This is a genomic window from Flavobacterium sp. S87F.05.LMB.W.Kidney.N, assembly GCF_004366435.1.
Lineage (GTDB): Bacteria > Bacteroidota > Bacteroidia > Flavobacteriales > Flavobacteriaceae > Flavobacterium.
The window spans coordinates 428127-485797 of the sequence record NZ_SODX01000002.1; the positions used below are offsets into that span (position 1 = coordinate 428127).

Genomic DNA, 57671 nt, shown 5'->3' on the forward strand with positions numbered 1-57671 from the left:
GAAGCAGATGTTGACCAAAGCGGCAGATATTTGTATTTTGGATCTACACCAAATAAATCTGAACCATCGTATCTAACACTTCCAAAGAAACTGTATTTTCTATCGTATGTATACGATGCCGTAGCAAAAAATGAAGCAAAAGCATTTTCGTTTTCCGTTTTCAAATACGTTCTGTATTCCAAATCATTAGCAAAATTGGTATTTGGGAACATAATTGGTTTTGTAGTCAAAGTGCTCTTGTCAAATCCAAAACCTTTTGTTGAAATAGAAGTTGCGTAACTTCTTCTTAACTCATTACCAATCATGGCTTCAACTTCGTGCTTTTCTCCAAAAGTTTTAGAGTAATTCACCATAGTTTTTAGATTGTACTGAAAAAAGTCAGTGTTTGAGTTTTGGATAATACCACCATCAGGAAGGAAATAGTTGAAAGCTCCGTTAGTAAAGTAACGAGATTTTTCTCTTTGTTTTCTAGTATAATAAGTGTCTTTATCAGCAAATTTTTCGCTAGAAGTATTGTCTAATTGTAAACCTAATTGTGATGTTACTCTTAAATCTCTAGTGATTTTGTATTCAGCGTCCAATAAAGCTTTTACAGCTCTTGTTTTTAAGTCGTAAGAGGTGTTTGCTCTTTCTTCTAAAATATTAAATGGAACATAACGATCTGAGTAACCAGAAATATCTTGGTCATATTTATAACTTCCGTCAGCATTGTATGGAGTTAAATATGGGTTTACATTTCTAGAATAATTACTTGGACTTGTAAAAGCATCAGTATCTGTTAAGTAAGATGTAGTTTTGTTTTCAGAACCAAAAATTCCAACTCCAACTTTAAATTTATCTGTAATTTCGAAATTGTTTTTCAAAGTTAAGTTGTAACGTTTGAAACCAGTCCCGATAGTTGTTCCTTTCTCATCATAGTATCCTAAAGAGAAATAGTAATCTGATTTTTCACCACCGCCAGATAAACTTAAACCGTGCTGCGTGTTTATTGCAGTTTGGTAAATTAAGTTACCCCAGTTGGTATTGTTGTTTCTTAAATCATTAATCGATTGTTGAGTTGCTGGACTTAAAGAAGAAAATCCACCAGCTCTAAAAGCAGCTAGTTCATTAGATCCGTTAAGGATACGAGAAATTTCTCCAGCGTTGTCTCTGTATGTTAAATCTTCACGGCTTGCCATGTTAAGCTCTAAATCAACTTTTTGGCTTGCATTCAATAAGTTTAATTTAGAAAATTCTGGTCTTTGTGTAATAAAAGTATTTGTATTAAAGTTTACAACCATTTTACCGGCTTTACCTTTTTTAGTAGTTACAACGATTACACCATTTGCAGCACGAGCACCGTAAATAGCCGTTGCAGCAGCATCTTTAAGAACGGTAATATCTTTAATATCGTCTGGGTTTAAACCTGCGATAGAGAAATTGTTTAATACATCGATATTATCTTTATCGTAATTTTTTGGAACTTCATTTCCTTCTAATGGTAAACCATCAAGTACCCAAAGTGGATCTTGTGTACCGTTAAGAGATGCTGTACCTCTAATTCGAATTTTTGCCGGAGCACCAGGCGCACCAGATGGAGTAGAAACAGCAACACCCGCAATTTGTCCCACCAATAATTGATCTATACTAGAAACCCCAGTCTGCTGGATTGCAGCCATATCAATTTTGGTAACGGCACCGGTAACTTTTCTTTTCTCAATTTTTTGATAACCTGTAACTACAACCTCTTGAAGTTTTGCAGATTCAGATTTTAAATTAATGGTATAGTTTTTTTGAGAGTCTAGTTCAAGAGTATACGATTTGTACCCCATAAAAGTAACTCTCAAAGAAGTAACATTTTTTCCAATTTTTAAGGTGAATTTACCATCGAAATCTGTAGTAGTTCCGATTGCTTCACTTTGAATAATTCCTGCTAATGCAGTTTTGTTTGAAATAGCATTGTTTTCGACAAAAATCGATGCACCTGGAATAGGCGACTGATCTGCTTCGTCTAGAATGATTCCCGTAATAGTTCGGGATTCCTGCGAGTATCCTGCGATGGCCAGGAACAGCAGTAAGGCATGTAGAATTTTTTTCATGTTTTTGGATTGGTATTAAAAGGTTGTATTATTTAGGGCTTTTTCGATTCGTTGTATTAAATCGCGGTAATGGTTTTGGGTTGATTGATCTCCTGTATTCTTTTTTGTTTTTAATAATTGAAGTACTTTATTTAATTCTCCTTTTTTATCAGAAGTCACTTCTGTAACTCTTTTTAAAGAAGATTGATTGATATTTCTTGCCATGTGTGCATCATCTATATAATTACATAAATGCGGCATATTAAGTGTTTCCTGAATTTCGATTGTTTTTTTTGCATCTGTTTTTTCAAACAATTTATTGGTCGATACAACTAAAACATCTACATAATTCTTTTGTGTCATTCTTTCTAGAATAGTCAAAGATTTATTGGCCAATGTTCCAGCAAAAACACTTTGATGTAATTTTTTAAACAAGTCATTTACGGTAAAAACCTGTTCTTTGGTTTTATTACGCTGATACAATTCGTTTTCTGTCATTCTAAGCAAACGATCATCGCTTAATAAATCATACAAAATGCTGTATTGTAATTCTCTTGAAAGCGTGTATGGCGTATACTCGTAAGGACCAAGAGGCGAATCTTTCAACGGATTTGTTTTGTCCAAAATGTCATTAAAAAACAACCATTGCGGAATCGTAATTATGTTTTTAGTCAAATATTCTACAGCTCTTTTTTGCATTGCCGCAGGAACTGGAACATAACTTTGTTTATTATCGCCATGAACAGTTGTATTGAGATAAATACCGCCAATATTGTTCATTACATGACGATTGTACATTTGCCATTGCCCAATAGTTCCGATGTATAATTTTCCAGTTTCGTAATACGATTGATCTTTCTCGTAAGTCCAGTTTACAATATTATCAACAACACGTTTTAAGTTTTTCAAACCATATTCGCTTGCTTTAACTGCATCATTCCCTAAATCTTCAGACTGTGAACGCGGATCAATTATATTTTCCTGCTGTTCACCGTAGAAATAAATTGGGTCATTTTGGTGCTGGGCAATTAAAGTGTTTAATTTTAAAGTTTCATTGTCATTTGGACCATACCATCTGTAACCCCATTCGATAGCATATTTATCGTATTCACCAATTTTTGGAGTAATAACGGTAACATTATCTTCTGGCTGTGCTACATAATTGTAACGCGCATAATCCATAATAGAAGGAGCTGTGCCGCCCATTTTTGCTGTAAATTCTTTAGATCTTAAAGATTCAACATCATAAGCAAAAGAAGAACCCATGTTGTGTTTTAAACCAAAAGTATGTCCAACTTCATGAGACGAAACAAAGCGAATAGCTTCTCCCATATGTTCGTCGCTGAATTTATTTCCTCTTGCTTTTGGATCGATTGGTCCAGTTTGAATTCGCATCCAGCTTTGAAGCGAAGTCATAACATTATGCCACCAGATAATATCCGATTCGATAATTTCACCGCTTCGTGGGTCCACAACAGATGGTCCCATAGCATTCGATTTTGGAGATGCAGCATACGTAATCACAGAATAACGTACGTCATCAATATCAAAATCTAAATCATTTTCAGTAGGTTCTTTTGCAATAATTGCATTTTTGAAACCCGCTTTTTCAAAAGCTGCCTGCCAATCGTGAACTCCATCGATAATATATTTTCTCCATTGTTTTGGAGTAGATGGGTCGATGTAGTAAACGATTGGTTTTTTCGGCTCTACTAATTCACCTTTCAAATATCGTTCTTCATCTTCTTTCTTAGGTTCTAAACGCCAGCGGGTAATCAATTCTTTTTCAAGCATTGCCTGCTGTGCATCGGCAAAGTACCAATGCTTTTCGGTAAAGAAACCAATTCGGTTATCAGAAAAACGAGGTTTCATTGGAGTTTTATCCAATAAAATAATATTACTTGTTACGCCAAGCGTTACCGATAGTGCCGGTCCGCCTTCGCTTACAGAAGTTGTTAATTGAGATTTAACAACAATATTTTTTGGGAAAGATTTTAATCCTTCTATATAAGATAGTTCAGATTTTACAGAACCTCCAAACCCAATGTTGCTCAAAACATCATTGAAGCTTTTTTGTTTTCCGTCAAAAATCTTGTTTACTTTTATTACGACAGATGTAGAATCATTGTTTTTAGTTTCAATATCAAAAACTTCAATAATAGATTCGGCAAAATTATTTTGTACAGATTGTGTAATCGCATCTTCTTTTGGTGAAGAAACTTTAGGAACATACGATTTTACCCAGACTTTCTTTGCGATTGTATCTTTATAAAAACTAATAATTTTGTTTTCATAATTCATTCCTTTATTTAAACCAGCTTCATTTACTTGAAAAGGAACTTGAGATAATTTATTTACAACTAAAAATTCTCTTTGAAATAAGCTGTCCTGAATTTCAAAATAAACATCAGTTTTAACTTGAATAATATTGAACAGTCCTTTTTTAACGGAACCTTTTTTTACAAGGTCATCATATTTTTTTCCTTTTTTGGAGTCGGTTGAATCTTTTGTAATTTCAGTAGACGCTTCTTTTTTGTCTTTCTTTTTCTTTTGAGATTGAACAGTAAGCGGAGATAATAATAAAATGAGTAAGCAAAATGTTATCAAATTATGCAGGAATGCCTTTTCCTTCATCAGATGTTAAGTTTAGGTTAATTTTTGGCCGAAACTATTTGATTTTAGTTCAGCAAAAAAAAAAAAAGGAGTGAACGGATTTTTTTTAGGAGTGAATGGATAGTAAAGGAAGGATACAAACGAAACTGCCATCTTTTTCTGATGTCTCAAATTCGTTTTTTGAATAATAATTGTAAATGCTCTGCAGATAATTTAGACCAAATTTAGTACTTGGTTCTGCATTCAATTTCTTTTGAAGATTGTTACTGATAATAACCTGATTTGCTTTGATCAGGATTTTTGTCGTCAAAGGGTTTTCTTGAGTAGCTGTGTTGTGCTTTATAGCATTTTCGACTACAACTTGAAAAGCCAGATACGGAATAAATTTGTTTAACGCAGATTCGTCTTCAATTTCTATAGAAAAAAATAATTCTTCTTTAAAACGGGTTTGCTGTAAAAAGATATATTTCTCGATAAATAATAATTCATCCTTTAGAGGAACGACATTCTTCTCAGGCGGATCAATTAAATAACGATAAATACGAGATAAGTTCAAAGTAAATTTCTGCGCAGTTTTAATATCGCTTCCAATTAACATATAAAGTGAATTGAGCGAATTGAATAAAAAGTGCGGATTTATCTGTTCTTTTAATTGCTGCAGTTGGATAAGTGCTTTCTCTTTGATGATTTTTTCATTTTCTACCAAGAGTTTGTTTTTCTCCTTAATTACAATTCCTTTTTCTTTATAGGCGCGTCTGTTGGCATAAGAAAATAAGTAGAATATCAGCAAAAGCATAACTGTTGTTATAGAATATATCCATGTTGAATATTTTTTAGTCAATAAAACAGTTTCATCCTCAATCATTTTTGGAAAACTAATGGAAATATACCAAGGCAGATTTTTAATATCTAATCTTGTCGTAAAACTGATTACATCCAGCTTTAAAAATTCAGACATCGTAACTCTTTTGGTGTAATCCAATTTTAAAAAATCAGATGCCGAAGTTCTGTTGGGATCTTTCTTATAAGTGAAAATGGTATCTGATGGCTTAATAGCAGAGAAATCATAAATGTTTTTCCCTATGAAAGTGGAGTCGGGATGATAAACGCATGTTCCTGCCTTGTCAAATACAAAAGCATAATTCGAAGCAGCTTTGTCAACAGTCGAAAAATTATCGTGTAATTTTTTTAAACTGATGTCATAACCACAACGAACCGTAGTATGATTTTTAGAGATAGTTTTAAAGTAAATTCTCCAAACCCATTCTTTTCCTTGTTTAATTACTGTGTTGCTGCGAACAGTGGTTTGATTTTTAGCAATAAAATTGGTAATATCTTTTTTTATTTCATCAGAAACAGAATCGTTTCCAAATTCTATTTTTTCATCATTAATCTGAAACCAGTTATCAACTATCATAGAATTGATGGACTGAACAGATGACAATACTTTTATATTAGCTGATAAATTTGATTTATTGCTGATTTTTAAAGCATGTTTGATTCTGTTTTCCTGTTCCAGAAATCTCGAAAATTCCCGCGACATTAATTCATGTTTTTTAATGAAGTTCAATCGCGCCTCACTTTCATTTGCTTTTTTTGTAACATCAGTAATTAAATTACTTAACATGTATACAGAACAAACAGTGATAAGAATCGAAACAATAACGTATATTAAAAAAGCACGTCGTGAAGTAATATTTTTTAATCTAAATTTCAAAGAATATCGGTTATGACTTAGTTCGCCACGGCGAATTGTGAGTCATATAAATTTTTATAATAACCATCAGTTTTGTGCAATAATTCCTGATGCGTTCCTTGTTCAACAATTAGTCCTTTGTCCATCACTACAATCTTATCTGCATTTACTATTGTTGCCAATCGGTGGGCAATAATAATAGAAGTTCTTCCTTTTGTAATTGTTTCAGTTGCACGCTGAATCAATTCTTCAGAATAGGTATCTATAGAAGAAGTTGCTTCGTCTAAAATCAAAATACTTGGATTGCTTACATACGAACGTAAAAAAGCAATCAATTGTCTTTGTCCAGACGACAGCATTACGCCTCGCTCTTTTACATCAAAATCATAATTATCGGGCAGATTCATAATAAAATCATGAACACCGATTTTTTTCGCGGCATCAATTACTTGATCACGCGTAATTTCTGGATTATGTAAAGTGATGTTATTGTAAATCGTATCGGCAAACAAAAATACATCTTGTAAAACCACTGCGATTTGTTTTCGAAGTGAAGCCAAAGTATAGTTCTCGATATTTTCGCCGTCAATAGAGATTGTTCCGCTGTTAATTTCGTAAAAACGATTCAACAGATTGATTATAGTAGATTTTCCTGCACCTGTAGAACCTACAATGGCTACTGTTTGTCCTGCAGCAACAGATAAATCAATTCCTTTTATAACTTCTTCCTCGGGAATATAACTAAAACGAACCGCTTCAAATTCTATACTTCCGTTAAAAACTGGCGCTTCAATTTTCCCAGTATCCTGAATATGATCTTGTGTATCAATAATATCAAAAACACGATTGGCAGCAATCATTCCCAATTGCATTTCATTGAATTTATCTGCAATTTGTCTTAATGGATTAAAGAGCATTCCAATGAACATTGTATACGAAAACAAATCTCCAAAAGTGGTAAAATGATCTCCGTTCAAAATTCTAAAACCGCCGTAAACCACAACTAATCCCAAAGTGATAGATGAAATAATATCAGCAATAGGGAAGAAAATCGAGTTGTATAAAATCGTTTTGATCCAAGCAACACGATGTTTATTATTGATGTCTTTGAAGTTTTCTGCTTCGATTTTTTCACGATTAAAAAGCTGAACAATTTTCATTCCCGTTACGCGTTCCTGTACAAAAGAGTTCATGTTGGCAATCTGAGTTCTCACTTCTTCAAAAGCCACCTGCATTTTACGTTGAAATATTCTGGTAATGAAAACCAAAATAGGCATGGCAAGAACCACAATCCAAGTCAGCTTCCAGTTCATGTAAAACATAAAAATAAGTACGACAAACATTTTCATCAAGTCGCTTATAATCATAAATAAACCTTGACTGAAAATACGGGCAATCGATTCAATGTCTGAAACGGCTCGAGTAACCAACTGGCCAACCGGAACCAAATCAAAATACTTCATTCTGAAACTCAAAATGTGTTTAAAAAGTTTTGTTCGAATGTCCTTAACAATGTCTTGACCGAGCCAGTTCGCCCAATATACAAAGTAAAACTGCGAGAAAACTTCCATTAATAAAACTACACCCATCAAAATGATATACATCAATAATCCCATCTTGTCATGGGTTTTTATATATCCATCTACGGTTTCTTTAAGTAAATAGGGGCGGAGTGCGGCGAAAATAGACAGCGATACGGCGAAAATAATTACACCGTAGTAACGCCATTTATAAGGCTTTGTATATTTTAAAATTCGTTTGAATAATCCTGTATCGAATGCTTTTGCTTTCATTTTTTTTGGTGCTTTAAGCTATAAGCTTTAGGCAGTAGGCTTTTAATAAAGTGCTAAAAGCTTATTGCTTAAAGCCTATAGCCTACAGCTATAAATAATCGTAATCTATTTTGGTTAAATATAAACCATGTGCTGGAACCGAAAATCCAGCTTTTTCCCTGCTTTTACTGGCAATTATATTTTCAAAATCTGCCAGCGTAATTTTGTGTAAACCGATATTAATTAAAGTACCGACAATTGCCCGAACCATATTTCTCAAAAATCGATTTGCTGAAATAGTAAAAATCAGTTTTGAGTTTTCTTGTTTCCAAAACGCCTCAAAGATAGTGCAGTCAAAAGTATTTACATCTGTATTTACTTTTGAAAAACATTGAAAATCGGTATGTTTCAATAATAACTGCGCCGCTTCGTTCATCAAATTCACATCCAGTTTCTGATTTACATACCAGCTTAATTCCTGTAAAAATGGATTTTTAATGGTATTGATATGATATTCGTACGTTCTTTTTGTAGCATCAAATCGGCAATGCGCATCATCATGAACCAGAATAATATCAAAAATGGCAATATCTTTTGGTAAATAAGAATTCAGTTTATGAATCAAAATTGGAACATCTAAAGTTTTCTCAGTATCAAAATGCCCAAACATTTCAGTTGCATGCACACCAGTATCTGTTCTTCCAGCGCCCATAATGCTAATAGATTCATTCAATAAAACCGATAAAGCTTTATTTAAAGTTTCCTGAACAGAAGAAGCGTTGGGCTGTATCTGCCAGCCATGATAATGTGTTCCGTTATAAGCAAATTGAATAAAATATCTCACTGTAGAGGTTCAAAGGTTCAGAGGCACAAAGGTACGAAAAAAGGTTCTGAGATTCTAAGATGCTGTCGCGAGACTTCGGGACTAAGTTTTTTCTTTTTAGGGACAAAGGTTCAAAGAGGCAAAGGTTCAAAGGTTTTTCTGTGATGTATATCTGTAGAAACCCACCGCAGTGTGTCTAACGGCAGATTGGAGTTTTTAAGGTTCTAAGTTTTTTTAACATGTGTCAACAAAAAAATCTCAGTATCTTAGCATCTTAGAACTTTAGCCCCTTTAAAAAAATGACAAAAATCCTTCTGCTTTCTGATACGCACAGCCATATAGATGATACTATTTTAAAATATGTTAATCAGGCAGATGAAGTTTGGCACGCCGGCGATATTGGAGATCTGAATGTTACCGATACGATAAAAAAACTAAAACCGCTTAGGGCTGTTTACGGTAATATCGACGATGCAAAAGCAAGAATGGAATTCCCTTTAAACAATCGTTTTTCATGTGAAAATGTTTCCGTATGGATTACGCATATTGGCGGTTATCCTGGGAAATACAATCCAAATATTAAAGAAGAAATGGCACAGAATCCGCCAAAGCTTTTTATCTGCGGGCATTCTCACATTTTAAAAGTAATGTTTGATAAGAAAAATAATTTATTGCACATGAATCCGGGTGCCGCAGGAAAAAGTGGTTTTCATAAAGTGAGAACAATGCTTCGATTTGTAATTGATGATGATAAAATCAAAGATTTAGAAATTGTGGAAATTGGAGCAAAATAACTTTAATTCGGTAACGGAATCTGAATTTTAATTTTGGTTCCTTCATTTTCTTTTGATGTAATAGATAGTTTTCCCTTGTATTTTTTAATTCGGGCTCTAATTCGGTTCAAACCAAAACCTTCTACATCATTTAGCTTTTGGGTTCTAAAACCAATTCCGTCATCATGTATACTCAAGATTAACTGATCGTTTTTTTCAATTAAAGAAAGCCTCGCTTTTTTGGCGTCGCTGTGTTTTATAACGTTGTTGAAAAGTTCGCTTACAATGAAATAAATTTTCATTTCAAATTTTTCAAGATATCTTCTGCTAATTGGGATAGAACTCGAAAATTCAAATTCAATCGCAGAATTGGAGTTTTTTTCGCATAAATCTTCTAATGCATAAATTAACCCAAAGCGAACTAAAAGCGAAGGAACAAGATCGTGGGACATATCTCGTAAAAGTTCATGTGCTTCAGACAAAATGGCTTTTGCTTTTTGTATTTCATCAGATTTAATATCGTTTTGGGCAGTAAAAGTATTTAAATGTAATCCAGCAGATGAAAGCAGTGAATTAATATTATCATGCAGAAAAGAGGCTATTTTTTTTCGCTCTATTTCCTGAGTATCAATTCCAGAATTAATGATGTCAAGGAGGATTTTTTGTTTCGTATCTTTTCGTTTTATTTTTTGTTTTAATTTATTGTTCTGATATAAAAAATAAAATAAAAAGAAGATGATAACTATGAGAACAATTGATAAACTGACTATTTTTTTATTTCGCAGCTGCTCACTCATTTTAAGCTGATTGACAGTTGTTTTGCTTTCAACTTGTGTTATAGGATTGTGACTTTGAAGATTTGCGACAACTTTTTGCGAAACAAAAGTTCCTTTGACAGCGAAGGAGAAAACAAGTGATATGAAAAAATTAAAACCAAACATAAAAAACTGATTTTTATGGATTAATCAAATTGTTTTTAAGAGCATATTTTACTAAACCAATTGTGCTTTTAATGTTTAGTTTTTTCATAATGTTTTTGCGATGGGTTTCAACAGTATGTGAACTAATGAAAAGTTTTTCGCTGATTTCTTTTCCGCTGTATTCCAAGGCAATTAAAATGATGATCTCGATTTCACGCGGACTTAGAATCGGATTTTCGATAACTGCATTGTGGTTCAATTTCGGATTATCTTTAAAGGTATTAAAGATTTTTTCTCTAACAGCATCGCTAAAATATTCCTGTCCGTTATAAACTGCTTCAACTGCTTCAATAATGTTTTCGCCTGCGCAATTTTTTGTGAGATAACCTTTTGCGCCAAGTTTCATTACTTCTTTAATGATTTTTAAATCATCATAACTAGATAAAATAATGACTTTGCAGGGCGATTGTTTTTCATTAAATTCTTTTAACGTTTCAATTCCATCTTTTTTCGGCATGCTGATATCCAGAATTAAAACATCAGCTCCATCCAAAACCACATCATTAAAAACTGTTGTGCCGTCTAGTGAACTTCCTGCTACTTCGAAGTTTGGCACTGTTTTTAATAAGTTAGATAATCCATCAATTAAAACCTGATGATCGTCTGCAAGATGGATTTTTATTTTTGGAGTCATTTCTTTAGAAGCTAATTAAACAACAAAATTATGAAAATTATCTTACAAGTATTTCGTTTTAAGGCAAAAAAAACCCGAATTTCATTCGGGTTCTTCTTCGCACATAAAAATTAAGTTTATAGGTTTATCTCAAACGGTCGACAGATTTTACAAGATCTTCATCCTTCTTGATGGCCTTATTAGCTAAAACTAATAATACGATAGCAACAATTGGTAGAAACATCCCAATACCTTTCTCAGAGACTTCAGCCTCTCCAGATAAATTTAGCGAACGATATACAAATAATCCTAATAAAATTAAATTTAATATTATGTTCAGTCTGTTTAATACAAACTGATTTTGTCTCTTTTTGAATGAAATAATACTAATTACACTAAGCATTGTGGTTAACCCTAACAAAACGGTGTAAAGCTGGTCCTGCATAAAAAAGAATGGTTTTCCTGCACTTGTCGTCCATAACGGAACAAAAAGCATTAAAATGCCCGTTGCAGCAAAAGCCAGAAATAGATATACAGTTTGAATTCTTTGTATCATGATCTAAAAATGTTTTACAAAAATATATTTTCTTTTTTTAAAATACTATTGTATGATTAAATTTTATTCGTATTATTGCATCATAATACCGTAAGCACTTCATACTGCGGTCAATTCAAATTAATTATCTACCTATTCTTTTTACAGTATTTCCTTTAAAATAATTAAATTCATAGAACATTCATGTTTGATATTTCTGCATTAAAAGAAATGAAGCTTGCTGAGCTTCAAGAAATAGCTAAGTTAGCTAAAACAATAAAGATTAATGGTGTCAAAAAAGAGACTTTAATTAGTCAAATTTTAGCACACCAAGAAAGTACTCTTGCGCCCGCTGAAGCTCCTCAAACAGAAGCAGTTTCTGATTCTAAAGATGAAAAACCAAAGCGAGCGAGAATAGCTCCAGTGAAGACTAAAGCAGCAAATACCAAAAATACTCCCGTTTTAGAATTTGATAAAGTAGAGGAAACTGTTCAAAAAAACGATACTGCTGAAACTGTGCAGCCAATTGCAGAAGCTGCCGCTCCAGAAGTACAAGGAGATAAGACATCAGCAGCAAAGAAAGAGCCTAAAATTGTAAAGTTCAACAAATCGGCTTACGAGAAAAAAGTAGCTCTTAAAAAAGATAAAGAAGTTGTAAAAGAAGTTACAAATGAAGAGCCTTCAGAATTAGTTACTTCAGAAATAGCTACTTCTGAACCAACAGCTGAAACGGCTGAGAAAACTCCACAAATTGCTCCTGCAAAAAAGGTTAATCCGAATCAAAATAAAAACCAGAATCCAAACCAAAATCAAAACCCGAATTCGAATCCAAATCAGAATCAAAACGGGAATGGCAATGGAAACGGAAATCACAACAATCAAAATCCTAATCATAAAAATAAAAAAAGCAATAATTTTAGAGATTCAGACTTTGAATTTGATGGAATTATCGAAAGTGAAGGCGTTCTTGAAATGATGCCCGACGGTTACGGATTTTTACGTTCATCAGATTATAATTATTTAGCTTCTCCAGATGATATTTATTTATCAACTTCGCAAATTAGATTATTTGGTCTAAAAACCGGAGATACTGTAAAAGGAGTGGTTCGCCCTCCAAAAGAAGGAGAGAAGTTTTTTCCTTTGGTTCGTGTATTAAAAATTAATGGGCACGATCCGCAGGTTGTTCGCGATAGAGTTTCTTTCGAACATTTAACACCAGTTTTCCCTTCAGAAAAATTCAAACTAGCAGAAAAAGGCAGTTCTGTTTCAACCCGAATTATTGATTTGTTTTCACCTATTGGTAAAGGACAGCGTGGTATGATCGTTGCACAGCCAAAAACGGGTAAAACAATGCTTCTTAAAGATATTGCAAATGCAATTGCTGCTAACCACCCAGAGGTTTATTTGATCGTTCTTCTTATCGACGAACGTCCTGAGGAGGTTACTGATATGCAGAGAAGTGTTCGTGGTGAAGTTATCGCTTCTACTTTTGATAGAGAGCCACAAGAACACGTAAAAATTGCTAATATAGTACTTGAAAAAGCAAAACGTTTAGTAGAATGCGGTCACGATGTTGTGATTCTTTTAGATTCTATTACACGTTTGGCAAGAGCTTATAATACAGTACAGCCAGCATCTGGAAAAGTATTAAGTGGAGGTGTTGATGCAAATGCATTGCAAAAACCAAAACGTTTCTTTGGAGCTGCGAGAAATGTAGAAAACGGAGGTTCTTTAAGTATCATCGCAACTGCATTAACAGAAACAGGTTCTAAAATGGACGAAGTTATCTTCGAAGAATTTAAAGGAACTGGTAACATGGAATTACAATTAGATCGTAAGATAGCCAATAAACGTATTTTCCCTGCAATCGATCTTACTTCGTCTAGTACACGTCGTGATGATTTATTGTTAGACGAAAAAACATTACAAAGAATGTGGATTATGCGTAAATATCTATCGGATATGAACCCAGTAGAATCTATGGATTTTGTAAATGACCGTTTCAAGAAAACTAAAAACAACGAAGAGTTTTTAATTTCGATGAATGACTAGCGAGAGGTTCTTAGGGACTAAGGTTCTAAGGTACTGAGGTTTTTCTTAAGAGGTTAAATTTCAGTAAAATACAAAAGGGATGAGTTTAAAAACTCATCCCTTTTGTATTTTACCTTAGCGCCTTAGAACCTTAGCAACTCAGCACCTTATTTTTTATCAACTACAGGTCTATTTTCTCTGTTCGCTAAATCCCATGCGATTACAAAAGCTAATTTTGTTCTTCTGGCCAAAGCATCGTATTCGATTTTTTCTGGAATATCGTCTTTTCCATGGTAATCTTCGTGAACTCCGTTAAATAAGAAAACAGATGGAATACCATGTTTTGCGAAGTTATAATGATCAGAACGCTCGTAAAAATGATTTGGATCTTTAGGGTCGTTAAATTTAAAATCTAAGTCCATTTTGATGTATTTGTCATTTTGAGCTACAACAGCATTATGCAAATCTGAAGATAATCTGTCCGCACCAATCACATATACGTAATTGTTTGTTTTAGCATGCTCAACATCGCGACGTCCGATCATGTCAATATTGATGTCAGCAATCGTATTTGCGATTGGAAATAATGGATTTTCAGAATAGAAACGAGATCCGTGCAAACCATGTTCTTCTCCGGTAACGTGAAGAAATAATATAGAACGTTTTGGTCCGTGGCCTTGTTTTTTAGCTTTAGCAAACGCTTTAGCCATTTCTATAACCGCTACAGTTCCAGAACCATCATCGTCAGCTCCATTATAAACCTCTCCGTCTTTAATTCCAACGTGGTCATAATGAGCAGAAATTACTAAAACTTCATTTGGTTTTTCAGAACCTTCAATGTATGCCCAGATATTTTCTGAGTCAGGTAAATTTTGATTGCGTTTTGCGTTTAAGAAAGCAGCAGGAATTGGCTGGTAGTAATCTGAAGCGCCTTTAGGAAAAGATACCCCGTTTTTTTTGTATTGCTCAATCATATAAAGACCAGCTTTTTTCTGTCCTTTAGAACCTGTTTCTCGGCCTTCCATTTCATCAGAAGCAACAGTATAAAGCATTTTTTTAAGATCCTTCTCGGTAATAACTTTGATATATTTTGTCGGATCCGAATTGTCTTTGGATGCAACTGACTGCGTAGTTTTACAAGAATACGCAGAAGCAATTAATAATAAAACGAGTAATTTTTTCATTCTTATTGTTAGTGTAAATTAATAAATGTGTAAAGAACATAAAAGGTGAGTAAAAATATAATAAATAGTGAGTTTATTACAAATAAGAAAAAACTTTTTATAAATGACACTATTCTAGATTCGCCATAAAAACGATGGTGTGCGGGATAAAAATAATAACACATCCAAATTGTTCCTGCAAATGTTGTAATTCCTGATATAAAAGATAACGGACTATCTTCTCCCAAAAGACCAATTAATCGGTTGACGATAAACATGATAAGAAATATCAACAGCAGAAATGAAAAATAGTGAAGTGTAAAAATACCATGATCAAAATAATACCATCTTTTTTTACTGTGGAAAAGCCACAAGAAAAATGCAAAAAAAGGCATGATGATAAACAGGATTTTAGGTATGTTATGTACAAAAGATTCTATAAATTTTTCAATAATTTGCTTTTTAGTATTATTCTCTGTCACGTGCACAGCCTTTTCATATAGCCAGTATTCAAATTGTGTCAGTTTTTCGCTTTCTTTCCCATATTTTTGAATGGAATCGATTTCTTTCATTGTTTTCAATTGAAAATAGGACTTATCCAATGTTTTTGACTTCAAATAAGACTTTTCAGTGTAGCTTTTAATTTCTTTTGTATTTTCTTTTTCTAAACTGGACGCAATTTGCTTTTCACTTTTTGTCAAATTCTCAGTTATCTCACTTGGGAATAATGCAATTAAAAGAAAAGTAATAAAACTTATAAAAATATAAAGACGAACCGGAGCAAGATAAGAAAGCCTTTTTCCAGAAAGATATTCTTTAGTTAAAGTAGAAGGTTTAAAAAGAAGGTTTTTTATTGTTTTCCAAAAAGCATTTTCATAATGCGTTAAATCTTCAAAGAAATGAATAAATAAATGATGAAATGTTTTTCTGGAATCTGTATTTTCCTGTCCGCAATTTGGACAGAATTTTTGTTCTACAACATGCCTGCAGTTCAAGCAGGTTTTATCTTCTCTAATTTTACTATGTGACATTGGTGTGGTTTAGTTAATTTGTTTTGGCTGGGAGGGCAGGTAGTATTACTTTTTTAGAACTTCATTCAAAAATAATTGCAAATGGTCAAAAGATCTTTTTGCTGCAACAGGATTATAAGCCGCACCTTTTGAATTATCATTTCCGGCTTCTGGATTGGTGAATGAATGAACAGAATCAGCATAATAAATCATTTGCCAGTCGGCTTTAGAATCACGCATTTCTTGTTGGAATGCTGTAATTTCGTCTTTTGGTACAAACGGATCGTCAGCTCCGTGGCATATTAAAACTTTCGTAGTTATAGTTTCTGTTTTTCTGCTGGCATCTTTCCCTAAACCGCCATGAAATGAAGCAACTCCTTTAAGTTTTAGATGACCGCGTGCAGCTTCTAAAACTCCTGTTCCTCCAAAGCAATAACCAATAGCAACAATATTATCGGCATTGGCTCCCTGTTTTACTAATTCTTGTAATGCAGTATTGATGCGTTTTTGGTACGCTTCATAATTGGCTTTATAAAAACCAGCTTGTTTTCCAGCTTCTCCAGTATTTTTTGGATAATTTCCTTCTCCATAAATATCAGCGATAAAAACATGATAACCCAATTTAGATAATTCCTCCGCGATTCCTTTAGAAGCATTGTCGATTCCCAGCCAGGCAGGTAAAAGTAAGATTCCAGGATTTTGACTGCTCTTTTTAGCAGATTTTATAAATAAACCATTTAACTGCTGGTTTCCTTCTGTATACTTAACGGGTTTTAGTTGTGCATTCATAAGGTTTGAAAATAAGATTGCACTGAATAAAATTAGCACTGTATTTTTCATAATTCTACAATTTTTAACAAATATCAGAAATATTATGTTACAAAAAAACCTCACAAGTAAATTCTTGTGAGGTTTGTAACCAATATTTTAGATAACAAATACGTGTTTTTTTATAAGGATATATTTCTTTTAAAAGCGCAGCCCAATTCTACGATAGAATCAGTTTTGGCAATACCTGGAATTCCATCAATTTTTTCATAAAGAATGCGGCGCATGTGTTCATGATTTTTGGCAATTATTTTTATGTATAAAGTAAAGGAACCCGTTACATAATAACATTCTGTGATTTCTGGAATTTCTTTAAGTGCTTCAATTATTCGGTCAGAATCAGAATCTTTGTTTAGCGTAATTCCCGTAAAAGATGCCCAGTCATATCCAATTTTCTTTTCCTGAATAATGGGTTTTATACCTCCAATTACACCTTGTTCGATCATTCTGTTAATACGTTGATGCACCATTGTATTTGATATTTTCAAATTAGCAGCAATCGCAGAAAAAGCCATTCTGCCATCTTTTTCTAATTCTTTAATAATACTAATATCAAATTCGTCTAATAATTCCATTCAATAAAATCGTTTAATAAATTCGGTCTTTGTGATTTATAAAAGTAACTATTTTTTTTAATAAAGGGAGAATAAAATATAAAATGTATTAAAATGAATATAGCTTTTTAAATGCTGAAAAAAATAATTTTTGACTTTAATTTTGTTATTTTTGAGTCAAAATATAATTTTATAGTCGAAAATTAATTTAATTTTAATATTTTTGTAAAAATAAAAAGCAGATTATGATAAGTACAGAAAAAGCACTTTCATCAAAATCAGAAATTTTGATCGAAAAAGAAAATAGATATGGAGCTCACAATTACCATCCGCTTCCAGTAGTTTTAGAACGCGGAGAAGGAGTTTACGTTTGGGATGTTGACGGCAAAAAATATTATGATTTTTTATCGGCTTATTCTGCAGTAAATCAAGGTCATTGTCATCCAAAAATTGTGAACGCAATGATAGAGCAAGCGCAAAAACTAACTTTGACTTCTCGTGCTTTTTACAATGATAAATTAGGAAATTACGAAGAATATGTAACCAATTATTTTGGATTTGATAAAGTTCTTCCCATGAATACTGGAGCTGAAGCCGTTGAAACAGCACTTAAAGTTTGCAGAAAATGGGCGTATGAAGTAAAAGGAATTCCTGAAAATCAAGCGCAGGTTATTGTGTGTGAGAATAATTTTCACGGAAGAACCACTACCATTATTTCTTTCTCAAACGATGAAACAGCCCGTAAAAACTTCGGACCTTTTACAGATGGTTTTATAAAAATTGAATACGATAATCTTGAAGCTCTTGAAAATGCTTTAAATTCATCAAAAAATATTGCTGGATTTTTAGTAGAGCCAATTCAAGGGGAAGCGGGAGTGTATGTTCCTTCTGAAGGTTATTTAGCAAAAGCAAAAGCCCTTTGTGAAAAACACAATGTACTTTTTATTGCAGATGAGGTTCAAACCGGAATTGCACGTACAGGGAAATTATTAGCCGTTCATCATGAAAATGTGCAGCCAGATATTTTAATTCTAGGAAAAGCAATTTCTGGCGGTGTTTATCCAGTTTCGGCTGTTTTGTGTAACGACGAAATTATGAATGTTATTAAACCAGGACAACACGGATCTACTTTTGGTGGAAATCCTGTTGCTGCTGCTGTTGCCATTGCTGCTCTAGAAGTAATTAAAGATGAGAAACTTGCTGAAAATGCAGAACGTTTGGGAATTATTTTAAGAGATGGATTAAATAAAATCGCTGAAAAAAATAATTTAATTACACTTGTCCGCGGAAAAGGACTTTTGAATGCAATTGTAATCAACACCGATGAACACTCTGATTTAGCGTGGGAAATCTGCTTAAAATTTAGAGACAACGGATTATTAGCAAAACCAACTCACGGAAATAAAATTAGATTAGCTCCGCCTTTGGTTATGACAGAAGAGCAAATTAATGAATGTCTGGAGATTATTGAGAAATCTTTAAATGAATTTAAGATTTAATCTATAAACCTATTTTTCAGTTATATAAAAAACATACTCATACTTTGGGTATGTTTTTTTTTTAAATGATATTCAAGAAAAAAAAACATTATTCTGTTATTATTCAGTCTTTTAGGGGTAGTCTTAAATGGGTTGAAGGTATAATTTTGCTCTCAAATTTTTAAAAACAATGTTTAAACTAATTTGAGTTATTATGATTACAATAAGCCTTTGCATGATTGTGAAGAATGAAGAACAGTTATTAGCAAGATGTTTAAACTCTGTAAAACATCTTGTAGATGAAATTATTATAATCGATACAGGTTCAACAGATAAAACAAAAGATATTGCATATTCATTTACAGATAAAGTTTATGATTTTAAATGGACAAATAATTTTGCAGATGCCAGAAATTTTGCTTTTTCTAAAGCAACAAAAGATTATCAATTTTGGCTTGACGCAGATGATATTTTTGTTGAGAAAGATCAAGTTTTATTTTTAGAATTAAAAGAAACGCTTTCATTAGAAACAGATATGGTTTTAATGAAGTATAATTATTCAGTAGATGAGAATAATAATCCATTGTTTTCATTTTATAGAGAAAGATTGGTTAAGAGAGAGAACAATTATAAATGGAATGATCCCGTTCATGAGTATATAGAATACGGTGGTAATTATTTAGTTTCGGAAATTGCTGTAACCCACAAAAGAGTATCTTCTTCTTCAGATAGAAACTTAAAGATTTATAAAGAAATGGTTGAGAGAGGTGATTATTTTTCACCGAGATCGCTTTTTTATTATGCGAGAGAGTTGAGGGATCATGAAATGTATGCTGAAGCAGAAAACTATTTTACAAAGTTTTTAGAAACCCAAAAAGGATCTTCTGATGATTTTGTTTACGCCTGCTTGGAAATTGGAAAAATTCTCAAAAAACAAGGTAAATTGGATGATGCGTTAAAGGCATTATTTTATAGTTTCACTTTTGATAATCCTAGAGCAGAAACCTGTTGTGAGATTGCAGGTATTTTTCAAAGTAAAGGAGATTTTAAAAAAGCTATTTACTGGTACAAATTTATCCTTGGTTTAGAATTTCCTCAAAATGATATTGCTACAACAACCACAGAATGCTGGAATTTTATTCCTCATATAGAATTAGCAGTTTGCTATGATAAAATTAGTGACATTGAGCAAGCAATTTTTCATAATGAAGAAGCTGGAAAGTTTAAAATAAATCATAAATCAGTACTGCATAATCGTCAATATTTTGCTTCTGTGATGGAAGAAAAAAAGACTTTTCTATTTAAATGGAATTAAATATTTAAGAGCAGAAATTTAAGTTCCATATTGTTTTAGAGATTTTATTATCGTAAGAGATAAAAATAAAAAGCAGCAAATAAATTGCTGCTTTTTTTTGTACACCATTTTTATTTAAAAGCGACTATTTTACAACAATCGCTTTTGGTATAATTACTAAAAATATCAAAAAAAGTAATTATTTCTTAGGCACTGCTCCAGGGATCAGTTCTTCTTTTTGTTTGAATTTGCTGTATTCAACAACTCCAGTTTTATCTGCCCAGTCAAAGTATTTTGCAGAAAGATCATTTACAATTCCTGGATTTTGAGCTGCGACATTTGTTGTTTCGCCTCGGTCTTTTTCAAGATCATAAAGTTCCCATTGGTACGACGGATAAATAGAAACCAATTTCCATTTTCCTTCTCTAACAGCTCTATTTCCAGCTCTTTCCCAGAATAACGGTGCACCTCTGTTTACTTCAGAAGCATTTTCAAATAATACTGGCAGTAAACTTTTCCCTGGAAGCGGATTAGAATTTACACCATTAAGGTTTTTAGGATATTCAATTCCAGCCAATTCGTAAAAAGTAGGAGCAAGGTCAATAATGTGTCCAGTTCCTTTATCAATTCTACCAGCTTTAATTTTGGATGGATACCATGCAATAAATGGAGAACTGAAACCCCCTTCGTGCATATTATTTTTATAATCCTGCAATGGAGTATTCGATAAATAAGCCCAGTTTTGTTCTTGATAATCAAAAGAACCAGAAGTTCCAACTGGTCCGTCGTTACGAACCAAACCTCTTCTCAATGGATTGTAAGTGTTGAAACCGCCTTGTGCACCATTATCTGCAATAAAAATAATCAGAGTGTTTTTGTCTTTTTTCAAAGCTTTAAGTTTTTCTAAAACTTTCCCAACATTTTGGTCCATATTGTCTACCATTGCGGCGTAAACTTCCATTTTAGCTTTCCAAAATTGCTTTTCGTCATAGGTCAATTTATCCCATTCTGGAACTTCAGGATCTCTTGGTGCGATAGTCTGTCCTGGAAGTAAAATTCCGTTCTCTCTTAATTTTTGAATTCTTTTTTCTCGTAAAGCATCCCAGCCTTCATCAAATTTCCCTCTGTATTTAGCAATATCAACAGGTTTTGCCTGCAGCGGCCAGTGAGGCGCAGTAAAAGCGAGATATAAAAAGAAAGGTTTGTTTTCTTTATTTTGTTCGTCTAAGAAGGTAACCGCATTATTTCCAATTTCATCTGTAAAGTAATACGAATCATCTTTTGGATGCAGCTCTTCATTATTTCGAATCATTTTTACAGGATAAGGCGTTTTTCCAAACGGAAGCGGTTTAGTATCAAAATAATTTGAAGCACCTTTTAAAATTCCATAAAACTTGTCAAAGCCTCTTTGGTTTGGCCATTGCGATTGATCTTCAGAACCTACGTGCCATTTTCCAGACATCAAAGTGCTGTAACCTCCAGAGCGGAAAACTTCGCCGAGAGTTAAAGATTCTTTATTTAAATAACCCTGATAGGCTGGTAAACCTAAATTCACATCAAAATACCCAACTCCAGCTTTATGCTGATATTGTCCCGTTAATAAAGAAGCTCTGGTTGGCGCGCAAATCGAGTTGTTATAAAATTCGCGAAGGCGTGTTCCTTCTTTTGCTAAGCGATCCAGATTTGGTGTTTTAATTTCAGAACCATAATTTCCTAAATCCGAATAGCCCATATCGTCCACCATAATCAAAATTACGTTTGGTTTAGAAGATGCAGTTTGGGCATTGGTTTTATAAGAACCTATTATTCCTGTCAGTAAAACGGAAAATAAAATGTTTATTCTTTTATTCATGTTATTATAATTTACTAGTCAAAATTTTATCTTGGATATTTTTGTAAAGTGAAGATTTTTAAGGCTTAAAAAGTAAAAAAGCGATAATCAATGTGATAATAATATTGAATAATTGAGCCGTTAAAAATGCTATTAAAGGTTTTCTGCTATTATGTTGCAGTAAATCTTTAAAATTAGTTTCTAAACCAATACTTGTAAAGGCCAGAGCAAACCAAAGTCCCTGTAGGTTTTTCAAACTTTCTTTTAGTACTTCTCGAGTTTCAGGAGCTACAAAAAATGAAAAAACAATTGATGCCCCGATAAAGCCAATGACAAACTTTGGAAAGCGTTCCCAAATTACACCCAATGTTGGTTTAGAATTCTTTACTTCAGCAGATTGATTATGTGTGTAAGTCCAATAAATGGAAATGGCAAAAGCAGCTAAACCCAGTAAAACATTCTGCGAAAATTTTACAATTGTACTTATTTTTAAAGCTGTTTCTCCCACCAATGTCCCAGATGCTACAACCGCTCCAGAAGTATCAATACTCCCGCCAAGCCAGGCTCCGGTAACTTCTTCGGGAAAATTAAAATGACTGGCAACTATGGGCATAAAAATCATCATCGGAATGGCGGTAACCAAAACCATCGAAATTACATAAGATAATTTTTTAGAATCTCCTTTTATTGCACCCGAAGTTGCTATGGCCGCAGAAACACCGCAGATAGAAACAGCACTCGAAATCATCATTGTTAATTCTTCATCTACTTTTAACTTTTTGCAAAGCCAGAATGCAAAATACCAAACGGATAAAACAACCACTAAAGCCTGAATTAAACCTAAAGACCCTGCTTTTAAAATATCTGAAAAAATAACACTAGTTCCCAACAAAACGAGCCCGATTTTGACAAAGAGTTCGGTTGACAAAGCAGAACGAAACCATTCTGGAAGTTTGAAAAAATTCCCAATTATTAATCCGATTAGTAAACTGAAAATTACAGCTTCTAGATTTAATGCTTTAACTTCTGTATTTCCTGCAATTATTAGTGCAAGAATAGTTAGAATATAAATTACTGGAAATGTGAATAGGAAATTTTTAATTGATTTTCCCACTAGAAAAGTTCCGATAAGTCCGATTGAAATAAAATAAATAAATTGAAAACCAATAATTTGGAGGTTTTTTATTTCGAATACAATAGTGATTAAATCAGCTCCGTTTGTCCATTTGAAAACAGGAACTTGTGGAAGGAAAATAAAAAGAGATATTCCGATAATAAGAAAACCGAGAATGACGACAGTCCAATCTTCGTGAATATTAAATTGTTTTGTTGAGGTTGACATTTAAATGCTTTCTTTCCTGCAAGGTTTTCAAAACCTCGTAGGTATTAATTTTAGATTTGAATTTTAGATTAAACCCGACAGCTTTTTAAAACCTGTCGGGTTTGTATAAGGATGATTAGAGATCTACAAAGTATTTTTGTTTTCCAAAATCAAATTCATAATAGGTTAGATTTGGCCAAAGCGGATCAATCAAACCTTTTTCCCAAGTTTGTAAAGCAGTTTGCAATTCTTTTACCTTTTCTGGATTTTTCTGCGCAAGATCTGTTGTTTCAAATTTATCAGAAGCAAGATTATACAGCCAATTTTCATGTGTTTTGCCGCTAATGATTAATTTCCAGTCGCCGCTTCTAATCGCTTTTGCATCGCCCGAGCGCCAATACAAATCTTTATGGGCTGTTTTATTTTCATTTACTGTTGCAACTAAATCTACCCCGTCATAAACTCTATCTTTTGGTAAATCAGAATGTATGGCTGCGGCAATTGTGGTGAAAAAATCTAAAGTACTAACCGGTTTTTTGTAAACCGTATTTGGTTTGATTTTCCCTTTCCACGAAAGTGCAAAAGGAACATTTATACCGCCTTCAAAATGAGAAAATTTACCGCCTTTTAACGGTGCATTTGTTGTCGCAAAAGTATAATCGGCGCCGCCATTATCACTGGCAAAAATGATTAAAGTATTATCTTCTAAACCTTCTTTTTTCACTTTTGCACGAATTCTGCCAATCGCATCATCCAAAGCGCTGATCATCGCAAAATAAACACGTTTATTCTCGTCTTTTACATTCGGAAAACGATCGTAATATTTTTTTCGAACCTGAAATGGCGTGTGTGGTGCATTAAAAGGAATGTACAGCAAGAAAGGTTTGTCTTTATTTTTATCGATAAAAGCTTCAGCTTCGTCAGCAAATTTTTCTGTTAAATACGCTTTTTCATCAATTATGGTGTTGTCTCGGCGAATTTGTCCAATTCCTACACGGCCTTTTCCCCAAATCGTTTTATCGGTAAAATCTTTATGATGATGGTTGATAATATCAGGATTATTGTCTTCTGGAGCATATAATGAAAAAGCCTGATAAAATCCGTAATGGTAATCGAAACCTCTATCCAGCGGAAAAAATCCTTTGTTATGTCCCAAATGCCATTTCCCGATAATACCGGTGCTGTAACCTTGTCTTTTGGCTAAATCGGCAAAAGTAATTTCAGATTTTGGCAAACCCTGCGTTGCAATAGAGGCGTCATTTGGATATTCGATCTTATCATTTAATTTCCAATTATTGGTATCAAGCAAATATTTAAAAGCATAATATTCTAAGTTATTTTTAGGATAACGATCTCCCGGCTGATATTCATGTCCAAAACGTTCCTGATATCTTCCTGTTATTAATCCAGCTCTCGAAGGCGAACAAATCGCAGCCGATGCATATCCATCTGTAAATGTAACTCCGGATGCTGCCAGAGAATCAATCTGTGGTGTTGGAGTCGACTTTCCGCCGTAGAGCGAAATATCATATTTGCCTAAATCATCGGCTAAAAGAATAATAATATTGGTCTTTTTTCCAGAAACGGAATCTGCAGCAGCTTTTGATGCTAAAAATTCTTTTTTGCCTTCGGCAAGTTTTTGATCTTCTTTTACTAGTGTTTCATTAGTATTAATAGGCCAAAATAGAAAGGCTGCCAGAATAAGCAGTATAATTAAAATGGGTATAACGATCTTGGTTATTTTTTTATATGCTGGCATATTGGTTTTGGTTAGTTATTTTTGAATTTTATGCGCATTTTTTCATTTCGAAGAATCTTTAAAAGTGGTCTTTCAAATATTGTCGATTTTGATAGCGTGGCTTCGACTTCGCTCAGCCTGACATAAAGCGGATGTGTTTTAGTTAATTAGATGAACTTCTTCAGAAGTAAAAAATCAAGTATTATTTCGAAGCCAATGCAACATCAACTTCATTTTTTAAATCGCTGATGCCTTCTTTTTTAAACACAATTTTTCCATCTTGGTATAAGAGTAAAGTTGGAAAAATTTTAATTGTTTTTAAATCTGCAATAACCTGCGGACTGTCTTCTAATTCAATTTCTACGATTTTTAAATTCGAACCATATTCTCCTCTAATCGTTTCTAAAACAGGTTTTACTTTTTTACACGGACCACAATATTTGGAGCCAATATCTACTAAAACCGTTTTGTTATCTGCAATTATTTTATTGAATTCTTTTAAGGATAATTTGCTTTTAAGATTGGAATAAAACGGTTTTCCGCCGCCAATCCAATTTGCAATACCGCCTTCTAAGCTATACGCTTCTGAAAATCCTGTTTTTAGTAATTCTTTTTCTAAAATAACACTTCTGCCGGCTCCAATAGAATAGATAAAAACAGGTTTCGATTTATCTAGTTTAGCCACATATTGGTCATAATTTTCAGATTGTAGGTTGAAATTTACAGCACCTTCAATATGATTTAAAGCAAATTCTTCTGGCGTTCGCGCGTCTACAATCTGCGGATTTTTTTGACTTTTTATTTTCGAATAAAATGAATCTAACGATAATGAACTATGATTTTCATTTTGCGAAAAAGCAGCAACTGCCCATACAAAGGCAATTGCTGTTATACTGGTTTTTAAGATTTTATTTCTCATACCATTACGCTTGTTCTAGTACCGGAGCTTGCGGTTGTTCTTCAGAAACTGGTTTGGCTTTTATTGGTAGTGACAATACACCTTCTGCAAGAGAACTTCCTTCTTTTTTAGACTTGAAAATTGGCCATAAAAATTGTGCGTACCATTCTTCTTGTTTGTATGATTTTGTTCCGTATGATTCTGGGAATTTACGAGTGATTAATCCAGTTCCGAAGATTACATCCCAGATAAAAAACATGTTTCCGAAGTTTCCTTTAAAATGTCCAACGCCATCTCCGCTTGTATCTGCGTGGTGTGCGTGGTGGGTTGCTGGAGTAGAAATCAATCTTTCTAAAACCCATGCAATTGGATGCAAAACTTTGTATTTGTAAAATGGTTTATCCCAAGCAATACTTGAATGTGCGCCCAAAGTGATGAAACTTTTGATTACTAAAACAAATAAAGCTGGTAATCCTAAACCTAAATACGTTAACGTTGCTGTCAAATAAATTTGAGAGAAGAATACTGTATAAATAAAGTTTTGTCTAGAAGCCATCGCCATTCCCATATATGGAGCTGAGTGATGTGTTCTATGAAAACGCCATAAAAACGGAACTTGGTGGTGCAGTCTATGATACCAATACTGCGTTAAATCGTCTGCAATAGCAATTAAGAAAAACCCTCCCCAAAACGGAACCCATGCCAATGCATTTGACAGATTTGGAAGTAAATAAGGCAAAGCTGTTAAACTAAAAAAGGCAATTACCGGCGGTAAAAGTAATTTTGGAGCTAAAAAACAAACGATATCAATTTTACGTTCTTCGCCTGTCCATTCGTCATCGTACAAACCTGCAGCAAATTCGATAACTCCCAAAACCAGCATAAAAACTGTTAATCCCCAAGTGCGGATATTTTCAAAAGCAGGTTTTGCGAATTCTAAAAATCCAGGAAGCGCAATATGAGAATCAGTTACTGATCCGCCTGTTAGTTTAAAGTAAAGGTAAATTGCCAATACCGGCAATGAATAGATGAAAAAACTTATCGTTAAATCTCTTGTTAATTTTTCTTTTTGAACTATTGCCATGATTTCTTATTTTAAAAATTGATTAATTAATGCTAATCCTCCAGCTAAAATTACCAGCGGAACTAAAAATAGGATTGCCCCAACGACAATCTTTTTCCCTATGATTTCATAATCTACTCGTTTCATATCTTTTTGAATTTTAATTCTTTAATGTAAAAATAAATAATTTAACTTCTAATTCTATGGATTTAGTAGAGTTTTATTTTTTATTTTTTCATTAATTTGTTAGAATTTGTTGTTTTACTTCACTTTTTGAATGGTTGGAAGTGTTTCAACGGTTAAATTTTCTCTCAATTTTTCTGATGGTAAATACAAACGAATGATCAAACTCGTTTTTTGAACATTGTTAATAGGAAGCCAGTTTTCTTTTTTTTCTGTACCCGAAAGGTTGATTTTATAAGAAGTGCTGTCGGCCTCATATTTTACATCTTCAAGATTATAGCCGTATTTGTTGATTGGGTTTTTAATTAAAAAACCATTTTCATCATAAGCCGTAATGCTCCAGTATTTTGCATCAAGTTTTTTTCCGTTAATCACATAATCCGATTTTGGGTCTAATGCATTTCCTTCGCTGTCTGTATTTGTACTCAGGTAAATCACTTCTTTTTTAGTCAATGCATAAGGTCCGTAAACTGCTACTTGTGCAATTGTCAGCAAATCAGCTGTGTTGAGGTCTTTGTCTTTATCAACTGTCTGCCAGTTTCCAATTTTGCGCTGTGAATCACTTTTTCCTGATTTGATATTATAAATACCAATGCCGCTTCCTAAAACTACAGCTAAAAGAATTAATCCTAATCCGATTGCTATTTTTTTAATTTTTTGATTTAAAGCCATTTTTATTTGATTTTAAAATTACTTCGCTAATTTCTCTACCGTAACGCCATGCTGTAATTCGGCCAGCGTTTTTACGGGATACGCTTTTGAAACTAAATAACGAAACAGAATCAATCCTTTTGTCGTTGGACTGTAAATGATTTTTTCTTTCGGAACATTTTTTAAAACTTCTGAAGTACTTCCTTCTAGAGCTAAATAATATTCAAATTTTGCTTTTACTTTTTCTTCGTTTTCTACAAAATAATTGGTTGTATTTTCTTGGTATGCAGATATTGACCAATAAGTAGAATCAGGAACAACGCCAGAGATTTTTAATACATTCTCTTTCAAATCATAATTAATTGTAGAATACAAGAAATCAGGATTTGGAAGCGGAATTACTCTGCTGTTTTCTGCATTTGGCTGATCTCCAAATCTTGGCACATTTACGTAACCGGCACTTTTTTCTGCAAATTTACTTTGCACATAATAGGGAGTTGCCCATATTGTTAAGTAGTAAAAAGTGACTGCGATTACTACAAGCACCAAGGCAAAAATGCTTTTTTTGATAATTGGTTTTGTTGCTGCCATAATTTATTTTTTTAGTTAATGATTTTCAAATCTTCTAAAATAATTTGTTGAGATTGAGAACCTGCAAGATTTGGAAAGTCTTGCAGGTTTGGTAATTCTTATTTAGAAGTACTTTCTGTATCTCCAGATTTAGTTACTTGTTTAATCAAATCAGAAACTGTTTTTCCTTTATCGGCTCCTGTATTATGGATTCGTCTGTTGTACACATCCTGCCAGTCTATTAACGGGTAAACGTTGTTTTCTTTTGCCTGTTCATCAAACAATTTTTGAAGTTCAGCAAGTTTCTCAGGATATTTTTTCGCAAGATTATTACGCTCGTTAAAATCTTCGTTTAAGTTGTACAATTCCCAAACATCAGTATCGAAATTGCTTGGTGCAGGTTTTTCATTTTTACCAAAAGCTTTTTTCACGGCAAACGAATCTGGAAGATGCGCTGCTCCGGCTTTCCATCCATCTTTATAAATTGCTCTGTTTCCGAAGATATAGTAATATTGAATTTTGTGTAAAGATTCTGCTTTCGGATTATCTAATGAGGCCTGGAATGAAGAACCTTGAATAATATCTTGCTTGATTCCTTTGATGTATTCTGGAGCTTTAATTCCCACAATATCCAATGTTGTTGGAAGCAAATCGGTTACGTGGCTGTATTGATTTCTAATACCGCCTTTGTCTTTAATTCCGTTTGGATAAAAAACAATTAATGGATTATGTGTTCCTCCTTCAGATTGTGCATCTTGTTTCCAGTTTTTAAACGGAACATTTGTTGCTTGAGCCCATCCTAACGGATAATTGGTATTTAACCCTTTTGGTGTACCAATTTCATCAATATTCGCTAAGTTTTTCTTCAAATTTTCCTCGTCAGATACACCTTGAGAAAACAAACTTTGATTGATTGTTCCTTCTGTAGTTCCTTCTTTACTAGCTCCGTTATCTCCAATTGCTACAAAAATCAAAGTATTGTCAAGCTGTCCGCTTTCTTTTAAATAATTTACAACTCTTCCAACTTCATAATCAGTATAAGTCAAGAAACCAGCGTAAACTTCCATAAATCTAGCGTAAACTTTCTTTTGCTCTGGAGTCAGTTTTTTCCAATCTGTAATTAGTGGGTTGCGTTCTGGCAACACCGCATTAGTAGGAATAACACCTAATTTCTTTTGGTTTGCAATTACTTTTTCGCGGTAAACATCATAACCTTCGTCAAATTTTCCTTTATAAGGATCGCTCCATTTTGTAGCAACTTGATGAGGTGCGTGCGCTGCTCCCGGTGCGTAGTATAAAAAGAATGGTTTTCCAGGTGCGGCTTTTTGTTGTTTTTGAATATAGCTGATTGCTTTGTCTGTAATTAATTCATTTAAATGACGTCCGTCAGGTTTAATATGAACTTGATCTTCAACCAAATCAGGATTGTATTGATCCGTCTGTGAACCCAAAAATCCGTAAAAATGATCGAAACCTTTTCCTGTCGGCCATCTGTCAAACGGACCTGCATCTGTAGCATCTTCGTCTGGTGTTACGCCATATTTACCAACGGCAAAAGTATTGTATCCGTTTTCACGTAAAATCTCAGCGATTGTTCCTTTATCAGAAGGAATTCTTCCGTCCCATCCTGGGAAACCAGCCGATAAAATAGTGTGAGAAAATCCGCTTACGTGAACTCTTCCTGAATTTCTTCCTGTTAGTAATGCAGCACGTGTTGGAGCACAAATTGCAGTAGTATGGAAATTCGTATAACGTAAACCATTATTAGCCAGATTATCAAAAGTAGGTGTATTGATTAAACCTCCAAAAGTACTTGCAGCACCAAATCCAACATCATCCAATAAAATCCAAACAATATTTGGAGCACCTTTTGGAGCTTTTACTGGTTCTGGCCAATATTCTTTAGAATCAGCTAAAGTTTTGCCGACAGTCCCTTTAAATTCTGTGTTTTCTTGTGCAAACCCGATCTGGACGGCTAGAAAAGCGGTAAACAAAAGCCCCGTTTTTGGACTTTTGTTTAAAAGGTTATTTAATTTTTTCATGATTTTATAGTTTTTTTAGTTACTTTTTAGATTAATATCCAGGGTTTTGAGGTAAACCGTCAGGGTTAATATTTCGTTCGCTTTGAGGAATTGGATAAAGATTATTTCTTTCTGAAACCGAATTTTTAGCCGTTACTTTTTTCACTTCAGTAACCAGAGTTCCCCATCTTACCAAGTCGAACCAGCGCTGTCCTTCCTGAACAAATTCTTTTTTACGTTCTTCCTGAATTGCCGCTCTAAACGTTGTCTGGTTTAGCCCAGCCAAATCAACAGCTGCATCTGGAGTCGTAATCGGCTTTCCAAAAGCTCTTCTTCGTACCTGATTGATTAATTCGTAAGTTTCTGCAGTTGGTCCGCTTTGTTCATTTATCGCTTCCGCTAAAGACAATAAGATATCGGCATAACGAATAATTGGAAAGTTAATAGCGACATTTCCAGGCGTTGCCAAATTGGTTAAATCCAAGTATTTTTTGAAAATTGGTTTCGGAAATGTGTATAGCGTTCCAGTTGTCGGATTCAACAATTGTTTAGCGTAACTCACATCTCTTCTTTTGTCTCCAGGCGCATAAATGTCATAAAACAATGCTACGTCTGAGATAATATCTGCTGGTTCTGTTGCCGTAAATCCAGTAAATGATGTTGATTGAAAAGTACTTCCGCTAGATCCGTTTCCTGCTTGATTAGGTTCAAACTGAACAGAAAAAATATGCTCTTTTCCGTTCTTTTTAGTTTTTGTGAAGATATCTTGAAAATCTTCAAACAAAGCATAACCATATCCGCCGTTAATTACTTCTCTAGCTTTTAAAATTGCATTTGGCCAGTCTTTTCTCGTCAAATAAACTTTTGCCAAAATTGCTTTTGCAGCTCCAGAAGTTGCACGGCCGGCATCTGCAGCAGTGTAAGTAGGAGGTAAAGCTTCAGCATCAGTCAAGTCTTGAATAATCTGAGTATAAACTTCTTCTACAGTTGCTCGGTTGGTTTTTAAGTCTCCTAAATTAATAGATTTTGCTTCGTGTAAAACAATTGGAACACCGCCCCAAAGACGCACTGCTTGAAAGTACAACAATCCTCGTATGAATTTTGCTTCATTGATTAGTCTAGTTTTGATTACTTCATTTCCAGCTACTTTCGGTATATTATCAATCGACACATTCGCTCTGTTGATTCCATTGTAAATTTGTCTCCAAGCTACTTGAACACGGTCATTTGTTGCATCATGCGTTAAACTGCTCATTGCTCTAACTTGCGGATTTGTGGCAGAAACTCCAGCTGCAGCATAATCTGAACCCATATCTGTTAAGAAATAAAGGTTTCTTCCAAACAAACTCTGCTCTCCCGGATCAATACTTAACGAAGCGTAAACTGCAGTTACACTAGCTACAGCATCATCCTGGGTTATAAAGTAATTGTCTTCTGTTACAAAAGAGGTAGGCGTTACCTCTAGTTCCGTGCACGATACAAGTAAACCGGCACTAAAAAGGAATGTTATAATAATCTTTTTCATTTTATATTTTTTTTACTTAGAAAGTTACGTTCAAGCCCGAGATGAATGTTTTAGAGTTTGGATAAGAACCAAAATCAATTCCCGGATATAAGTTGTTTTGTTCGTATGAACTTACCTCTGGATCATAACCAGTGTATTTTGTCCACGTAATTAGGTTTTCTGCTGAGATATAAAATTTCACGCTTTTTGTTCCTAATTTTTTAGAAACGCTTTTTGGTAAAGTATATCCTAATGTGATTAATTTTAATCTTAAGAAGGAAGCATCTTCTACATAGCGCTCAGAAACAATTCCTAACGGAGAACTTGTTGCCCTAGGAATTTCATTGCTTGGGTTTGTTGGTGTCCAGCGATCATTTAAAGTAGATGCTGCATTTGTTCCCAGCGTAGAAATTTCTAACTGCTGATTTAAAGCATTGAAAATTTTACCGCCATAAGATCCTTGAAAAGAAAAATTTAAATCAAAATCATGATAAGATATCGTGTTGCTGAAACTTCCAACAAATTTTGGCTGAGACGTTCCTAAATTTCCTTTGTCCAATGCATTGATAACGCCGTCGCCATTTGCATCCACATATTTTCTGTCTCCGACTTTTGTATTGGCTAAACTGTTAATTTTTGGCTGTGTATTTACTTCTTCCTGAGTTTGGAAAATCCCGTTTGTTTTATATCCCCAGAAGCTTCCCAAAGGCAGACCAACTTTTACAATAACAGGCTGCTGCTGTAGTAGAGAACCATTTGGAACTACAGGGAAAAATTCATTAACGCCATTTCCTATTTCTGTAACTTTATTTTTATTGGCAGAAAATACGATGTTTGAATTCCAAGCGAAATTTTCTGTTTTGATGTTTTCTGTTGTCAAACCAATTTCAAGACCTTTATTTTCAACACCTCCAATATTTTGAAGAACAGTTGCATAACCCGAACTCAATGGAACTGGTACATTGATTAACAAATCTTTTGTTTTTTTGTAATACACATCAAATACAAAATTGATTTTTCGATCTAATAATGATAAATCCAATCCAACATTATATTGATTTGTTTTTTCCCATCTTAAATCTGGATTTGCCAATCGGGTAGGAGCCAATCCGGTATACAATGTACCTCCAAAAGAATAGTTTACAGAACCCATTGAAGCCAGCGAAAGATAATTTCCAATTTCCTGATTTCCTGTTGTTCCAGCAGTAATTCTAAGTTTTGCTTCTGTTACACCTTTTATGTTATTTGCAAATTCTTCGTCAGTAATATTCCATGAAAATCCAGCAGAAGGGAAGTAACCCCAAAGTGATTCTGAACCAAATCTAGAAGAACCATCTGCACGTCCAGACACTGTGAAGTTGTATTTTCCTTTATAAGAATAATTTACTCTTGCCAGCCATGATTTTAAAACACTTTCGTAAGCATCGCTGTACGGTTTTACTGGCACACCATCTTGCAAAGCATTGTATGTATTAGCATCATTTACAAATGTCTGTGCTCCTGCATTCACAACTTCTCCTTTTGTATATTGAAGTGTATAACCTCCTAAAGCAGAGAATTTATGATTTTCGCCAAAATTTGTATTGTAGTTTAAGGTATTTTCATTTAAAACAGAACTTACTGCTCTTTCACCAACAGAAGCTAAACCTTTTGTTCCTGCACCATTTGATGTGTTTGCAGGAGCGTAGTAATTTTGCTTTGTATTGATGACATCACCACTTACTGCAACTTTAGCCGTTAATTTTTTAGTGATTTTGTATTCACCAAATAAGCTGGTTAAAATTCTATTGATTTTAGTTTCGTTAGTGGTATTTTCTAAATCATTAATGGGGTTAGGAACATAACCATTTACAGAAGTAGCATACGGGTTATTAGTAACATTATAACTTCCGTTGTCATTTTTTATAGGCACTACTGGAGCAGTCAATAGAACACCAACTAAAGGATTTGGATTTCTTCCTCCGCTGCTGCTGGCACCTACACCATTTGATACTGAATTGGTATAATTAGCATTTACACCAAATTTGAAATTCTGAGAATAATTTCTTTCGTAGTTAGCACGAAGTGAAATACGTTTAAAATCACTACCCAAAACAATTCCGTCTTGATCAAAATAACCAGCAGATATGGCATATCTTGATCTTTCATCACCTCCAGAAAAAGACAAATTATGACTTTGTATTGGTGCTGCAGTTACAAATGCCGCAGACTGCCAGTCATAATTTCCAGAAGTTTTTAAGGCTTCTATCTGCGCTGCAGAAAAAGAAGGCGCCTGACCAATACTGGCTTGAACATCGTTTCTTAAACTTGCCCATTCGCTGGCATTCATTATCCTAAGTTTTTTCGAAATATTCTGAAATCCAAAATAACCTTGATACGAAATATTATCTTGTCCCTTCGTTCCTTTTTTAGTGGTAATAATGACAACACCATTGGCACCTCGAGAACCGTAAATTGCTGTTGCAGAAGCATCTTTCAATACTTCGATTGATTCAATATCGGCAGGGTTGATAGTTGACAAAACATTAACACTAGAACCTGCATAAGCTACTCCCGCAGAGCTGTTAGAATTATCATTGTAAATTAAGATTCCATCTACAACATACAGCGGTTCATTACCAGCAGTTATAGAGTTTCCTCCACGAATACGAACACTAGAAGAAGCACCAGGACGTCCAGAACTTTGCGTAACTACCACGCCAGAAATAGCGCCTCTTAAAAGATTATCTGCCGAAGAAGTTACCTGAGATAAATTAGCTTTAGGCACAGAAGCTACAGAACCTGTAATGTCTTTTCTTTTCTGAGTTCCGTATCCAACAACTACTAATTCATCAAGTTCTTGGCGTTCTTCTTTAAGACTAATGGTAACTGGATTTTTTTCAACAATAATTTCTGCTTTTTTATATCCAATGTAACTTACAAGTAAAGTATATGGAAATTTTTGTCCTGTCTGAAAATAAAATTTTCCTTCCGCATCTGTCACAACGCCGTGAGTTGTTCCTTTAATTGTAACAGATGCTCCTATAATTGGCTGATTTGTAATAGCGTCTACAACAGTTCCGTCAAGTTTAGACTGTATAAGAGGTGTAGTATTTTGGGCATGTATTCCCGCCGTTATGAAGAGTAGAAACAGCGGTATGTATATGTTTAACTTTTTTTTCATTTCTTTGTACTGGTTTTAAGTAATTAACAAGACGCCCTGAGCACTGTTTATACAGCACTCTAAAAGTGTTCTTGATTTAGTGATAAATGTTCTTTAAGCCTTGCCATTTCTGTTGCCGCAGAAATGGCTTTTTTTATTTACAGCAGCAGGTTTGCATTGTTTTCATTTTAGTTTTTTTAGTTGTTAGTTATTTAAATTATTGAATAATAGGTGTGGTTTCAAGAATCCATCCAACGCAGAAAATGCATCAGAAAGATTTTTGGGTAAAATTCAGTAAATATTTTTTTGATAGTGTTTTTAAGAAATTTGCTGTAACAGAATATCAAATAGCAAATAAAATAAAAGTAGGTTTTAGCAACAGAAGCACATATAACAGCAAGTGTTATAAGTGTACTTTTTAGGAAGAATGTAATACGATATGCTTTCTGTTGTTTTCACAATAATAGTTTTTATGGTTTGAAATATTATTTTAAACTCTACTAATCCTATAGACAAAGTTAATTTTTATATAATAAAAACCAAAAGTTTGTTGATTTTTTTTTGAAAAAACTTCGCTTATATATACGTTTAAACTTCTATTGTATTTGTTAAGCCCTTATTTTAAAGAGATTTCAAAAGAACATATACTTCGAACATTTGTTAAAATAAATTTTTCCTGCTGGTTGAAATGTAGTATTTTACATTATTTTAAACCCCAATTTTAAGGTTTTTAATGTCTTATATTCAGGCAAAAAATGTTAAAAACTATCATATAACCTTTTTCAAATTAAAAAACAGATTAATTGTAATGAAATTTTAAAGTTGATTTTGAATAAATTAAAGTAATTTTATAAAGACGAAAAAGAAAATTCAAAATTTGATCCATCCTAATATTAAATACTTATATTTGTAATAAGTATTTATACTTAGTTTAACTAAATAAATAATGATAGAAGTAAAAGAAGCTTTAGAAATTGTAGCAGCGAATAGTAATGCTATGCCAACGCAGAAAATTAAAGTACAGAAAGCGCGAGGCTATGTTGTGGCAGAAACAATTTACTCGCCAATTTCTATGCCTCCTTTTCGTCAATCTGCAATGGATGGGTATGCTTTTACGCACAGTATAAGACATCAATACGATATTGTAGGGATTTCTCAGGCTGGAGATCACTCCAATATCAAACTAAAACAAAATGAAGCCATCAGAATATTTACTGGTGCCTATGTTCCACACGATGCTGATACAGTGGTAATGCAGGAGCATGTAATGGCCAATACAGATTCAATTCTAATTGCTCAAATGCCAGAGAAAAATACAAATGTTCGTGCAAAAGGAGAGCAAATTGCGAAAGGAGATGTTGTTTTCGAACCTAATACTTTGCTGACTCCTGCCGCAATTGGATTTCTAGCTTGTTTGGGAATTACAGAAATTGAAGTGTATAAAAAGCCAAAAGTAGGTATTTTAGTTACTGGAAATGAATTAGTAGAGCCTGGAAAAAAACTAAAAAAAGGAAAAATATTCGAAAGTAATTCTATTATGCTTCAGGCAGCACTTGAGACAATTGGAATCGAAAAAACGAAAGTTTACAGAGTAAAAGATAATCTAAAAGCCACGAAGAAGGCATTAAAATCAATTTTAAAAAAGAATGATATCGTATTAATTTCGGGTGGAATTTCTGTAGGTGATTATGATTTTGTAAAAGAAGCATTATTGAAAAATGGAGTAGAAGAACTATTTTATAAAATCAATCAGAAGCCTGGAAAACCAATGTTTTTTGGATCTAAAAAAGATACTTTAATATTTGCACTTCCAGGAAATCCAGCTTCGTCATTGACTAATTTTTATATTTATGTTTTGCCGGCAGTGAAAAATAAAATGGGTTTTTCTGAAATTCATAAACCAAAAGTAGTTCGAAAGCTAAATTCTGAAATCAAAAATGATACAGGGAAGACGTTGTTCTTAAAAGCAAAATACGACGAAACAAACGTGACGATTTTAGATGGTCAAAGTTCGGCGATGCTTAACTCTTTTGCTATTGCAAACGGATTGGTAATTGTAGAACAAGATGTAGAAAATATAAAAGAAGGACAATTAGTGACTATTTTGCCAATTGATTAGTTTTTTTTAAGAAGAAAGAAAATAGAAGAAAGAAAATAGAGAAAAGAAAATAGAGAAAAGAAAATAGAAGAGAGAAAATAGAAGAGAGAAAATAGAAGAAGAAAATAGATTGAAGCAAAAAAACGATTAAACAATTTAACAATTAAACCAAAAAATGAGTCTCCTTAGTTCCGAAAATATAGTATTATTCAGTTTCGCCTTAATCGTTATTGCGTTTTTATATTCAAGCGTTGGGCACGGCGGAGCTTCGGGTTATTTGGCTTTGATGAGCATTTTTGCGTTTCCTATTTCGATTATGAAACCATCTGCTTTATTGTTGAATTTATTTGTTTCCAGTATTTCGTTTTTGTTTTACTACCGAAATAATTATTTTAAACCAAAGCTCTTTTATCCGTTTGCAATTGCGTCTATTCCTGCGGCATTTATTGGTGGTTTTATAACGTTAGATAATACAATTTACAAAATAGTTTTAGGAATTGTTCTCGTATTTGCGGCATTAAGATTATTCGGGATATTTAATTTTAAAGAAAAAGAAGAAGTAAAAATTAATTTACCTTTTGCATTATTAATTGGTTTTGCCATCGGATTATTGTCAGGCATGCTGGGAATTGGAGGCGGAATAATTTTAAGTCCGATTTTATTGTTTCTAGGATGGGCTTCTGTTAAAGAGTCGGCAGCGATTTCGAGTTTATTCATTTTTGTAAATTCATTTGCAGGAATGCTGGGATTTTTTTTAGGAGGAAAAACAATTCCGATAGAAAGTTTTTATTTAGTTCCAATTGCGGTAGTAGGAGGAATGCTAGGCGGATTTTATGGAAGTGGTTCTTTTTCTAACCGAACATTAAAAATGGTTTTAGGAACAGTCATTTTGATGGCAAGTATTAAATTGATTTTTCCTTGAAACTAAAATATTAAATGATTGCTATATGAAACATAGCCGACGGTTTCGACCATCGGGATAAAGATTGGCAACCTGAAACGTGAAACAAAAAAAAGTCATGGAAGCACTAACAGTATTTATTCTTTGCGGCGGAAAAAGCTCAAGAATGCAGTCAGAAAAAGGATTGGTTTTGTTTCAGGATAAACCATTCATTGATCACATTATTCAGGCGATTCTGCCCATTACAAATCAAATAAAATTAATCACAGCATCTAAAGACTATGATTATCTGGAATATGAAAAAATACCAGATTTGATTGTAGATAAAGGTCCGCTGGGTGGAATTTACACAGCATTATCTCATTCTGAAACCGAATTTAATCTGATTTTAAGTTGTGATATTCCGTTGATTTCAACCGAATTATTGCAGGAGTTAATTTCAAAACATACGAAAGAGGCGGGAATTACAATTTTTGCATCAGAAAGTAAAACACATCCTTTAATTGGCATTTATTCGAAAAATATTGTTCCGGTAATAAAACAAGCAATCGATTCTGATGAATTGAAAATGATGGATTTGCTGGCCAAATTACCGCATCAGATTATAAAAATAGAAGAAAGTGAAAATTTTCCTTTAACCAATATTAATTCAATGGACGAATTAGATGACCTCAATATCAATTTAAGTTAATTACTATGCGAAACTTAAAAACACCAAAATTGACGATTGTAGGCGCAGGTCCTGGAGACGTCGAATTGATCACAATGAAAGCCATAAAAGCACTGAAAAATGCAGACGTAGTTTTGTACGATGCTTTGGTTAACGAGGAATTATTAAACTACGCAGCAAATGCAGAAATTGTTTTTGTTGGAAAACGTCTTGGCTGTCACGCCTATACACAAGATCAGATCAACGATTTGATTGTGAGTATGGCAAAAACATATGGACATGTTGTCCGCTTAAAAGGCGGTGATCCTTTTGTTTTTGGGAGAGGAAGTGAAGAAATTGAATTTGCAGAACAATTTGGAATTGAAACAGCAATCGTTCCCGGCATTTCATCTGCGTTAGGAGTTCCTGCATCGGTCGGAATCAGCTTGACGCAACGTAAAGTTGCCGAAAGTTTCTGGGTAATTACGGGAACAACTTCAGATCATAAATTATCAAAAGATGTTGAATTGGCTTCGAAATCGGCTGCGACCGTTGTGATTTTGATGGGAATGCATAAATTAGATGAAATCATTTCTATCTATCAGGAAAACAGAAATGATGATCTGCCAATTGCAATTATCCAGAATGGAACTAAAAATTCAGAGCAAAAAGTAATTGGAACTGTCAATACAATTAGTAAATTGGTATCTGAAAAAAATATATCATCACCAGCAATTATAGTTATTGGAGAAGTAGTGCGAAATACGTCAAGCTGGATTTCGTATTTTCAAGAACATTTTGATGACGAATTTATATTTCAGAATTTAAATTTATAAGAATGATCGAGGTAAAATATTTTGGAGCTGTTGCTGAAAAAACAAAATGTGAATTCGAAAAGTTATCTTTTTCCGAAGAATTATCACTGCAAAAATTATTGCAGAATTTAAACGAAAAATATGAATTTGAATCATTGAGTTTTAGCGTTGCAGTAAATCAAAAAATAGTTTCAAAAACTACAGATCGCGTTTTGCAGGCAAGTGATATTGTGGCTTTATTGCCGCCATTTGCAGGAGGATAATACATATGGAAACATCAAATCGATATAACCGACAAATAATTCTTCCTGAAATAGGAGAGGAAGGACAATACAAATTACTGAAATCGAAAGTTTTGGTTGTTGGAGCTGGAGGTTTAGGCGCGGCAATTCTGCCCTATCTGGCTGCAGCAGGAGTTGGCGAAATCGGAATTATTGATGATGATCGTATTGAAATTTCAAATCTGCATAGACAGGTTATTTACAAAACTTCGGCTGTTGGAAAATCAAAAGCAAAAGAAGCCAAACTGATGATTTCAGAATTGAATCCGCAGGTAAAAGTAAAAGCATTTTCAGAGAAATTATCAGGGAAGAATGTTTTTAATTTATTTGAAAAATATGAGATAATTGTCGATGCAACAGACAATATTTCGATTAAATATTTAATTAATGATGCTTGTCTGGTTTTAAATAAACCAATGGTGTATGGATCGATTTTTAGATTTCAGGGGCAGGTTTCAGTTTTCAATTATCAAAACGGGCCAACATACAGATGTTTGTATCCCGAGGAAAATAATAATGCTTTGAATTGTGAAGATGCCGGAGTAATCGGAGTTTCCGTTGGAATTATCGGAATGTTTCAGGCAAACGAAGTTTTGAAAATGATTCTTGGTATAGGAGAAGTTTTAAGCGGTAAAATATTAGTTTATAATATTCTAAATAACGAACAGCAGAAATATGATTTTGAAAAAAGCGATTTTCAAATAATAACCAGAGAAGCATTCGACCAAAAATACAATAAATCGGAAACCGAAGAAGTAAGTTTTGAATTGATTTTGGGTGAAAAACAAAACGATGCCGTTTTATTTCTAGATGTTAGAAATACTGATGAATCACCAAAAATCAATTTAAAAAATCAAATCCAGATTCCTTTAATGAATTTAGAAAATGAGATTGAAAAATTAGATAAAAATCAAACCATTTATATTTTCTGCCAATCGGGAATTAGAAGTAAAATTGCAGTAGAATTACTTCAAAAACATCAATTTAAAAATATAAAAAGTATTGCTGGAGGTGCTTTAGCAATGAAACAATCGTTGCATGAAAAATCCATTCTAATTAATAAATAATAGCTACTATGAAAAAAGTTATTTTCGGATTGTTTTTGTTTTTTTGTTTTTCTCAATTCGGTTTTTCACAAAACCAAGTTGATGCTACTGGTGAGACAGAGCTTTATGAAGCTTATGATAAAGCAGATAAAGAATTGAATAAAGTTTATAATCAGCTGAAAAATAAATTAGGAACAAAAGATCAGACAGCTTTAGTTGCTGCTCAAAAAGACTGGATAAAATTTAGAGATTCAAATTGTAAATTTAAATGCTATTCTGAAGGTGATGGTGGTGTTATAGCAAATAAAATGTACGCAGATTGTAGAATGCAGCTTACCATTAGCAGAACAAAGGAATTGAAAAGTTTGGTGAATGGCTTTTAAAGTCCTTATTAAAAAAATTTAAAAATGAGTAAAAATGTATTTGTAGAAGGGCCAATTGCTCCTGAGTTTATAGCGGAATCTATCGCTAAACATCAATCCAAACATACGATTGGTGCGCACAATATTTTTTTAGGACAAGTTCGTGCCGATGTCATTCACGATAATACTGTAATAGCGATTGATTATTCAGCCTACACCGATATGGCAAATGAAGCTTTGTACACGATTCGCGAAAAAGCTTTTGCTAAATTCGATTTAACCTGCATGCACATTTACCATAGTCTGGGCGTTGTAAAAGCAGGCGAAATTTGTTTGTTCGTGTTTGTTTCGGCAACACGCAGAAAACAAGTTTATGAAGCGACAGAAGCCATCGTAAACTGGATTAAAACCGACGTTCCGATTTTTGGCAAAGAAATGTTTGAAAACGATACATTTACTTGGAAACAAAATAGTTAATGGTAGATATTACACATAAAATAAGTACATTAAGAAAAGCAACCGCAACCGCAATTGTAAAAGTCAGCAGACAGGAAACGATTGATGCTGTGGTAAATAATTTGGTCCCAAAAGGAAATGTGCTTGAAATGGCAAAAACCGCGGGGTTATTTGCGGTTAAAAATACACATTTATCTATTCCGGATTGTCATCCAATTCCAATTGAATTTACTTCGGTGGAATATAAAATTGAAGGTTTGGAAATTCAGATCATATTCAATGTAAAAACCGTTTATAAAACGGGAGTTGAGGTTGAAGCCATGCACGGCGCATCTATCGTGGCGCTCACAATGTATGATATGCTGAAACCAATAGATAAAGAAATTGAAATTTCGACAATCAAATTAGTCAATAAAGAAGGCGGAAAATCTTCTTTTAAAAATAAATTTCCAACCGCGATAAAAGCGGCTGTTTTTGTTTGTTCCGATTCAATTTTTGCGGGTGATAAAGAAGATCGTTCCGGAAAAGCAATTGTTGAAAAATTAGATTCTTACGGAGTCGAAATTTCTCATTATGAAATCATTCCCGATGAACTGGATATAATTCAAGAGAAAACAAAAGCTTTCGCAAAAAATCATCAGTTAGTTATTTTTACGGGAGGTACAGGTTTATCGCCAAGAGATGTAACTCCAGAAGCGCTTTCGCCGATTTTAGAAAGCAGAATTCTTGGAATCGAAGAAGCAATACGCAGTTACGGACAACAGAGAATGCCTTATGCAATGCTTTCAAGAAGTGTCGCTGGAACGTTGGGTAAAAGTTTGGTCTTGGCACTTCCGGGGTCAACAAATGGAGTAAAAGAGTCGATGGACGCTGTGTTTCCACACGTTATGCACGTCTTTCATATTTTAAAAGGAAAAAATCATGACAGCCTCTAACACTATTTTGACGGATGTTTTTGGGCGTAAACACAATTATTTACGCATTTCGCTGCTGGAAAAATGCAACTTGCGTTGTACGTACTGCATGCCGGCGGACGGAATTGCGCTTTCTCCAAAAGCCAGTTTAATGACGGCTGAAGAGATTTTTGGTATCGCTCAGACTTTTGTAAAAAATGGTGTTGACAAAATAAGATTAACGGGCGGAGAACCTTTATTAAGAAAAGATTTTCCAGAAATAGTTTCTAAATTATCAGATTTAAATATCTCACTTTCGATAACCACTAACGGAATTTTAATTGATCGTAATATTGAAGTTTTAAAACAGTTTAAAATCAAAAACATCAATTTGAGTCTAGATACTTTAGTTTCGTCGAAATTTCATTCGATAACACTTAGAAATCAGTTTGAGAAAGTAATTGACAATCTGCATTTGCTTTTGAATAATGATTTTAAGGTAAAAGTAAATGTGGTTTTAATCAAAGGATTTAATGATAACGAAATTGTAGATTTTGTTAAACTGACGCAGTTTCTGCCTATTTCTGTCCGATTTATTGAATTCATGCCTTTTGCAGGGAATGAGTGGGACAGGAGTAAAATGGTTTCGCAAAAAGAGATTTTATCTTTGGTAGAAAATGCTTTTTCTTCAGATGAAATTCAAAAATTAGAAAACGAAAAAAACTTTACTTCTAGAAATTTCAAAATAAAAGGTTTTCAAGGTGATTTCGGAATCATAAGTTCTATTACAAATCCTTTTTGTGACAGCTGCAACCGAATCCGCTTGACGGCAGATGGCAAAATAAAAAACTGTCTTTTTTCTAATTCTGAAACTGATTTATTGACTGCTTTTAGAAATGGAGAATCAATTGCAGATTTGATTTCAGAATCCATTCAAAATAAAAAGAAAGTCCGCGCTGGAATGGTTACCATTGACGAAATGGACGATCCAAAAAAACACTTTGATAATCGCAGTATGATTGCGATTGGGGGATAGGTTATTTAATTATGAATTGTGAATTGTGAGTTGTGAATTGTGAGTTGTGAATTGATAGTTGCGATTTACAAATTGTTTTAACGATTGTCAGGCTGAGCGGAGTCGAAGCCTTTTACGGAACACGAAATTAGTATCTTTTTTTTGATGTTCATACATGCATCTATTTTAAAAAAAAAGGCTCAACCCTAAAGTTAAACCTTTTCTTCAGTAATTATTTTTTCTTTTTAGCCTTTGCTTTTTTCTTGGATTTAGCTTTTTTTTCTGCTGCTTTTTTAGCTTTTTTTGCCTTTTCTTTTTTTGCTTTTTCTTTTTTCTTTTCGGCTTCTTTTAGTTTTGCTTTCTTAGCTTTTTCTAATTTTTTGATAACAGCTTTAATCGCTTTTTCTCTTTTCTTTTCTTTTTCTTTTTTAGCTTTAAGTTTAGCTTTCAGCTTTGATTTTATATCATTGTTTTTACCAATTTTTTCAATTGTCACAACTGGTTGGTTTGCTTCAAAAGGAACTGGAATATCATTTGTCTGGATTTCAACAATTTCAGAAACAATAGGTTCTGTGCTTTCAGGTGTTATTGCTTCTTTCTTTACGGTTGCTCTAGGTGCTCCTTTTACTGCCGCTCTCACAGGTGTTTTTGCAGCTGGTTTAACTGCTGCGGGTGTTTTTACAGCTGTTGTCTTTGCAGCAGTTCTGGTTGTTCTTCTAACGGTGGATTTTGCTTCTGGCTGTGTTTCTGTAGTTTGTTCTACAATTGTTTCTGCTGGAATATCGGTAGTATTTACAGCAGGGGTTTTAGTTGTTCTCTTTATCATAACTGTATTTTTATTGAGTAAAATAGACGATTACTAAGAGGTAAACAATAGCTGGAGTACAATGTTTGGATATAAATTCTTAGTTAAGCTAAATATACGCAATTTTTGAATACCCAAATGTTAAGTTTTTTGTAGAAAAAGCTAATGCTCAACGGCTTCCAAAATTTTGAAATTACTTTTAGGAGCTTCACAAAGAGAGCAGCAATATGTTTCTGGCAGATTTTCAAACAAAATACCTTTTGGAATTCCCTGAGTTTCATCTCCGTATTCAGAATTGTAAAGCGTTAAACATTCCTGACATTGATAAATATCTAATTGTGGTTTTTCTTTTTTCTGCGGATTTTCTGTTGTTTCTATTGTTGAATTTCCAAGCTCTTCAAAATATTTTCGGCTTAATTCAATTAAAATTGTCGGCAGTTCTAGTTTGTCAATATCCTGAGAATGTACAATATATTCTCGTGTGTTTGGGTCGAAATTTTTAGCAAAAAGAACATTATAAGTATCTCTAATTTTGATGGATTCTAAAGCTGCAGGAAGTTCGTTTTTTTCGATTACAATCGAAGTAAAATAGTGGCCGTCACGATTGTATTCTGCAATTCCAAAATTTAATCCGTATGTGCTGATGTCAAACTGGTCGAGTGTACGCACCAGAAATGTTTTGAGATTCAATGCCCATTCCATTGCAACAGGCAAATGCCAGTTTAATTCTAGTAAAGAATGACGGACGTTGATTCCTCTTTTACCTAAAAATTTTTCCCATTCTAATTTGCGGTCTTTCGGGATTCCTTTAATAATGAATGATTTCCAAGGTGTGATACAGATTTTACCGATCTTGCATTCAAAACACAAATCACACATTTCTTTTAAAAAATCGAGATCGTACAAATTATTACGCCAGTATAATCCCAGCCAATATTGATCAATCCCCATTCTATTCATTCCTTCGTAATATGGAAAAGGATAAAAAGGAACTTTTAAAGGTTTATCAATTGTTCGATTATTAGTATCTAATGCTTCGCTGACCAAAGTAAAAAGTAATTCTATGTCAACAGCAGTTTCGTCTGTTATTTTTTCAATTTCGTAATAGGTTTTGGCCAAATCCCAGCTGTAAATTAAAACAGGATAAACCTCCATTTTTTCCCATTGCGGAAGACGAATATACAAATACCAGTAATCCTCGTGCTCTGAAGCAATAAAGTTTATATGACCCGTGAATAAAGGGACAAGCTGCTGTTTTGGATCTGTTATATTGACTTTTAGTTTGGGCTGTTCTTTAAATTCTTCTAAAATATATAAAAAACGATTTCCGGTTAGCCAGTTTGTATTTCTAAAAATATCTGTCGAAACATAAGAAGAAACAATATTATTCCCGCTTTTTTGATCGGGATAAACAAAGTGATGTTTGCCCAAAGTCGTTTTGTCCAATGATTTAAAACCTTGCGGAAAAATAATATCCTGTCTGGAACCAAAAGAAATGGAATCGAGACCTTCTTCCAGTGCAATATCAATTACTTCTCGTAATTCCCCCGGCGAAATAACGCCTCCTTTTACTATTAATCTTGTTAGTTCCATTTTTTTTTAGTTTCAAGTTTTAGGTTTCGAGTTTTAAGTTTCGAGTTTCAGGTTTCAGGTTTCAGGTTTCAGGTTTCAGGTGCACGTTCCAACAACTTGAAACTTGAAACCTGAAACAAAAAAACTCATCTACACTTAGCAAGAATCTCCTTAACCTCTGTTTTACAGCTGCCACAGCCTAATCCTGCGCCAGTGTTTTTGCATAGATCGGTAAAATCGTTTACGCCGCTTTTAATAGTTTCTTCTATATTTCCAGCACCAACCTGACTGCAGGAACAAACTAGTTTTCCTAAAACAGGTTTTGCATTTGAACTTCCTCTGAGTAATAAATTTCGTTTGTCTGATAATTCTATTTTGCTTTCGATCATCGTTTTGAATTCGGCGAATTCGTTTTTATCGCCCATCAAAATCGCGCCGACCAAAAGATCATCTTTTACAATACATTTTTTATAGTAACGTTTTTTCAAGTCTGAAAAAACAATTTCTTCGTATGAATCGTCGTTTTCGGGGATTTCAATATCACCAATACTGCAAAGATTTATATCTTCCAGTTTTAAAATATTCATTAAAATCGAACCTTTATAATAACTGCTGATATCGCCTGCTAGAAAGTTAGCCAGAATATCGGCCTGTTCTTCGGCAGCAGAAGTGATTCCGAATAACTTATTATTGAATTCAGCTATTTCTCCAATAGCAAAAATATCAGGATTTGATGTTTGTAAATACTGATTGACTTTTACACCGCGTCCGCAGGCAAGACCGCTTTCGCGCGCAATTTCAATATTCGGAATTGTTCCAATCGTGTACACAATTGCATTTGCAGTGATGATTTTACCGCTCTTTAAAGCTATTTCAATCTCATTCGGATTATTAGTTTCGAAAACCGTGCTCACTTCATTATCAAAATAAATCTGAATATCACGAAGCTGTACTTCTTCTGCCAGAAGCTTACTTGAAATTCGATCCAGCTGGCGTTCCATTAAACGTGAAGCCCTTTGAACAATTGTAGTTTTTACTTTTTTATGTTTTAAAGCTGCCGCTAATTCTAAACCTAACAATCCGCCGCCAATAATCACAACATGCTGTTCTTCTGGAGGAAGATTGGTGCTGTCGAGATGTCTTTTTAAACGATCGGCATCTTCTTTACGTCTTACGGTAAATCGTCCTGGAAGATGTAATTGTGCATTTTCAGGTACAAAAGGACGGCTTCCAGTCGCTAAAATTAGGGAATCAAAAGTATGCGTGTCACCGTGACTATCTATTATTGTTTTTAATTTAGTATCTACTTTATCAATAGAAACCCCAGCTTTCATGGTGATTTTTAGTTTGTTAAAAGTTTCGCCGTCTTTTACTTTTAATAATTGTTCCCAGCTGAATTCTCCAGTCATATATTCTGGAAGTAAAACGCGGTTGTAAAACGGATTTACTTCATTCGAAAAAACAATGATTTCATCGGTTGTATTGAATTCACGATAATTTTGAATAAATCGGAAAGAAGCAGCGCCGGCGCCAACAATTGCAATCTTCTGGAAAGGTTTTACATATTTGGTAATGGAAACGGTAGTGAATTTAAAATCAGGTTCTTTTGAAATTGGGTCGACTACTGTATTGGTTAAATTATTGGTTCTATTTAGATCATTTTCTAATTGTTTTCCCCAGTGCATTGGCAGAAAAACAACTTTTTCTTTTATAGAATCTGTCACTTTTGCTTTTACACGAACTTCTCCATTTTTGCTGGTAACAGTAACAATATCACCGTTTTTAATATCGTTTTTAAAAGCGTCAATCGGATTTATTTCTAAAACAGGATTCGGAATATGCGTTAATAACCTCGATACTTTTCCAGTTTTGGTCATCGTATGCCATTGATCGCGAATTCTTCCTGTGGTTAGGATAAATGGAAACTCAGCATTTGGCTGCACGGATGTATTTTCGATTGAAACAGGAAGGTTAAAAATAGCTTTTCCAGACGGCGTGTAGAATTTTTTATCGGTAAATAATCTAGGTGTTCCCGGATGTCCATAATCTGGAACCGGCCATTGAAAAGTACCTTCGGTTTTTAAACGGTTGTAATTTAAGAAAGAAATATCGATGTTAGTTCCTTTCGTAAGTGCACAATGTTCCTTGTAAATTTCTTCGGCGCCATTGAAATTAAATCCGTTGAAATTCATTTTTTTCGCAAAGCGAATTAGAATTTCAATATCTGGAAGCGCTTCTCCCGGCGCATTAATTCCTTTTGGTAAATAAGAAATACGACGTTCAGAATTGGTCATCGTTCCCTCTTTTTCCAGCCATCCCGCTGCAGGCAATAATAAATCGGCAAATTTGGCTGTATCGGCATTATGAGAAATGTCTTGGACCACAACAAATTTGGCATTTTTAAGTGCTTTTTCGGCTCTTCTGGAATCGGGTAAACTCACTAATGGATTGGTGCAAATAATCCAAACTGCTTTCATTTTTCCCGATTCTAATGCTTCAAACATTTCAGTTGCTGTTAATCCAGGTTTATCTGAAATTTCGTCAACACCCCAAAAATCTGCAACTTCTTTTCGATGCGTGGGATTTGCAATATCTTTATGTGCTGCCAAAAGTGTTGCCATTCCGCCCACTTCGCGGCCGCCCATTGCGTTGGGCTGACCCGTTAATGAAAAGGGGCCAGAACCTGGTTTTCCTACCTGTCCCGTTAACAAAGATAAATTCAGCAAAGCCGTATTTTTATCAACCCCAACAGCACTTTGATTTAAACCCATTGCCCAAAGCGAGATAAAACCTTTTGCTTTACCGATAATGTCTGCTGCCAGTTTAATATCGCTTACAGAAATTCCACAGAGTTTAGAAGCTTTTTCTAAAGAGGTATTTAAAACTAAATCCTTATACTGTTTAAAGTTTTCTGCATTATTTTTTACAAAATCATGATCGACATAGCCTTTTTCGATGATTCGTTTGGCAATGGCATGATATAAAATAATATCAGAACCTGGAATAATCTGCAAATGCAAATCGGCGAAAGCAGCAGTATCTGTCCGCCTTGGATCAATTACAATTATTTTTATTTTCGGATTTTTCTCTTTATGTTTTTCAAGTCGTCGAAATAGAATAGGGTGGCACCAAGCTGGATTTGCCCCGGTAATTAAAAAAGTATCAGCCAATTCAATATCGTCATAAGCAATTGGAACAGAATCTTCTCCAAAAGTTTTTTTGTAACCCACAACAGCCGAACTCATGCAAAGTCTGGAATTGGTATCGATATTATTGGTTTTTAAAAATCCTTTTACAAGTTTGTTTACTAAGTAATATTCTTCTGTTAAACATTGTCCAGAAATATAAAAACCAACGCTGTCTGGTCCGTGTTTTTTGATGATAGAAGAAAAAACAGCAGCAGCACGGTCAAGAGCGGTATCCCAACTTACGCGTTCCAGCGGATAAGATTTACTGCCCCGCATTTCGGGATACAGAATTCTATCAGATGTGTCGTTAACTACGTAGTGCAGATTCATTCCTTTAGAACACAGCATTCCTTTATTAACAGGATGGTCCTTGTCTCCTTCAACCATTACACCGTTTTTGGTATCATTAGTTACGATTATGCCGCATCCAACGCCGCAATAGGAACAGGTGGTTTTGATCTTTGTATTTTGCATTACAATTCTGTTTTTGAATACTACTTTATCGAATCTGCTTCACTCTAGATGAATACGTAAACAAAAATAAGTATTATTTACGTATAAATACTTAATTTTTAAATTTATTTTTTTATTTTTGATGCAGTAAAATGACAAAAAACAAATTAGTTTTTAATCTGCTAAAAATGAAAAGTCATGAAAGAAGAGCAAATTATTTGTTATTCCTGTACCAATGAAAATTGTTTCATAAAGAAACACTTGCATTTAGAGCAGATGAAGCAGTATGTTTCGAAAAAACAAAATTTAGTTTGTAAAAAATCCGATCGTTTTATTACGGAAGGTTCACCGTTGCATGGACTTTATTTTATCTGCAAAGGAAAAGTGAAAACAGTAAAGACGGGCATTAACGGCCGTGAGCAAATTGTGCGCCTGACAAAAAATGGAGACATAATTGGCTTTCGAGGATTTGGAACGGGGCAAAAGTATTTAATTGGAGCTTATGCCTTAGAAGATACTGTTTTGTGTAATTTCAGCAACGAAACAATGCTGGAAATTTTAAAACAAGTTCCTGAATTTACATACGCTCTAATGTTATTTTATGCTGATGAATTAAACAAAAGCGAGAACAATATTCGCAAAATTGCCCACATGAATGTCCGCGAACGTGTAATCGATTTACTGCTTTACATACATCGAAAATTTGGACAAATCGATGGTTTAATTGATATCGATCTTTCTCGCAAAGAAATAGCCGATTTTGCAGGAACTACAGAAGAACAGGCAATTCGAGTAATTTCGACTCTTAAAAAAGAAGCGTTGATTAAAACAGTTGGAAAACGAATTGGAATTCTAGAAGTTGCCACACTGCGCTCCGAAATTATGGAGCATAAATATTTTTGATGTGAGGTTCTAAGTTGCTAAGATGCTAAGGTTTTGACTGTAGAGACGCACTGCAGTACGTCTCTACTCGTATTAAATTTATTTTTTCCTGCCGATAAATCGAATTACAGAACCAGTTCCGTTATGGAATAAACCTTCATTAAGTTCAATTTCTTTTTCTTCCAATTCAATGATTTCGTAGTTCGGAAAATCAGCTTTGATTTCTTCAATTGAAAAAAGCGATTCAATATCTTTTGGTCCGCCCACTTTTTCGTTTATGGCAAGATATTCTAAATGTTTTTTGCTGAAAGCTTCAAAAATAATAATACCATCTTCGCGGAGTAATTGATCCAGCTGTTTGTGAATTTCAGATTTAATTGCTGCAGGAAAATGCGCGTAAATCAAAGCAATTGCATCAAATTGTCCTGGCTGAAAGTTTAGTGTTTCCAGTTCACCAACTTGGTAATCAATAGGAACATTATTTGTTTCTGCAAGTTTTATAGCTTTGTTTTTTCCTTCTTCACTAATATCAAAAGCCGAAACTTTCCAGCCTAATTTTGCGGCAAAAACAGCATTTCGTCCTTCGCCTTCGGCAGGAAAAAGAACAGAGCCGAGACTTAATTTTTCCAGTTGTTCTTTTAAATAATTATTAGGCTCTTCGCCGTACGCAAATTCTTCACTGCTGTAGCGGTCGTCCCATCTTTTTGTCCAGTTGTTCATGGTTTATATATTGAATTTAATGATTAAAGGTTTGTGGTCGCTGTACAAAGTCCAATCTTTGTAACTTCCCACTTCAACGCTTTCTAAAACTTCTATAAAATCATTTGAGACAAAGCAATAATCCATATGATAAGGCTTGTTTTCATGTCGGTACATATACAAAGTTGGATGTGCTTCTTTGCCTTGAATTTGATTGAAATATTTGTGATAGGTGCTGAAAATATTTTTATCTGCTAATTTGTTTACCACAGTTGTATGATTTCCTTCTCGTCTTGGTTTGTCCCAAATCGTATTGCTGTTGAAATCGCCAATTAAGATTGTTTTCGTCTCTTTGATTAAATCGTCGTAATAATTAATTGCTTTCCACACTTGAGTTACATAAGCGCCATCTTTATCAGCGGGATTATTTGCCCAAACAGCAAACAAAGTAAAATTAACTTTTCCGCCTGTGACGGCTATGGGCAAAATATTTTTAAAGTCTGGATTATGGCAGTCTAATAATTGAAGTCGGTAGTCACTATAAGAAAAAACACCAATTCCTTTATTCAGATTGGCTCCGTACCAAATAATGTCATTTGGTGTTTGCACTCCGTTTGGGAATTTTAATTTTTCAGGACTTTCGCACTCCGAAATTACAGCAATATCAGGATTGTGAGCGAGAATGAATGCTGCTTTTTTTCTGAATGCCATGTTGCAATTCCATGCGATGAGTTTCATTAGACTATTAAATTATTCTATCTCAAATATAGCGATTAAAGAGTAAAATAAATTCCTCCCAAATTAAAAAAAAATACCCTTTTTCTACTTGGAAAAAGGGTACTGTATAAATTTCAGATTTATAAAATCTCTCTATTTTTAATCTTAACCAACGATTGTTGTTACGCCACTATTTATGTCAATTTCTGCAAAATGATGTTTTCCCATTACGATAAGCAGTTTATCTGAATTATAACCTACATATCTAATTTCAGGTTGTCCTTTTTTTGGTTCTCCGCAAGCAGAAATTACATTGGTCTGCCATTTCAATTTGCTTCTTTTGTAAGCAGATATGGTTTGTAAATCCTTTTCAACATAATAAACTATGTTGTTTTTTTTAATTCCTCTTTTTTGCGTTTTTGCAAAATTTATTTCTGAGTTTTTTGAAATTAAATCATCATTGTATTTTTGGGCAATGCCAGGCTGGGCTACAATGAAAGTTAACATTGATAATTTTAAAAATGGTTTCATTAGGATAGAATTTGGGGTTCATAATCGGCTCAAATATAATTAATTAAACTATATATCAAGTTTCTTTTAGGTGAAAAAAAAATACCCTTTTCCGAAATAGGAAAAGGGTAAAAAATATAATTTAATTTTGTAGAAAAATTATTTTTTCCAGCTAAAAATTCTTGGATTCACAGAAACCATTAACCAAGCCCAATTATTAGTATGGCTGGCATCTCCATTTTTTATAAATTCCATTGTTTTTGAACCAAACATTTGAGAATAACCTCCTGTAACTGTAATGTCTTTTTTAAAATTATAGCCAAAAGTAACATCAACCTCCGTCCCTAAATAAGAGTCTAATTTTTCGTTTAATGGCGTAACTACATCAGCAGCAGCTAAAAATACGTGAGGCATTAAAGCAAACTGCCATTTATTAATATTGTAATTTAATTTGATAAAAGCATCTTGTAAGCCTACATTGTTTAAATGGTTTCCAACATAAAAATAATCCATATAACCATTAAAGCCGTGGTTGGTTCCAAAAATCGGATTGAACGATTTAATAACTGAGCTTCCGTCGTTTGAATCTTTTCCAGATAAGAATTCATATCCTAAACCAGCTTTGAAAGATTCAGTGATTTGATATCCAAAATTTGCCGCCGCATTCCAGGCACTTACTTGTAAGTCTGTACTTTTTCCAGTTTGTCCGTATACCCAAAAATTGCTGTCTATTTTACCAGTTTTATAAGTAAGGTAAGGCCCAAAAGTTTGCTTGTAATCTACTAGTAATTTGGCATCGGCATTGGCATATTCATAACCAGTATTCAATAATAAGAAACTCAAACCTAAATTTTCATTGAATTGATTGTGATACCAGGCATATTGCAAAGTTTTATATGTGGCAACAGTGTAAGGCGTTTGGAAAGTATTTTCGGCAGTAGAATTATAGGCGCCTCCAAAATCAAATTTTTGCTTTTCTGTATGATAACTTACAGTAAGTGCATCATGACTTTGTGCCTGTTGTCCCCAATCTTGTTCTCCAAAAATACGCTGATTATCATAAGAAAGAACTTGGCGTCCCATTCTTGCGCTCCATTTTTCTGTAAAATTATATTGTGCCCAAGCTTCAAAAACGGCAACTCCATTTTTATCAGCAACTGCTGTTGGTGCAACATCGCCCCAGGTTCTGGTGTTTTGAAGAGTTAATTTTACAATTAAATCTTCTTGTTTATAATTGAAATTTAAACGGGAACGTTGTGATATTTGAGATGTTCCTTTTTGTCCCTCAGGGATCAGGGTTTTGTAACCATTACGGTATTCAAAACGCGGTCGAATCTGCAGATTTACATCTAACTCCTGAGCCTGAATTTCGAAACTTAATCCTACGATAAGTATTAAAATTAGTTTAAGTTTTTTCATAAGGTTTTTATGTTTTTATCGAAGGTAAATTTATAAGAAAAAGCTGTTTTTACTATGGACTTAAATCATATTTCTAATTATTTTTTAATCTAGGTTTAAGCTGCTGCTTCTAATATTACTTTGTTTGTTGTAACTTCTTTTTTCTTAGCTAGTTGTGTAATAGTGTAATGCATCCAAACTAAACATACTATAGAAAAAAGTAAAATAAAAATCCATGAACTTGACCATATTCCGGTTGCAGTTAATAGATATCCGAAAATAATCGGGCCTAAAAAGCCTCCTAAACCGCCAATCATTCCCACTATTCCGCCCACAACACCAACTTCAGTAGGGAAATATTCTGGAATATGTTTATAAACTGCCGCTTTGCCAATTCCCCATGAAATTCCGATTAAGATCACTAATCCTAAAAATACCCACATATTGGCATCAAATTTAATAACCGTGATTCCTTTTGCGATTAACTCTTTTTTGGCAACATTTTGATTATGAGCTACTACAACATTCTGCCAGCTCGAAGTGGTTGGGAATATAGCATTTTCATTTACAAGTGAGGCTTTCTGTATAATTGGATATTCTTTGTCACCCACTTTTACGATTTTTTCGTTGATTTCTTTCACAACTCCTTTTTTGGCTGCTAATATTCCTGGTCCTGTAGTAGTGATTTCCATTTTCGGAACCATTAATAATGCGCTTAAGATTACAGAAGAACCTAAAACCCAGTACATCACTTTTCTGGCTCCAAATTTATCAGACAAATAACCTCCAAAGGCTCTAATGACACCAGAAGGAAGACTAAACATGGTAGCAAACAAACCGCCCATGACCAAACTGGTTTGATAAACATTCATAAAGTTTGGTAAAAGCCATTGCGAGTACGCTACAAAACAGCCAAATACTAAAAAGTAATAAGCTCCAAAACGCCAAACTCGAGCCGATTTTAATGGAATGAGCATTTGTGAAACAGTTTTGTTGTTGTTTTCTATTTTTTTATTTTGGGCAAAAATTAGAAATGCGATTCCGATAATAACTAAAGAAATAGCATAAATCACAGGAAGTATTTTCCATCCATTTTGCGGATCACCAATTGAAAAATGATTTAATAATGAAGGTGCAAGAAAAGTTGTAATAGCTGCGCCTGCATTTCCCATTCCGAAGATTCCTAAAGCGCGCCCCTGCCATTCTTTTGGATACCAGATTGATGTATAGCCGATTCCGACTGCAAAACTGGTTCCGACCATTCCGAAAAAGAAACTTAATAATGCAAACATAAAAAAACTGTCGGCGTAGGGAAGGAGAAACAACGGAATTGAACTAAGCAATAGTAAAAGTGAAAAAACATATTTTCCTCCAAATTTATCGGTCAGAATACCAATTGGAAGACGCATTATAGATCCCGTTAAAATTGGAATTCCAAGTAACCATCCAACCTGAACAACGCTCCAGTGGAAAATTCCGTTATCTACTAAAAAGGTTACTAAAACCCCATTTAATGTCCAGCAGGCAAAACACACTGTAAAAGCCAATGTGTTCAAAAATAAAATTTTGTGTGATTGCGATAATGAGTTTGTATTTTTCATAGCACTTATATTTTTTTAGTAAAATTAAGTACTATAACTTAGTTAAAAGATGCTAAAACGCAGTTTTTGAAAAATAATTACGTATTTATACGTATTTTTTTAGATTAAAGAATACTCTGCAGCTTTATTCGAAAGTTCCATCAAGTTTTTAACTTTTAGTTTTTTCATCAAATTAAATCGGTGTACTTCAGCTGTACGTTTACTGATATCAAGAGCTTCGGCGATTTCTTTATTTCCTTTTCCAGATAATAAAAGAGTTAGAATCTCTTTTTCTCTTTTAGTGATCATCATTTCTTCTCCTAAATTTTGCTTAGGTTCTAATGATGTAGATGAATTCGTTAATTGACTTATTAAAATAGAAGAAATATCACCGCTGAAATATTTTCCTCCAGCAGCAACACTATGAAGCGCTTTTAAAAATTCTTCTTTGCTCGAACCTTTTAATAAATAACCATCAGCACCAGCTTTTATAGACTTTAAAACATATTCTTCCGATTCGTGCATCGAAAGCATTATAATTTTGATGTCGTTATTTTCGCTTCTAAGTTTTTCTACTACCTCTATACCAGTTAAGTTTGGCATACGAATATCTACTATAAGTAAGTCTGGTTTGCTTTCTGCAACTACTTCAAGCGCATCGGCACCATCTATTGCTTCGCCTACAACCTCAATGTTTGCTTCGTTTTCTAGTAAAGATTTGATTCCGTCTCTAACAAAAACATGATCATCTGCCAGCACTACACGAATGTTATTACTCATAATTTACTTAATTTGATTTCTGGATATTTACGTATATTCATCTATAAAGAAGACGCTAATATACGTACTTTTTTTTATTTAAAATTTCAATTTTTTGAAATTCCAAATTCCAACATTAAAAAATCATTAGAAAAAAAATGCAATGTCAATGACAATTGCAATATCAATGACAATATCAAATTTCAATTTTTTTAATTGTAAAATTGTCGATTGAGATTGAGGTGTCTTCAACTTCGCTCAGCCTGACAAATGGAAAAAGTTGGACGCTTAGCTAAATTTTCTAATTATCCCATTTTCTAATTGCCACATTATCTCATTTAAGAATTGGAATATTAAAAGTGATTCTCGTTCCTTCGCCAGGAATTGAATTGATGAAAACGCGGCCGTTAACGTATTGTATGCGCTCTTTCATAAATAAAAGTCCCATTCCAGATTCGCTGTTGCGTTTTTTGTCGACTGAATTCATGTCGAAACCTTTTCCGTTATCATCAATAATAATGCTGAGGAGCGTTTCGCTGTGTGAAAGCTGTACAATGATATGAGAAGATTCGGCGTATTTTATGGCGTTGTTGATGGCTTCCTGCGTAAGACGGTAAATATTAATCTCGATTAGAGAATCCAAACGCTGGTCGAAATTGGTTTTGTTGTAAAAAAGGATTTCTTTTCCCGTTAGTTTGGAAAGTTCTTGCGTAAGTTTTGCCAGCGAAGAAACGATTCCGTGATCGCTTAATTCTGGCGGCATTAAGTTGAAAGTTGCCGTACGGACACCTTTTATAATATCAAGTGAAAGTTTCTTTAGATACTCAATTTTTTGTTCCGACTTTTCTCTGTCATCTAAATTAATACTTTCCAGACTGAACTTTAAACCTGTAAGCATCTGGCCAATTCCGTCATGGATTTCTTTCGCGATTCGATTTTGCTCGTTTTCTTGATTTTCAACAATCTTGCTTGAAATAATCTTTTGCTGATTGATTTTTTCGGTGGTGTTTTCAAGGTTTAAACGTTCGACTTCGCGTTGTGCTTTTTTGCGTTCTGTAATGTTGAAGCAGACAATTAGAAGTTCTAATTCGTCTTTTTTAATCATAACGGGAACCATAGACAGATCAAGCCAGATTTCGAAATCTTCTTTGGTGATAATTTTTATTTCACCCTGCCAGCCGCTTCGCTGTTTTTCAAATATCAGGCGGTCAAAATTAGATTGTTCTTTTTCGTCAACGGTTAAAACTTCTGAAAATTTTTTGTTGGATGAAAATTTGGTATAATTGAGCAGTTTGGCAAATTTTTCGCCAATATGTATGATCGAACCATCGGGTGCAATTCGGCAATAGAGAAGGGTATTTTCCATTGCGTAGTTAAGTGATTTTAATTCTTTAACCGAGTTTTCCTTGATTTCGCTAAGTATTTCGGTGTCATATGCCAGTTTTAAAGC

General features: G+C 33.8%; 47 protein-coding genes (2 of these 47 cut by a window edge). 15 read left to right on the forward strand and 32 right to left on the reverse strand.

The annotated features are described in order from the left end of the window. The 5 genes from EDB96_RS07705 to truA form a co-directional block, all read right to left on the reverse strand. On the reverse strand, positions 1-2078 hold the 5' portion of the coding sequence (locus tag EDB96_RS07705) for a SusC/RagA family TonB-linked outer membrane protein (RefSeq protein ID WP_134140003.1). The gene continues 1261 nt to the left of window position 1, outside the view; 2078 of the gene's 3339 nt are visible here — the first part of the coding sequence; it begins with the start codon at positions 2076-2078; its stop codon lies beyond the left edge, outside the window. Positions 2079-2093: 15 nt separating this feature from the next. Next, a complete protein-coding gene (locus EDB96_RS07710) occupies positions 2094-4691 on the reverse strand; it encodes a zinc-dependent metalloprotease (protein WP_134140005.1) in 2598 nt (865 codons plus the stop codon). Between the two features lie 85 nt (positions 4692-4776). Continuing rightward, positions 4777-6297: a sensor histidine kinase gene (locus EDB96_RS07715; protein ID WP_241774345.1), complete on the reverse strand. Its 1521-nt coding sequence runs from the start codon at positions 6295-6297 to the stop codon at positions 4777-4779. Between the two features lie 107 nt (positions 6298-6404). Then, positions 6405-8159, reverse strand: a complete 1755-nt coding sequence (locus tag EDB96_RS07720) for an ABC transporter ATP-binding protein (protein ID WP_134140007.1) — start codon at positions 8157-8159, stop codon at positions 6405-6407. Between the two features lie 88 nt (positions 8160-8247). Further along, the gene (truA, locus tag EDB96_RS07725; RefSeq protein WP_057116611.1) at positions 8248-8982 is read right to left on the reverse strand and encodes a tRNA pseudouridine(38-40) synthase TruA; all 735 of its coding nucleotides are present in this window, start codon (positions 8980-8982) and stop codon (positions 8248-8250) included. Between the two features lie 278 nt (positions 8983-9260). On the opposite strand from truA, the gene EDB96_RS07730 reads away from it, so the two are divergent. Continuing rightward, positions 9261-9755: a metallophosphoesterase family protein gene (locus EDB96_RS07730; protein WP_057116610.1), complete on the forward strand. Its 495-nt coding sequence runs from the start codon at positions 9261-9263 to the stop codon at positions 9753-9755. 2 nt (positions 9756-9757) lie between these two features. Here EDB96_RS07730 and EDB96_RS07735 read toward each other — a convergent pair whose 3' ends face one another. The 3 genes from EDB96_RS07735 to EDB96_RS07745 form a co-directional block, all read right to left on the reverse strand. Continuing rightward, the gene (locus EDB96_RS07735; RefSeq protein ID WP_134140008.1) at positions 9758-10675 is read right to left on the reverse strand and encodes a sensor histidine kinase; all 918 of its coding nucleotides are present in this window, start codon (positions 10673-10675) and stop codon (positions 9758-9760) included. Between the two features lie 13 nt (positions 10676-10688). Continuing rightward, positions 10689-11348, reverse strand: a complete 660-nt coding sequence (locus tag EDB96_RS07740; RefSeq protein ID WP_057116608.1) for a response regulator transcription factor — start codon at positions 11346-11348, stop codon at positions 10689-10691. A 124-nt stretch (positions 11349-11472) separates the two neighbouring features. Then, positions 11473-11883 (reverse strand): DUF4293 domain-containing protein, encoded by a 411-nt coding sequence (locus tag EDB96_RS07745; protein WP_134140009.1) that lies wholly within the window; start codon positions 11881-11883, stop codon positions 11473-11475. Between the two features lie 183 nt (positions 11884-12066). Here EDB96_RS07745 and rho point away from each other — a divergent pair, with 183 nt between their 5' ends. After that, complete coding sequence (rho, locus tag EDB96_RS07750; RefSeq protein WP_134140011.1) at positions 12067-13914, forward strand: transcription termination factor Rho; 1848 nt, start codon at positions 12067-12069, stop codon at positions 13912-13914. 146 nt (positions 13915-14060) lie between these two features. Here rho and EDB96_RS07755 read toward each other — a convergent pair whose 3' ends face one another. From EDB96_RS07755 to EDB96_RS07770, 4 genes are all read right to left on the reverse strand, one after another. Then, positions 14061-15077 carry a M28 family peptidase gene (locus tag EDB96_RS07755; RefSeq protein ID WP_134140013.1) on the reverse strand — a complete coding sequence of 339 codons (1017 nt, stop codon included), beginning with the start codon at positions 15075-15077 and terminating at the stop codon, positions 14061-14063. A gap of 8 nt (positions 15078-15085) precedes the next feature. Next, positions 15086-16087 carry a DUF3667 domain-containing protein gene (locus EDB96_RS07760; RefSeq protein ID WP_134140015.1) on the reverse strand — a complete coding sequence of 334 codons (1002 nt, stop codon included), beginning with the start codon at positions 16085-16087 and terminating at the stop codon, positions 15086-15088. A gap of 45 nt (positions 16088-16132) precedes the next feature. Next, on the reverse strand, positions 16133-16906 hold the full coding sequence (locus EDB96_RS07765) for a dienelactone hydrolase family protein (RefSeq protein ID WP_134140017.1): 774 nt from the start codon (positions 16904-16906) through the stop codon (positions 16133-16135). Between the two features lie 110 nt (positions 16907-17016). Beyond that, complete coding sequence (locus EDB96_RS07770) at positions 17017-17469, reverse strand: Lrp/AsnC family transcriptional regulator (RefSeq protein WP_057116602.1); 453 nt, start codon at positions 17467-17469, stop codon at positions 17017-17019. 224 nt (positions 17470-17693) lie between these two features. On the opposite strand from EDB96_RS07770, the gene rocD reads away from it, so the two are divergent. After that, on the forward strand, positions 17694-18947 hold the full coding sequence (gene rocD, locus EDB96_RS07775) for an ornithine--oxo-acid transaminase (protein WP_134140019.1): 1254 nt from the start codon (positions 17694-17696) through the stop codon (positions 18945-18947). A gap of 193 nt (positions 18948-19140) precedes the next feature. Next, on the forward strand, positions 19141-20241 hold the full coding sequence (locus EDB96_RS07780) for a glycosyltransferase family 2 protein (RefSeq protein ID WP_134140022.1): 1101 nt from the start codon (positions 19141-19143) through the stop codon (positions 20239-20241). Between the two features lie 178 nt (positions 20242-20419). Here EDB96_RS07780 and EDB96_RS07785 read toward each other — a convergent pair whose 3' ends face one another. The 10 genes from EDB96_RS07785 to EDB96_RS07830 form a co-directional block, all read right to left on the reverse strand. After that, complete coding sequence (locus EDB96_RS07785; protein WP_134140024.1) at positions 20420-22072, reverse strand: arylsulfatase; 1653 nt, start codon at positions 22070-22072, stop codon at positions 20420-20422. A gap of 58 nt (positions 22073-22130) precedes the next feature. Then, a complete protein-coding gene (locus EDB96_RS07790) occupies positions 22131-23393 on the reverse strand; it encodes a YeiH family protein (RefSeq protein WP_134140026.1) in 1263 nt (420 codons plus the stop codon). A 115-nt stretch (positions 23394-23508) separates the two neighbouring features. Beyond that, positions 23509-25131 (reverse strand): sulfatase-like hydrolase/transferase, encoded by a 1623-nt coding sequence (locus tag EDB96_RS07795; RefSeq protein ID WP_134140027.1) that lies wholly within the window; start codon positions 25129-25131, stop codon positions 23509-23511. Between the two features lie 181 nt (positions 25132-25312). Then, on the reverse strand, positions 25313-26029 hold the full coding sequence (locus tag EDB96_RS07800) for a thioredoxin domain-containing protein (RefSeq protein WP_134140029.1): 717 nt from the start codon (positions 26027-26029) through the stop codon (positions 25313-25315). 4 nt (positions 26030-26033) lie between these two features. Then, complete coding sequence (locus tag EDB96_RS07805; protein WP_134140030.1) at positions 26034-27092, reverse strand: sterol desaturase family protein; 1059 nt, start codon at positions 27090-27092, stop codon at positions 26034-26036. A 240-nt stretch (positions 27093-27332) separates the two neighbouring features. Then, entirely contained in the window at positions 27333-27926 is a 594-nt protein-coding gene (locus tag EDB96_RS07810; RefSeq protein ID WP_134140032.1) for a DUF1214 domain-containing protein, read from the reverse strand. A gap of 18 nt (positions 27927-27944) precedes the next feature. Then, entirely contained in the window at positions 27945-28496 is a 552-nt protein-coding gene (locus EDB96_RS07815) for a DUF1254 domain-containing protein (RefSeq protein ID WP_134140033.1), read from the reverse strand. A 98-nt stretch (positions 28497-28594) separates the two neighbouring features. After that, positions 28595-30517, reverse strand: coding sequence for an arylsulfatase (locus tag EDB96_RS07820; RefSeq protein ID WP_134140035.1), 1923 nt, complete (start codon positions 30515-30517; stop codon positions 28595-28597). A 31-nt stretch (positions 30518-30548) separates the two neighbouring features. Beyond that, positions 30549-32021: a RagB/SusD family nutrient uptake outer membrane protein gene (locus EDB96_RS07825; protein ID WP_057116592.1), complete on the reverse strand. Its 1473-nt coding sequence runs from the start codon at positions 32019-32021 to the stop codon at positions 30549-30551. A 16-nt stretch (positions 32022-32037) separates the two neighbouring features. Then, positions 32038-35163 (reverse strand): SusC/RagA family TonB-linked outer membrane protein, encoded by a 3126-nt coding sequence (locus tag EDB96_RS07830; RefSeq protein WP_134140036.1) that lies wholly within the window; start codon positions 35161-35163, stop codon positions 32038-32040. A 925-nt stretch (positions 35164-36088) separates the two neighbouring features. On the opposite strand from EDB96_RS07830, the gene glp reads away from it, so the two are divergent. From glp to moaA, 10 genes are all read left to right on the forward strand, one after another. Next, a complete protein-coding gene (glp, locus tag EDB96_RS07835) occupies positions 36089-37261 on the forward strand; it encodes a gephyrin-like molybdotransferase Glp (protein WP_134140038.1) in 1173 nt (390 codons plus the stop codon). Positions 37262-37415: 154 nt separating this feature from the next. After that, positions 37416-38162, forward strand: coding sequence for a sulfite exporter TauE/SafE family protein (locus EDB96_RS07840; RefSeq protein ID WP_134140040.1), 747 nt, complete (start codon positions 37416-37418; stop codon positions 38160-38162). Between the two features lie 97 nt (positions 38163-38259). Beyond that, positions 38260-38832: a molybdenum cofactor guanylyltransferase gene (locus EDB96_RS07845; RefSeq protein WP_134140041.1), complete on the forward strand. Its 573-nt coding sequence runs from the start codon at positions 38260-38262 to the stop codon at positions 38830-38832. A gap of 5 nt (positions 38833-38837) precedes the next feature. Then, positions 38838-39626 (forward strand): uroporphyrinogen-III C-methyltransferase, encoded by a 789-nt coding sequence (cobA, locus tag EDB96_RS07850; protein WP_057116586.1) that lies wholly within the window; start codon positions 38838-38840, stop codon positions 39624-39626. A 2-nt stretch (positions 39627-39628) separates the two neighbouring features. Further along, positions 39629-39868 carry a MoaD/ThiS family protein gene (locus EDB96_RS07855; protein WP_057116585.1) on the forward strand — a complete coding sequence of 80 codons (240 nt, stop codon included), beginning with the start codon at positions 39629-39631 and terminating at the stop codon, positions 39866-39868. A gap of 5 nt (positions 39869-39873) precedes the next feature. After that, entirely contained in the window at positions 39874-40953 is a 1080-nt protein-coding gene (moeB, locus tag EDB96_RS07860; protein WP_134140043.1) for a HesA/MoeB/ThiF family protein, read from the forward strand. Between the two features lie 8 nt (positions 40954-40961). After that, positions 40962-41315, forward strand: a complete 354-nt coding sequence (locus EDB96_RS07865; protein ID WP_134140044.1) for a lysozyme inhibitor LprI family protein — start codon at positions 40962-40964, stop codon at positions 41313-41315. 24 nt (positions 41316-41339) lie between these two features. Beyond that, positions 41340-41771 carry a molybdenum cofactor biosynthesis protein MoaE gene (locus EDB96_RS07870; RefSeq protein WP_134140045.1) on the forward strand — a complete coding sequence of 144 codons (432 nt, stop codon included), beginning with the start codon at positions 41340-41342 and terminating at the stop codon, positions 41769-41771. Beyond that, entirely contained in the window at positions 41771-42685 is a 915-nt protein-coding gene (moaCB, locus tag EDB96_RS07875; protein WP_134140046.1) for a bifunctional molybdenum cofactor biosynthesis protein MoaC/MoaB, read from the forward strand. Before EDB96_RS07870 ends, moaCB begins: the two co-directional genes overlap by 1 nt. Next, the gene (gene moaA / locus EDB96_RS07880; RefSeq protein ID WP_134140048.1) at positions 42672-43679 is read left to right on the forward strand and encodes a GTP 3',8-cyclase MoaA; all 1008 of its coding nucleotides are present in this window, start codon (positions 42672-42674) and stop codon (positions 43677-43679) included. The genes moaCB and moaA overlap by 14 nt, the downstream gene beginning before the upstream one ends. Before the next feature lie 211 nt (positions 43680-43890). On the opposite strand, the gene EDB96_RS07885 is transcribed toward moaA, so the two are convergent. From EDB96_RS07885 to EDB96_RS07895, 3 genes are all read right to left on the reverse strand, one after another. Then, positions 43891-44484 (reverse strand): hypothetical protein, encoded by a 594-nt coding sequence (locus tag EDB96_RS07885; protein WP_134140049.1) that lies wholly within the window; start codon positions 44482-44484, stop codon positions 43891-43893. Positions 44485-44625: 141 nt separating this feature from the next. Continuing rightward, complete coding sequence (locus EDB96_RS07890; protein WP_134140050.1) at positions 44626-46056, reverse strand: rubredoxin domain-containing protein; 1431 nt, start codon at positions 46054-46056, stop codon at positions 44626-44628. A gap of 125 nt (positions 46057-46181) precedes the next feature. Continuing rightward, positions 46182-49697 carry a nitrate reductase gene (locus EDB96_RS07895; RefSeq protein WP_134140051.1) on the reverse strand — a complete coding sequence of 1172 codons (3516 nt, stop codon included), beginning with the start codon at positions 49695-49697 and terminating at the stop codon, positions 46182-46184. A 177-nt stretch (positions 49698-49874) separates the two neighbouring features. Between EDB96_RS07895 and EDB96_RS07900 the strand changes: the two genes are divergently transcribed. Continuing rightward, on the forward strand, positions 49875-50579 hold the full coding sequence (locus tag EDB96_RS07900; RefSeq protein ID WP_134140052.1) for a Crp/Fnr family transcriptional regulator: 705 nt from the start codon (positions 49875-49877) through the stop codon (positions 50577-50579). Between the two features lie 78 nt (positions 50580-50657). On the opposite strand, the gene EDB96_RS07905 is transcribed toward EDB96_RS07900, so the two are convergent. The 7 genes from EDB96_RS07905 to EDB96_RS07935 form a co-directional block, all read right to left on the reverse strand. Next, positions 50658-51278: a class I SAM-dependent methyltransferase gene (locus tag EDB96_RS07905; RefSeq protein ID WP_134140054.1), complete on the reverse strand. Its 621-nt coding sequence runs from the start codon at positions 51276-51278 to the stop codon at positions 50658-50660. Between the two features lie 3 nt (positions 51279-51281). Beyond that, positions 51282-51995, reverse strand: a complete 714-nt coding sequence (locus tag EDB96_RS07910) for an endonuclease/exonuclease/phosphatase family protein (protein ID WP_134140055.1) — start codon at positions 51993-51995, stop codon at positions 51282-51284. A gap of 144 nt (positions 51996-52139) precedes the next feature. Next, entirely contained in the window at positions 52140-52505 is a 366-nt protein-coding gene (locus EDB96_RS07915) for a hypothetical protein (protein WP_057116573.1), read from the reverse strand. Positions 52506-52643: 138 nt separating this feature from the next. After that, positions 52644-53903, reverse strand: a complete 1260-nt coding sequence (locus EDB96_RS07920) for an alginate export family protein (protein ID WP_134140056.1) — start codon at positions 53901-53903, stop codon at positions 52644-52646. Positions 53904-53998: 95 nt separating this feature from the next. Then, positions 53999-55483 carry an MFS transporter gene (locus EDB96_RS07925; RefSeq protein ID WP_134140058.1) on the reverse strand — a complete coding sequence of 495 codons (1485 nt, stop codon included), beginning with the start codon at positions 55481-55483 and terminating at the stop codon, positions 53999-54001. A gap of 99 nt (positions 55484-55582) precedes the next feature. Then, the gene (locus EDB96_RS07930) at positions 55583-56242 is read right to left on the reverse strand and encodes a response regulator transcription factor (RefSeq protein ID WP_057116570.1); all 660 of its coding nucleotides are present in this window, start codon (positions 56240-56242) and stop codon (positions 55583-55585) included. A gap of 313 nt (positions 56243-56555) precedes the next feature. Continuing rightward, positions 56556-57671, reverse strand: partial view of an ATP-binding protein gene (locus EDB96_RS07935; protein ID WP_134140059.1) — the 3' portion only. The gene runs 693 nt beyond the window's last position; the window shows 1116 of its 1809 coding nt (coding positions 694-1809); its start codon lies beyond the right edge, outside the window; it ends in the stop codon at positions 56556-56558.

Excerpts from the sequence above, each read along its gene's own strand:
- EDB96_RS07710 (WP_134140005.1), bottom strand. The coding sequence starts at position 4,691 with ATGAAGGAAAAGGCATTCCTGCATAATTTGATAACATTTTGCTTACTC.
- EDB96_RS07715 (WP_241774345.1), bottom strand. The coding sequence starts at position 6,297 with ATGTTAAGTAATTTAATTACTGATGTTACAAAAAAAGCAAATGAAAGT.
- EDB96_RS07720 (WP_134140007.1), bottom strand. The coding sequence starts at position 8,159 with ATGAAAGCAAAAGCATTCGATACAGGATTATTCAAACGAATTTTAAAA.
- EDB96_RS07730 (WP_057116610.1), top strand. The coding sequence starts at position 9,261 with ATGACAAAAATCCTTCTGCTTTCTGATACGCACAGCCATATAGATGAT.
- EDB96_RS07735 (WP_134140008.1), bottom strand. The coding sequence starts at position 10,675 with ATGTTTGGTTTTAATTTTTTCATATCACTTGTTTTCTCCTTCGCTGTC.
- EDB96_RS07740 (WP_057116608.1), bottom strand. The coding sequence starts at position 11,348 with ATGACTCCAAAAATAAAAATCCATCTTGCAGACGATCATCAGGTTTTA.
- EDB96_RS07745 (WP_134140009.1), bottom strand. The coding sequence starts at position 11,883 with ATGATACAAAGAATTCAAACTGTATATCTATTTCTGGCTTTTGCTGCA.
- rho (WP_134140011.1), top strand. The coding sequence starts at position 12,067 with ATGTTTGATATTTCTGCATTAAAAGAAATGAAGCTTGCTGAGCTTCAA.
- EDB96_RS07755 (WP_134140013.1), bottom strand. The coding sequence starts at position 15,077 with ATGAAAAAATTACTCGTTTTATTATTAATTGCTTCTGCGTATTCTTGT.
- EDB96_RS07760 (WP_134140015.1), bottom strand. The coding sequence starts at position 16,087 with ATGTCACATAGTAAAATTAGAGAAGATAAAACCTGCTTGAACTGCAGG.
- EDB96_RS07765 (WP_134140017.1), bottom strand. The coding sequence starts at position 16,906 with ATGAAAAATACAGTGCTAATTTTATTCAGTGCAATCTTATTTTCAAAC.
- EDB96_RS07770 (WP_057116602.1), bottom strand. The coding sequence starts at position 17,469 with ATGGAATTATTAGACGAATTTGATATTAGTATTATTAAAGAATTAGAA.
- rocD (WP_134140019.1), top strand. The coding sequence starts at position 17,694 with ATGATAAGTACAGAAAAAGCACTTTCATCAAAATCAGAAATTTTGATC.
- EDB96_RS07780 (WP_134140022.1), top strand. The coding sequence starts at position 19,141 with ATGATTACAATAAGCCTTTGCATGATTGTGAAGAATGAAGAACAGTTA.
- EDB96_RS07785 (WP_134140024.1), bottom strand. The coding sequence starts at position 22,072 with ATGAATAAAAGAATAAACATTTTATTTTCCGTTTTACTGACAGGAATA.
- EDB96_RS07790 (WP_134140026.1), bottom strand. The coding sequence starts at position 23,393 with ATGTCAACCTCAACAAAACAATTTAATATTCACGAAGATTGGACTGTC.
- EDB96_RS07795 (WP_134140027.1), bottom strand. The coding sequence starts at position 25,131 with ATGCCAGCATATAAAAAAATAACCAAGATCGTTATACCCATTTTAATT.
- EDB96_RS07800 (WP_134140029.1), bottom strand. The coding sequence starts at position 26,029 with ATGAGAAATAAAATCTTAAAAACCAGTATAACAGCAATTGCCTTTGTA.
- EDB96_RS07805 (WP_134140030.1), bottom strand. The coding sequence starts at position 27,092 with ATGGCAATAGTTCAAAAAGAAAAATTAACAAGAGATTTAACGATAAGT.
- EDB96_RS07810 (WP_134140032.1), bottom strand. The coding sequence starts at position 27,926 with ATGGCTTTAAATCAAAAAATTAAAAAAATAGCAATCGGATTAGGATTA.
- EDB96_RS07815 (WP_134140033.1), bottom strand. The coding sequence starts at position 28,496 with ATGGCAGCAACAAAACCAATTATCAAAAAAAGCATTTTTGCCTTGGTG.
- EDB96_RS07820 (WP_134140035.1), bottom strand. The coding sequence starts at position 30,517 with ATGAAAAAATTAAATAACCTTTTAAACAAAAGTCCAAAAACGGGGCTT.
- EDB96_RS07825 (WP_057116592.1), bottom strand. The coding sequence starts at position 32,021 with ATGAAAAAGATTATTATAACATTCCTTTTTAGTGCCGGTTTACTTGTA.
- EDB96_RS07830 (WP_134140036.1), bottom strand. The coding sequence starts at position 35,163 with ATGAAAAAAAAGTTAAACATATACATACCGCTGTTTCTACTCTTCATA.
- glp (WP_134140038.1), top strand. The coding sequence starts at position 36,089 with ATGATAGAAGTAAAAGAAGCTTTAGAAATTGTAGCAGCGAATAGTAAT.
- EDB96_RS07840 (WP_134140040.1), top strand. The coding sequence starts at position 37,416 with ATGAGTCTCCTTAGTTCCGAAAATATAGTATTATTCAGTTTCGCCTTA.
- EDB96_RS07845 (WP_134140041.1), top strand. The coding sequence starts at position 38,260 with ATGGAAGCACTAACAGTATTTATTCTTTGCGGCGGAAAAAGCTCAAGA.
- cobA (WP_057116586.1), top strand. The coding sequence starts at position 38,838 with ATGCGAAACTTAAAAACACCAAAATTGACGATTGTAGGCGCAGGTCCT.
- EDB96_RS07855 (WP_057116585.1), top strand. The coding sequence starts at position 39,629 with ATGATCGAGGTAAAATATTTTGGAGCTGTTGCTGAAAAAACAAAATGT.
- moeB (WP_134140043.1), top strand. The coding sequence starts at position 39,874 with ATGGAAACATCAAATCGATATAACCGACAAATAATTCTTCCTGAAATA.
- EDB96_RS07865 (WP_134140044.1), top strand. The coding sequence starts at position 40,962 with ATGAAAAAAGTTATTTTCGGATTGTTTTTGTTTTTTTGTTTTTCTCAA.
- EDB96_RS07870 (WP_134140045.1), top strand. The coding sequence starts at position 41,340 with ATGAGTAAAAATGTATTTGTAGAAGGGCCAATTGCTCCTGAGTTTATA.
- moaCB (WP_134140046.1), top strand. The coding sequence starts at position 41,771 with ATGGTAGATATTACACATAAAATAAGTACATTAAGAAAAGCAACCGCA.
- moaA (WP_134140048.1), top strand. The coding sequence starts at position 42,672 with ATGACAGCCTCTAACACTATTTTGACGGATGTTTTTGGGCGTAAACAC.
- EDB96_RS07885 (WP_134140049.1), bottom strand. The coding sequence starts at position 44,484 with ATGATAAAGAGAACAACTAAAACCCCTGCTGTAAATACTACCGATATT.
- EDB96_RS07890 (WP_134140050.1), bottom strand. The coding sequence starts at position 46,056 with ATGGAACTAACAAGATTAATAGTAAAAGGAGGCGTTATTTCGCCGGGG.
- EDB96_RS07895 (WP_134140051.1), bottom strand. The coding sequence starts at position 49,697 with ATGCAAAATACAAAGATCAAAACCACCTGTTCCTATTGCGGCGTTGGA.
- EDB96_RS07900 (WP_134140052.1), top strand. The coding sequence starts at position 49,875 with ATGAAAGAAGAGCAAATTATTTGTTATTCCTGTACCAATGAAAATTGT.
- EDB96_RS07905 (WP_134140054.1), bottom strand. The coding sequence starts at position 51,278 with ATGAACAACTGGACAAAAAGATGGGACGACCGCTACAGCAGTGAAGAA.
- EDB96_RS07910 (WP_134140055.1), bottom strand. The coding sequence starts at position 51,995 with ATGAAACTCATCGCATGGAATTGCAACATGGCATTCAGAAAAAAAGCA.
- EDB96_RS07915 (WP_057116573.1), bottom strand. The coding sequence starts at position 52,505 with ATGAAACCATTTTTAAAATTATCAATGTTAACTTTCATTGTAGCCCAG.
- EDB96_RS07920 (WP_134140056.1), bottom strand. The coding sequence starts at position 53,903 with ATGAAAAAACTTAAACTAATTTTAATACTTATCGTAGGATTAAGTTTC.
- EDB96_RS07925 (WP_134140058.1), bottom strand. The coding sequence starts at position 55,483 with ATGAAAAATACAAACTCATTATCGCAATCACACAAAATTTTATTTTTG.
- EDB96_RS07930 (WP_057116570.1), bottom strand. The coding sequence starts at position 56,242 with ATGAGTAATAACATTCGTGTAGTGCTGGCAGATGATCATGTTTTTGTT.